Origin of the sequence: Mesorhizobium alhagi CCNWXJ12-2 (genome assembly GCF_000236565.1) — a bacterium.
Lineage (GTDB): Bacteria > Pseudomonadota > Alphaproteobacteria > Rhizobiales > Rhizobiaceae > Allomesorhizobium > Allomesorhizobium alhagi.
Genome location: NZ_AHAM01000027.1, coordinates 53,142 through 108,535 on the forward strand (window position 1 = coordinate 53,142; position 55,394 = coordinate 108,535).

Sequence of the window (55,394 nt, forward strand, 5' to 3'; positions counted from 1 at the left end):
ACGGTCCGAATGGTTTCGATGTCGCCGATGCCGGGGGCGTAGAGCACGTCGGCGCCGGCTTTCTCGAATGCCTGCAGCCGCCTGATCGTGTCGTCTATGTCCGGGCGGTTCCGGAGGAAATTCTCGGCGCGCGCGGTGAACACGAAATCGCGCTTGAGCGATCGAGCCGCTTCGACCGCTGCCGTGACCCGCTCGACCGCCTGCGAAAACTCGTAGAGCTTGCCGGGATCGCCAGAATAATCCTCGATCGAACATCCAGCCAATCCCGCCGCTTCGGCCGCGAAGATCGTTTCGGCAGCGCTTTCCGGGCTGTCGCCCTTGCCGTTTTCCAGATCGGCCGATACCGGCAGATCGGTCGCCGCCACCAGTTCCCGGCAATGGTCGATCATCGCCTCGAAACCGACTCCGCCGTCCGGCAGGCCGCGCGAGAAGGCATAGCCCGCGCTCGTGGTCGCCAACGCCTTGAACCCCAGCGATGCCAGGAATTTCGCCGTACCGATGTCCCAAGGGTTGGGAATGACGAACGCACTGTTGTGCAGCTGTCTGAATGTGGCGCCCTTGTCCATGGTCGTACCTCCGATTGGCCGAGTCAGGCGGGACGGTAGTGCCGACGCAGCCACCGCGCAAAGCCGGAATCGGCGGGAGCCGGATCACTCCTGACATCTGCCGCCGACTGATGGCCGGGCGTCAGGCCGTCCCCGTAGAACCGAAGCCGCCGGCGCCGCGCGTTGTTGCGCCGGCAAGGCCGCGCTCCTCCGTCTCGAGCCGGGTCACGGGGGCGAAGACGATCTGGGCAATGCGCATGCCGCGAGTGACCGCAAAGGCCTCGTCGCCGTGATTGATCAGCAGCACCATGATCTCGCCGCGATAGTCGCTGTCGATTGTGCCGGGCGTATTGAGGCAGGTGATGCCATGCTTGAAAGCAAGGCCGGAGCGCGGACGTACCTGCCCCTCGAAACCGTCGGGAATTTCAAAGACGAGCCCGGTCGGCGCCAGCGCGCGCCTGCCGGGCAGGATAAGCAGTGGCCGGTCTTCCGGCACCGCCGCTCGCAAATCCATTCCGGCCGCACCGGCGGTCTCATAGGCCGGCAGCGGCAGATCTTCGCCGTGCGGCAGGCGGACGATGGCTAGCTTTGGTCGTTTTCGGTCCGGGCTTTTCATAATGCGGTTCTATCGTGCCGCGACGCCGCCACGTCAACCGGCCCGACGATCCGATCGGCGAATTTCCACCGCGCCACCTTCGTCTCCTTCATCGTCTTCCGTGGCAAGGCCGAACATCCCGCGGAGGCGGAGAAGGCGGCGACCCAAGCCCAAACATTTTTTCTGCTCGGCACTCATTCTCCTGACAGTCTTTGTCAGCAGGAGCGTGTAGCTTCCGTTCACGAGGACGAGGCGATGATGGCAGATTCGGCAGAGGCCGCTCCGGCGCTGAAGGAGATTTTCAACCGCGAGAGGCTCCGCCACATCGCAAAGGAAACCTCGGCCGTCTGGCCGCGCTTCGACGGCGAGCGCTTCTTGAAGCTGGCGACGGCCGGGCTCGATGAGTTGGGCATCATGCAGCGGATGCGCCAGACGGCCGTCAGCCTGCACGAGACACTGCCGCATGATTTTCCGGAAGCGCTGCCGATCCTGAAAGAACTCGCTCCGCGCATCGGCCACAGTTTTGCGGCGATAACCCTCTCGGAGTTCGTCGCTCTCTACGGACAAAAACATTTCGATCAGTCGCTCGGCGCGTTGAACTTCTTCACGCGCTTCGGTTCGTCGGAATTCGCTATCCGGCATTTTCTCGTCGCCGATTTTGACCGCACGATCACGGCAATGCGGGATTGGGCGGAGGACGAGAACGAACACGTCCGCCGGCTTGCCAGCGAGGGTTCGCGGCCTCGCCTTCCCTGGTCGTTTCAGTTGAAGAACCTCGTCGCTGACCCTTCTCCCACCGGCCCCATCCTCGAACGGCTGAAGGCCGATCTGAGCCTCTATGTGCGCAAGTCCGTCGCCAACCACCTGAACGATATCGGCAAGGACCATCCGGAACTCCTCGTCGAGCGCGTATCCGCATGGGATCTCGCAGACAGGCACACGGCCTGGATCGTGAAGCGCGCGCTGCGCACGCTGATCAAGAGAGGCGACAGCCGCGCGCTCGCGCTGATCGGCACGACGGGAAAGGCCGAGATCAGGGTCGAGGTCTTTGCCGTGGAGCCGGCAAGGATAAAACTCGGCGAGCGGATCACGGCCCGCGCAAAACTGCGATCGACGTCGAACACCGCGCAGCGGCTCGTCATCGACTATGCCGTCCACTACCACAAGAAGAACGGCATCTCGCGAAAAGTGTTCAAGCTCAAGGAGACGGAGCTTCCGCCGGGCCGGGAGTGCGAACTCGCGATCAGCCAGACTGTCAAGGATTTCACCACACGCAAGCACAATGCCGGCTTCCACCGCGTCGAGTTGGTGGTCAACGGTGATGTCGTGGCGGAGACTGGCTTCGATCTGGCGATCTAGCAAGCGACGTCAATGGCGACAGCGGCGTTCCTCGACATGGATGATGCGGATGGCTATATAGCCGGCCATCCACCGGAATCCTGACATGGCTGAAGACATCAAGCAGGCGGTAGCGCGCCGCCGCACCTTCGCGATCATCGCGCACCCCGACGCAGGCAAGACGACGCTGACCGAAAAGCTGCTGCTGTTCGGCGGCGCCATCCAGCTTGCCGGCGAGGTGAAGGCAAAGAAGGACCGCATCCAGACGCGCTCCGACTGGATGAAGATCGAGCGGGAACGCGGCATCTCGGTGGTCACTTCGGTGATGACCTTCGAGTACGACGACACGGTCTTCAACCTCCTCGACACGCCCGGCCACGAGGATTTCGCCGACGACACCTACCGCACGCTTTCGGCGGTCGACAGCGCCGTCATGGTGATCGACGCCGCCAAAGGCATCGAGCCGCGCACGCTGAAGCTGTTCGAGGTCTGCCGGCTGCGCGATATCCCGATCGTCACCTTCGTCAACAAGATGGACCGCGAAAGCCGTGACCCGTTCGAAATCCTCGACGAGATCGAGCAAAAGCTGGCGCTCGACACCGCCCCCATCACCTGGCCGATCGGCCGCGGCAAGACGTTTTCGGGTACCTACCACCTGGCGCAGAACGCCGTGCGCCGCGGTGACGCGGAGAAGGAGCGCACGCCGGTCAACGGTCCGGATTCCAACCGGGTTGCCGGCCTGCTGCCGGACAATGAACGCGAGGCCTTTATCGAGGAGCTGGAGCTTGCCCGCGGGGCATGCCGACCGTTCGACAATGACGCTTTCCGCGAAGGCAATCTGACGCCGGTCTATTTCGGCTCTGCGCTGCGCAATTACGGCGTACGTGACCTGATCGAGGCGCTGGCGGACTACGGCCCCGCGCCACGCGCGCAGGAAGCCGACACCCGCAAGGTCGAGGCGACCGAAAAGGACATGTCGGCCTTTGTCTTCAAGATCCAGGCCAATATGGATCCCAACCACCGCGACCGCATCGCCTTCGTTCGCGTCTGCTCGGGCAAGCTCGAGCGCGGCATGAAGGCGAAGCTGGTGCGCACCGGCAAGCCGATGAGCCTTTCGGCGCCGCAATTCTTCTTCGCCCGCACCCGCGTCACCGCCGACGAGGCCTATGCCGGCGACGTGGTCGGCATTCCCAACCATGGAACGCTTCGCATCGGTGACACGCTGACTGAGGGCGAGGATATCCTTTTCCGCGGTGTGCCGAATTTCGCGCCGGAGATACTGCGCCGCGTTCGCCTCGGCGACGCCATGAAGGCCAAGAAACTGAAGGAGGCGCTGCACCAGATGGCCGAGGAAGGCGTAGTGCAATTGTTTTCGCCGGAGGACGGTTCACCGGCGATTGTCGGCGTTGTCGGCGCGCTGCAGCTTGACGTGCTGAAGGAGCGGCTCAAGATTGAATACCAGCTTCCGGTAGACTTCGAGATGTCTCGCTTTTCGATCTGCCGCTGGATCGCAGCTGACAGCTCGGCCGAGCTTAACCGCTTCATCGAAGCGCATCGCGGCGACATCGCCCGTGACCTCGACGACGACCCGGTCTTCCTGGCGCAGCACGCGTTTTCGCTGAACTATGAAGCGGAGCGCTGGAAGGCGATCCGCTTCACCGCCGTGAAGGACTATCAGGTTCGCGAGGCGGCGTAAGGCTCAGAAGGCCGGCAGTACAGGCACGTCGCGGCTGATGTGAATCTGGTCGACGATGCCCCATTCCCTCGCCTCCTCGGCGGTCATGAAGTGGTCGCGGTCGAGCTTGCGTTCGACCTCGTCGTAGCTCCTGCCGCAGTGTTTGGCATAGTGCTCATTCAGCCGGCGCTTGGTTTTGACGACGTCTTCGGCGTGGCGCTCGATATCCGAGGCTTGCCCCTGAAACCCACCTGAAGGCTGGTGAACCAATATGCTCGAATTGGGCAGCGCCGAGCGCAGGCCGGGTTCTCCGGCCATCAGCAAGAACGCGCCCATGGACCGAGCGGTACCCATGCACAGCGTCGCGACCGGGCTCGAGATGAACTGCATGGTGTCGTAGATCGCCAGTCCACTGGTGACGACGCCGCCCGGCGAATTGATATACATGGAGATCTGCTTCTTGGGGTTCTCCGATTCCAGGAACAGAAGCTGGGCGCAGATCAGCGACGCCATACCGTCCTCGACCGTACCGGTCACGAAGACGATGCGCTCGCGCAGGAGCCGCGAGAATATGTCGAAGGAGCGTTCGCCGCGGTTCGATTGCTCGACGACCATAGGGACGAGATTCATCATGTCGCGCATGCGCGAGTTCCTTTCGAGATAGCGATTGATCGTTGGTTAGGCGGCGGCGCGCATCAGCACATTGCCATTGGCGGCAGGGGCGCGAATACGCGGACGGGCCTCTGCCGCAACATGCACCAGCCTAAGCCAGGTACCGCCATTTGCGGTCGGCCACAGTTCGAAGGTGACGGTGCTGTCCTCCAGTCCGGCTTCGGCGCCGTCTTCGCGCAGGCCATAGCGGAGCATTTCGTGCGGCCTAGATTCGATCGTCTCGATCTCGGAAAAGCGGACGGCATCTGGCTCGCTATCCTCAGTCGAGCCGCTGGTGGGCAACCATTCCGCCAGAAGCTCGGGCACGGTCAGCGCCCGCCAGACCTTTTCAGGCGAGGCGTCGAGTTCGCATTCGAATGTCACGGCTTCATCCGGCTTCGGCGGAGGCGTCATTGGTCCATCTCCTTGAGCAGCGTCTTCAGCCTGTCGATACGCTCCGGCCAGAAGGCGCGGTGGCGCCCAAGCCAGTCGTGCAGCGGCGACAGGCCGGCGGCGCGGATGCGGTAACGAACGTTGCGGCCGCTGCGCTCTTCGCTGATCAGCCCCGCCTGGCGCAGCACGGCAAGATGCTGCGATACGGCCGGCTGCGACATGTCCAGTCCGACGCGGATTTCAGTGGCGTTGAGTTCGCCGCCGGCGAGCCGCTCCAGCACCGCGCGGCGCGTCGGATCAGCCAATGCTCGAAAAATGTCTGTCTCGCTCATGCCAACAGATAAGCATTTACTTATCGGTTAGGCAAGTCAATATTTTTGCCCACGTGGGCAACGGCCAAAACAAACGGGAGCAGGATCGCTCCTGCCCCCGTTCGCCCGCCCCACCCCTGTGGAACTTGTAATCCGCTAAAGTTTTGTCCAGGCCGCATTCTTCTTCGATGACCTGACGCAGGCCTCGACGAATGCCACGCCTTCGACGCCGTCCTGCACGGTCGGGAAAATCACGTCGCGGGGCGGCTTGCCGTTCTTCTTGCGCGCGGCGCGAATGGCCCTGGCCGCTTCCGCATAGATATTGGCGAAGCCTTCGAGATAGCCTTCCGGATGGCCGGACGGGACGCGGCTGACCCGGGCGGCAGCCGGGCTTGCCCCGGCGCCGGCGCGGGTAATCAGTTGCTTGGGCTGACCGAACGGCGTGTACCAGAGATAGTTCGGGTCGGCCTGCACCCATTCGATGCCGCCCTTGGTCCCGTAGACGCGAAGCTTCAGCCCGTTTTCATGACCCGGCGCGACCTGGCTCGCCCAGATCATGCCCTTGGCTCCGGAAGCGAAGCGCAGCATGACATGGGCGTTGTCGTCGAGCTGGCGTCCCGGCACGAAGGCGTCGAGATCGGCCGACAGACTGTCGAGTTCGAGTCCGGTGACGAAGCGCGCGAGATTGTAGGCGTGGGTGCCGATGTCGCCGGTGGCCCCGCCGGCGCCGGACTGCTTCGGATCAGAGCGCCACGCCGCCTGCTTCTGGCCGGTCGCGGCCAGATCCTCGGTCAGCCAGTCCTGCGGATATTCCGCCTGGACGACGCGGATTTCGCCGAGCAGCCCTTTCTGGACCATCTCGCGCGCTTGCCGCACCATCGGATAAGCGGTGTAGTTATGTGTCAGCACGAACACCTTGCCGGTCTTTTCCACCAGTGCCGCAAGCTTCTTCGCATCGGCCAGGGTAGATGTCAGCGGCTTGTCGCAGACCACATGGATGCCGGCTTCGAGGAAGGCCTTCGCAGCCGGATAGTGGACATGGTTTGGCGTGACGATCGCGACGGCCTCGATGCCATCCGGCCGTTTCGCCTCGGCCTTCGCCATTTCCTGGAACGAGGCATAGTTGCGCGCCGGATCGAGGCCGATCTCAGCGCCTGACGCCCTGGCGCGTTCCGGGTCTGACGACAGCGCGCCGGCCACGAGCTGGAACTCGCCGTCCATCCTCGCCGCGATGCGGTGCACCGCGCCGATGAAGGCGCCTTGCCCGCCGCCGACCATGCCGTAGCGGATCGGTCCGGATGCGGTTTCAGTCTTGGATGCGCCGACCATAATGTTCCCTCTCAATAAACTGTCCGCTGCTTCTTATTCCCGGCCGCCTCGGCCAAAAGTCGCAGCCTGCCGCAATCGATTTTCCTCGGAAGAATCCCCGATCCGGTGGCTGGATGAGGAGGCGCCCCCCGGCTAACCTCCTCATCCGCCGCCCAGCGCCCCCTCGCTAGCCCTCGATGCCCATTACCTTTCGCAGCGCCGCCCGGTCCGGCTTTGCGCCGGCGAAGTCGTCGAATGCCCTTTCCGTCACCCGGATGATATGATGCTGGATGAAGGGCGCTCCTTCGGCCGCGCCGTCCTCCGGATGCTTCAGGCAGCATTCCCATTCGAGCACTGCCCAGCTGTCGTAGTCGTACTGCGCGAGTTTTGAGAAAATGCCGTTGAAATCCACCTGTCCGTCGCCGAGCGAGCGGAAACGGGCGGCGCGGTTGACCCAGCCCTGATACCCCGAATAGACACCCTGCCGTCCGTCTGGGTTGAACTCGGCATCCTTGACGTGGAAGGCTTTTATGCGTTCGTGATAGATGTCGATGAAAGCAAGATAGTCGAGCTGCTGCAGCAGGAAATGCGAGGGATCGTAGTTGATGTTGCAGCGCTTGTGACCGCCAACCGCGTCGAGGAACATCTCGAAAGTCGCGCCATCGAACACATCCTCGCCGGGATGAATCTCGTAGCCGACATCGACGCCGGCATCGTCATAGGCATCGAGGATCGGCTTCCAGCGCTTGCCTAGCTCGGCGAACGCCTCCTCGATCAGGCCTGCCGGGCGCTGCGGCCAAGGGTAGAGATAGGGGAAGGCGAGCGCGCCGGTAAACGACACCGACGCCTTGAGGCCGAGATTCTTCGAAGCCTTCGCCCCGAACATCATCTGCTCGACCGCCCATTGCTGGCGCGCCTTGGGATTGCCATGCACCTCGGCGGGAGCGAAGCCGTCAAACTGGCTGTCATAAGCCGGATGCACCGCCACGAGCTGGCCCTGGAGATGCGTCGACAGTTCGGTGATTTCGACGCCGGCCTCGGCGCACACGCCCTTCACCTCGTCGCAATAATCCTTAGAACCGGCCGCTTTTTTGAGGTCGAAAAGGCGGCCGTCCCAGGTCGGGATCTGGACGCCCTTGTAGCCCAGCCCTGCGGCCCATTCGGCTATGCTCTTCAGCGAATTGAAAGGAGCCGCGTCACCCGCGAATTGCGCCAGAAATATCCCCGGACCCTTCATAGTCGCCGCCATGCGTTGTTCCCTTCCAATCAAGCCAGCAAATTTCCTTGACGGCCCGCAACAGGCCGGGTCATTCGCAACAATGAGATCAAATGCGTTCTCGATTACCTTCTGGTAATACCAAATCCTGCGAGCCGGTCAAGCCAGCTATTCTTGGGAGATGGCGCCGACGAGATAGGCACGGTTCCATTATTTTCCTTTATTTTCCGCTACTTGACCATAGGCAAGTAGCCCGTCTAGGCTCGCCTTGCGGCAGCATTCGAAATACGTTAGATATCGCTCTATACCCAATTGGTAGAACCAGTTCGTCTGATCGGCTGGCGTGCCGTTCGGGGAGGAAATCATGCCTTCACCGCATGGTGAAGCAATGCAGGCGAATTTCTGGGAGAGAGTACCATGCACCTTTCGACGCATAACTGGATGCGGGCCGAACCGCTGGAAGTGACCCTCAAGCGGATCAAGAAGTTCGGTTACGAGTCGATCGAGATTTCCGGCGAGCCTGAACAGTACAAGCCGGCCGAGACGCGCAAGCTCTTGAAGGAACACGGCATACGCTGCTGGGGCGCGGTCACGCTGATGCTCGGCGAGCGCAACCTTGCCGCCAGGGATCAGGGCCAGCGCGAGCGTTCGGTGCAGTACGTCAAGGACGTGCTGACCATGGTGCGCGAACTGGACGGCGAGATCATCACGCTGGTGCCCGCAACCGTTGGCAAAGTGGTGCCCGATGGTACCGAGGAAGAAGAATGGACGTGGGTGGTGGACGCCACCCGCGAATGCTTCGCTCACGCCAAGAAGGTCGGCGTCAAGGTAGCCATCGAGCCGCTCAACCGGTTCGAGACCTACCTCTTCAACCGTGGCGAACAGGCGTTGGCGCTGGCCGATGCGGTCAGCCCTGAATGCGGCGTCTGCCTCGACGCATACCACCTTCACATGGAGGAGTTCGATGTCGAGGAGGCCATCCGCAAGGCCGGCAAGCGATTGTTCGACTTCCACATCGCCGACAACAACCGTTTCGCCGCCGGGCTAGGGACGATCGACTGGAAGAAAATCGTCGGCGTACTGAAAGACGTCGGCTATGACGGCGCGCTCACCAACGAATTCGTCGCGCCGGTCGACCGCACTCCGGCCAACCGCTATCCGGATATGGTCGAGCGCAATCCCGTCGATATCTCGCCCGAGCAGTTGAAGTTCATCCAGGACCACGGCTCCAGCGTGCTGACGGAAAAGTTCTACACCGACCAGATGCGCATCACGGCGGAAACCATCCTGCCGCTGATCAGGTAAGGGGCGAAGGTCCCGGCATCCGGATGCGCATCAAACAGGTCCAAGCCTGGTGGGTCAGGGTGCCCATCGAAGCAAGTCGTCAGCATCGCAGCGATTTCGGGCAGGTGCGGACGTTCGACGCCGCCATCCTGCGTGTCGAAACCGATGACGGGCTGGTCGGATGGGGAGAGGGCAAGAACGCCGCGGGCAGCGCCGGCTCCTATGGCGCGCTCGTTCACATGCTCAACCATGAGGTCGGGCCTCAGCTGGTCGGCCTGCACGCCGGCGATATCGGCGTCATCTGGGAAATGCTCTACAACGGCGTACGCCACGAAACCGCGGCGGCGTCGGGCCATGCAATGCCACAACTCGCCCGGCGCGGCTTGTCGATCGCCGCGATCAGCGCGGTCGACATCGCTCTGTGGGACATTCTCGGCAAGTCGCTCGGCCAGCCGGTCTGGCAGTTGCTCGGCGGCCGCAAACTCGACCGCATGCCGACCTATGCGTCGGGCGGCTGGGCGCCTGTCGATAAGATCGGCGATCAGCTTAAATCCTATATCCAAGAGGGCGGCTTCAAGGCGGTCAAGATGCGTGTCGGCGCGATGGACGGCGCCCCGTACGTGTCCGCTGCCCGCGTTCGCGCCGCGCGCGCCGCGTTGGGGCCGGAAGTCGAGCTGATGGTTGACGCCCACGGCACCTATACGGTCGCCGACGCCAAACGCTTCGCGCAAATGGTCTCGGACTGCAATCTCGCCTGGTTCGAGGAGCCGGTGATCGCCGACGACAAGACCGGCATGGCGGAAGTGCGAGCGGCATCCAGCGTTCCCGTCGCCGTCGGCGAAAGCGAGGCGACACGCTACGCATTCCGCGACCTTGCCGTCCTGAAAGCAGCGGACATCTTCCAGCCCGATCCAGCTTTCTGCGGCGGCATAAGCGAGGCGATGAAGATCGGGACGATCGCCAGCGCGTTCAATCTGCGCCTGGCGCCGCACCTGTGGGCCGGAGCGCCCTGCTTCTTCGCCGGCCTGCACGTCTGCGCCGCGTCGCCGGCCAGCTTCACCGTCGAATACTCGGTTGGGGCCAATCCGATGATCCACGACCTCGTCGAGGAGACGGTCAGCGCCAAAGACGGTATGATCGCCATCCCGGACTCTCCCGGCCTGGGCTTCACGGTCTCCGAACGTTTCCTGAAGGCCCACGCACAGAGCGCGCGACAATGAAAGACAAGAACCTGCTCGCCGAACTGGCCGCCTACCTGTTCTCCTGCTCGAACTCCGAAACCGGACGCACCCCGTCGGAACGGGAACTCGCGGACCATTTTTCGGTGAGCCGCGGCCAGATCCGCGAGGCGCTGGCGATACTGGAAGCCATGCGCATCGTCGAAAGGCGCGCAAAGTCCGGCATTTACCTGACCACGCGACAGGCCAGCGTCGAAGCCATGGCGCTGTTTGCCAAGGCCGGCGTGCCGCTCGACCCGATCCAGATCTACGAGACGGTCGAACTCCGCAAGATACACGAGATCAAGGCGGCGGAGCTCGCCTGCAGCAGGGCCACGGAGGAGAATTACGAGCGCCTGCGCGAGATCCTGCGCGCTTCCGAGGAGCGGCTCGCGGCAGGCGAGGGCCTCTCCAAGGAAGACCGGGACTTCCACCTGGAGATCGTGCGGGCCACCAAGAACAGCGTCTTCCACAAGGTCTGCAGCGTCTACTACGTGATGGGCGAGCAGAGGCTACCGATCTATTTCAACGACCCGGCGCGCGGGCAGAGATCGCATGCCGAGCACCTGCAGATTTTCGACGCGCTGCTCAAACGCGACGGCAATCTCGCTCAGGCGCTGATGAGCGCACATCTGCAGGGCGCGGAGAGCTACTGGAAGGGCCTGATCAGCGGCATGGGAGCGGAACAGCCCGATCCGACGAAGGAACCTGCCTGAACCATGGCGATCATCTTTTCCACGCATGGACTGCATCCCAAGGCAACGGACATGCTGTCCAGCGCAGGCGACTTCGTCATCGCATCGGCGCTGGACACCGAGACCCTGACGCGGGAAGCGGCAAACGCCGAGATCGTCATCGTGCGCGCGCCGTTGCCGCCGTCGCTGTTCGAGCGAGCGCCGGCACTTCGCGCCGCAATCCGGCACGGCGCGGGCCTCGACATGATTCCCGTCGAGGCCGCGACGAAAGCTGGCGTGCTGGTCGCCAACGTGCCCGGCGTCAATGCGCGCTCCGTCGCCGAGCATGTCTTCCTGGTGACGCTGGCCCTACTCCGGCGATTTCGCGCGACAGACCGCGACCTGCGGTCAAAGGGCTGGCTCGCCGGGCGTGAGCACGCCAATTCGGCCAACGAACTGGCCGGCCGCACTGTTGGCATTGTCGGCATGGGCAATGTCGGAACGGAGGTCGCCCGCATCGCACATTTCGGTTTTGGCCTGGAGGTGATCGCCAACACCCGCGACCGCAGGAACCTGCCCGAGAACGTGGCTTTCGCCGCCGTCGACGATCTGGTCCGGCAAAGCGATATCATCGTGCTATGCTGCCCGCTGACCTTGGAAACGACCGGATTGATCAGCCAGGATCGCATCCGGCAAATGAAGCCGGACGCATTACTGGTCAATGTCTCGCGCGGCCCCGTCATCGACGACGCCGCTCTGCTCAAAGCGTTGGCCGGGCGTGAAATCGGCGGCGCGGCGCTGGACGTTTTCGCCACGCAGCCGCTGCCGTCCAACCATCCGTATTTCTCCTTCGACAATGTGATTGTCACGCCGCACCTGGCCGGCATCACCGAGGAAAGCATGATGCGCATGGGCGTCGGCGCGGCCGAGGAGGCGGTCCGGGTGCTCGACGGCGGGCTCCCGGTCAATCTCTGCAATCCCGAAGCAGTCGAACACTACGGGCGACGATTTCCCACCTGATCCCGACCCGCGCGAGCCTGGTTCGTCAAGGCATGCGCTATTTCCGCGCCGGCCCTTCCCGTTCCGCCGATTTGGCCCATAGATTGATGTTGGCGTCGCGGGCGTGCTGGTCGATCTCGGCCAACTCCTGGTCACTGAAGTCAGGCGCCTTCAGCGCGCCGACGCAGTCCTCGACCTGCTCGGGGCGGCTGGCGCCGATCAGCGCCGACGTGACGCGGCCCTTGCGCAACACCCAGGCCAGCGCCATCTGGGCGAGCGTCTGCCCGCGATTCTCTGCGATCGCGTTCAATGCGCGGATGTTGGAAAGCGTCCGGTCGTTGAGGAAGGTCTGCCTGAGCGATTTGCCCTGCGCAGCGCGGCTATCCTGCGGAATGCCGTCGAGATATTTGGCGGTCAGCATGCCCTGCGCCAGCGGCGAGAACACGATCGAGCCGACGCCGATCCCGTCCAGCGTGTCGAGCAGCCCGTCATCCTCAACCCAGCGATTGATCATCGAATAGCTGGGCTGGTGGATCAGGAGCGGCGTGCCGAGTTCGCGCAATATCGCGGCCGCCTCGCGCGTACGCTGCGAATTGTAGGATGAGATGCCGGCATAAAGCGCCTTGCCCGACCGGACCGCCTGGTCCAGCGCCATCATGGTTTCTTCCAGCGGCGTCTCGGGATCGAAGCGATGCGAGTAGAAGATGTCGACATAGTCGAGGCCCATGCGCTTAAGGCTCTGGTCGAGACTCGCCAGCACATATTTGCGGCTGCCCCACTCGCCATAGGGCCCGGGCCACATGTCGTAGCCGGCCTTGGTCGAAATGATCATCTGATCGCGAAGACCGGCAAAATCGGTGCGCAATATCTCGCCGAAAGCGATCTCGGCCGAGCCCGGCGGCGGACCGTAATTGTTGGCGAGATCGAAATGGGTGATGCCGAGATCGAAGGCCTTGCGGCAGATCGCGAGCTTGGTGCGATGCGGCGTGTCCTCGCCGAAATTGTGCCACAGGCCAAGCGAGATCGCGGGCAGCTTCAGCCCGGATTTTCCGCAGCGGTTGTAGCGCATGGTTTCATAGCGGTTCTCGGCCGGATGCCATGTCATGATCTTGTCCTCGGTAAACAGCGGGGAGGGAGCGCGTTCGCGCCCCTCCGATAGCGCTATTTTATCTTGGCGAGAAGCGCCCTCGCTTCCTTTATGCCGAGCGCGGCCGGGCGCTCGCAGGTCGTCTGCATGTCGACGAACTGTCCGGTTTCGCCCGATTTCAGCACACCGGTCATGACGTCGATGGCATGCAGCGCCGCTTCCAGCGAGCAGCGATGCGGCCGGCCTTCGGTGATGGCGATCGCCATGTCGGAGAGTCCCGCAGTGCGGTAATTCGCGAGGAGACCGCTTGCATGCAACTCGTTCGGCTTCTGGAACGGGTGATCCCATTTCGGCAACTTTTTCATCGGCTTGCCTGCTTTGCTGTAGCGCACCTGGCCGCCGAAGAAGTTCGGATCGGGTACGTGGAGGGTGCCGTTCTCGCCGTAAAGCTCCATCGGCGAATGGCCGTGCAGCCAGACGTCCCAGCTAGCATTGAAGGTCACCACCGCGCCGCCGGCGAATTCCATCAGCGCATGGATCGTCGTCGGCGTGGTTACCGGAATTCGTTCACCGGCGCGCGGCTTCGACGTGATCGTGCGTTCGGTCGCGGGGATAGCGGTCAGCGCCGCGACACGCTTCACCGGGCCGATGAGCTGGATCAGGTTGGAGATGTAGTATGGTCCGAGATCGAGGATCGGTCCGCCGCCTGCGACGAAGAAGAAGTCCGGATTGGGGTGCCAGTGCTCCATGCCGTGACTCATGACATGACAGGTGCCGCTGGTGATTTTTCCGAGCTTGCCGGAATCGACCAGGCTTCGCGCAAGCTGATGCGCACCGCCAAGAAACGTATCCGGAGCCGAGCCGATGCGCAGGCCCTTCTTCTCCGCCCTCTTCTTCAGGTCGAGCCCTTCGTCGACCGCCAGTACGAAAGGCTTTTCCGAATAGACATGCTTGCCTGCGTCAAGGATCTGCTTCGACACATCGTAATGCGCCGCCGGGATCGTCAGGTTGACGATGATGTCGATGTCATCAGATTTCAGAAGCCCGTCCACGGTCTCGAAACGCAGGCCGAACTCCTTGGCGCGAGCCTTCGCCGCGGCCTCGTTGAGGTCGGCGCACGCGCGCATCTTGATCCCACGAAACATCGGCGAGAGGGAAAAATAGGCCTTTGAAATATTGCCGCAGCCGATAACGCCGACTCCGAGTTTCTTTGCCATTTTGAAAATGCTCCTGGGTATGACTGGCGGCTAGAATGTCTTTGCAGCGTCGATCGAGCGCTTGGCGAAGCGCTCGAAATCGCTCGGATTGTCATGTTCCATTGCATAGACCGTGGCCTTGGTCTTGCTCCGCAGATCCTGCATCAGGCTGCGCCAGCCGACCGTGCCGTGCCCGACATCGGCCCAGCCGTCCTCGTTGGCTGCCTCGCCCTGCCGGGCGATATCCTTGACGTGCACGGCGACGATGCGCGAGGCGTAGCGGTCGATCCAGTCGATCGGATCGGCGCCGCCGCGAATGACCCAGGCCACGTCGATCTCCCAGCCTATGTCGGGCGCTGCGTCGAGTATGTGCTGCTGCGGGACGCTGCCGTCGGCCAGCGGAACAAACTCGAAATCATGATTGTGCCAGGCGAACTGGAAGCCGGCCTTGTTCGCCTCCTTGCCGACGGCGGCCAGTCTCCTGCCGAATGCCTGCCAACCTGCCGCGTCGGAGGGCCGCTGATCGGCGACAAGATAGGGGCAGGCCATGATGCCCATTCCGAGCGTTCTGGCGAGAGCGACCGCACCGGCGAAATCGTTCTCCAGCATGTCGATCGAAAAGTGCCCGCTCGGCATGGTCAGGCCGTTGCCGTCGAGTTCGGCACGCAGGCCGGCCGGGTCGTCATAGATGCCGCCAAAACCTTCGACCTGCCTGTAGCCGAGCCCGGCCAGCTTCTTGAGCACTCCGCTCCAGGGTTGAAAATTACGCGCGCTGTAGAGTTGAAATGACCAGTCCATCTTGGTTTTCCGTGTGCTGCTTTGATTTTGGGGTGAATGTCAGATGCGGTTGCCCGTGGCGCTGTCGAACAGCGAGGCGCGCGCGGGATCGAAACCTATCCTGACGCGGTCGCCGGCTTGCAGCGGCCGTTCCGCCTCGACGCGGAACGAGAGGCTCTGGCCGTCAAGCCTGGTCCAGACCAGCGTGTCCGATCCCATCGGCTCGACGATCTCGATGTCGACCTCGTGGGAAAACGGCATCGCGCCGGCGCCGTCGCCGAAGGCGATGTGCTCTGGCCGGATGCCGAGCACCGTCGCCCCGGTGTGCTGCTGGCTGCTTCCACTGAAAACATAGCGGTCGATTGGCACCGGCATGTTGCCAATCTTGACGACGGCGCCTGCGCCGGTCTCCAACTGGCCCTCGAGGAAGTTCATGCCCGGCGAGCCGATGAAGCCGGCGACGAAGCGGTTGACGGGATGGTTATAGATGGCATGCGGCGTGTCGAGTTGCTGGATCAGGCCGCCCTTCATGACCGCGATGCGGTCGGCCAGCGTCAGAGCCTCGATCTGGTCGTGGGTGACATAGATCATCGTGTTGGCAAGCTTCTGGTGCAGCCGCTTGATCTCAACGCGCAGTTCCGAACGCAGTTTGGCATCGAGATTGGAGAGCGGCTCGTCGAACAGGAACACGTCGACATCTCGCACCAGCGCCCGGCCGATGGCGACGCGCTGGCGCTGACCGCCGGACAGCTGCGAGGGCTTGCGTTCGAGCAGAGGCTGGATCTGCAGGATATCGGCCGTGCGCGCGACGCGCCGTTCGATTTCGTCCTTGGCGACGCCGGCGTTCTTCAAGCCGAAGGTAAGATTGCCCTTCACCGTCATCTGCGGATAAAGCGCATAGGACTGGAACACCATGCCGATGCCGCGGTCCTTAGGCTCTTCCCAGGTGACGTTCTTGCCCTTGATGAATATCTGCCCGTCGGAGATGTCGAGCAGGCCGGCGATGCAGTTGAGCAGGGTCGACTTGCCGCAGCCCGAAGGCCCTAGCAGCACCAGGAACTCGCCCTCCGCTATGTCGAGGTTCAGGTCCTTCAGTACCGATATGTGGCCGAAATTGAGCGACAGGTCCTTGACGGAAACGCTGGACATATAAAGCTAGCCTTTCACCGCGCCCGCGGCGATGCCGCGCACGAAAAGTCTGCCGGACGCGAAATAGACGATCAGCGGCACGAGGCCGGTCAGGATGGTCGCGGCCATGTTGACGTTGTATTCCTTCACCCCCTGCACCGAATTGACGATGTTGTTGAGCTGCACGGTCATCGGATAGGTGTCAGGCTTGGTGTAGATCACGCCGAACAGGAAATCGTTCCAGATGCCGGTGACCTGCAGGATGATGGCGACGACGAAGATCGGCAGCGCCATCGGCAGCATGATCTTGAAATAGATCGCCCAGAAGCCCGCGCCGTCGACGCGCGCCGCCTTGAACAGTTCCTCCGGCACGGAGGCGAAATAGTTGCGGAAGAGCAGCGTCAGGATCGGCATGCCGAAGATCGAATGCACGATGACCAGACCCCAGAGGCTGCCGTAGAGACCCATCTCGCGCAGGATGATGACGATCGGATAAATCATCACCTGATAGGGGATGAAGGCGCCGACGATCAGGATGATGAAGAAGATATCTGCGCCCTTGAATCGCCAGTTGGCGAGCGCGTAGCCGTTCACCGAGGCGATGATGATCGAGACGATCACCGACGGCACCGTGATGCGCACCGAGTTCCAGAAGCCGCGCGACAGCCCGTCGCAATTCAAGCCCGTGCAGGCGGTGGCCCAGGCCTTGACCCAAGGCTCGAAGGTGATTTCGACCGGCGGCGCAAAAATGTTGCCGAGCCGGATTTCCGGCATGCCCTTGAGCGAGGTCACGAACATCACGTAAAGCGGCAGCAGATAATAGACCGCGATCAGGATCAGCGTTCCGTAGAGAAAGATGTTGCGTCGCGAAAGGACACGGCGGGGCTTCGCGCCGCGCGGACCGGAGACTTCCTCGGCGATGGCATCGAACCCGGCCGCGGCGACATTGAGGGCGGCGTGATCAGACATGCCGGCGCCTCCCGAATTCGAAATATGCCCAGGGTACGATCACGATCGCCACGGTCAGCAGCATCATGGTCGAAGCCGCGAAGCCCTGGCCAAGGTTCTGAGCCGCGAACATGTAGTCATAGACGTACTTTGCCGGCACTTCCGAGGCTATGCCGGGGCCGCCGCTGGTCTGTGCGACGACCAGGTCGTAAACGCGAACGATGCCTGATGCGATGATCACCAGCGTCGTGATGAAGACCGGCCGCATCATCGGGATGACGATAAACAGGTAGGTCTTCCACATCGGAATGCCGTCTACCCGCGCGGCCTTCCAGATGTCCTCGTCGATACCGCGCAGGCCGGCAAGCATCAGGCACATGACGAGGCCGGTGCCCTGCCACAACCCGGCGATCAGGATGCCGTAGATGACGATCTCGGCATTGTAGAGCGGATTGAAAGTGAAGCTTTCCCAGCCGAGCTGGCGGACCACGCCCTGGAAGCCGAAGTCAGGATTGAGCAGCCACTGCCAGATAAGGCCGGTGACGATAAAGGACAGCGCGAACGGATACAGGAAGATCGTGCGGAACGTATCCTCGAAACGGATCTTCTGGTCGAGAAGCGCGGCGAGGAGAAAGCCTATCACCAGCGAGAAAATAAGCGACAGAAAGCCGTAAATAGCCAGGTTTTCGATCGCTGTCATCCAGCGCGGCGCCGCCCACAGGCGCTCATACTGATCGAGCCCGACGAAATTCAGGCGCGGCAGCAGTTTCGAACTGGTGAAGGAGTAGAGAACGGTCCACGCGGTGCCGCCGAGAAAGACGACGAGCGCGGTGAGTACCATAGGAATCGAAGCGATCTTGGCGTTCAAATTCCTGAAAAGCTGGCTCGGGCGGCCGTTTTGTCTGGTCGTCATGCGGCTTTCCTGACGTGCAGGAGCCGACCCCGCCAGGCGGGGCCGGGCCCTTGGCTGACCTATTATTCGGCGGCCGCGATGATATCGGCGTAGCGCTTCTGCGCGTCTTCCGGAGTCATCGATGGCGTCTTGAAGAACTCGACGAACAGATCGTTGAGCTGATTGTTGGTGTCCTCGGTGTTCAACTGGTTGACAGCGGGGATGACGTTGCCCTTGGCGAGGATGTCGAGACCCTTCTTCATGCAGTCGTTGGCGGCAGTGAGGTCGACGTCGGCGCGCACCGGCACTGAGCCCTTCTTCAGGTTGAAGGCAACCTGCGTCTTCGGGTTGAGCATGGTCGAGGCAAGTACCTCCTGGGCCTTGGTCTTTTCAGGATCGTCGAGCTTGGGGAAGTAGAAAGCATCGCCGTCCGTCGAGATGAGCTCGTTGACGCCGAGGCCCGGCAGGCAGGTGTAGTCTTCGCCGGCAACCTGCCCGGCGACCTGGAACTCGCCCTGCGCCCAGTCGCCCATGATCTGACCGCCGGCCTGGCCGGTGATCACGAGGTTGGTGGCTTGGTTCCAGTCCTGCACGTTCGACTTCGCGGCCATCTTGCGCGCATCGTCGGCCGCCTTGAACACCTTGGCGATCTCGGGTCCCGCGGCCACTTCCGCGTCCTTGTCCTGATAGACCTTGAGGAAGACATCCTTGCCGGCGATGGCCGGTATCAGCACGTTGAAGGCACCGGAGTTCTGCCAGGGCTGACCCCCGATGGCGAGCGGGATCTTGCCGGCCTTCTCGAGCGCCGGCGCGGCTGCGACGAATTCGTCCCAGTTCTTCGGCACCGGCACGCCGGCCTCCTCGAAGGCCTTGTTTGACAGCCACAGCCACTGCCAGGAATGGATGTTGATCGGCGCGCAGTAGATCTTGCCGTCGAGCGTGCAGCCGTCGAGCAGGCTCTTTGGGCGGACGATCTCCGCCCACTTCTCCTTGGTGGCAAGATCGGTGAGGTCGCGCATCAGGCCCGCCTCCACCAGTTCTTCCGCCTGGCGGCCATGGTTGAACTGGGTAGCGGCCATCGGGTCGCCGCCGGTGATGCGGCTGATCATGACCGGACGCGCGGTGTTGCCGCCGCCGGCAATGGCGCCGTCGACCCACTTGTTGCCGGTGGCGTTGAATGCCTTTGCGAATTCGGAAACGGCCGCGGCCTCGCCGCCGGACGTCCACCAGTGGGTGACTTCGAGGTCCGTGGCCGCGGCCGGGCCGGTAAACTGAAGTGCGACTGTCGCCGCGAATGCTGCGGTCATGAATTGATAACGCATTTGGCTTCCTCCCAGAATCTGAAACGTTACAGATTTTTTGATATTGGAATTGGCCGGACTCCGCAATCCCAAAACCGGAGCCTGGACGACATTTTTTTCGGGACGCGAATTAAAGCGCCGGGATTTTCCGATGCTCTTACTGCGCAATGTTCCATGCTGCAGTGCACCTTCATCTGTGATTTTTCTCCGACAAGCCTCTGATTCAATTCCTTTTTGCGCCGCACACTCCGATCACGTCAATGTCGATGCCATTCACATTGCGCCCCAGATGGCTCCACCCGCTGGCATAATCGTTTCACTTTCTGTAACGTTACAGACGCTTGCGGGCTACGTTTTTCAGGTCCAATGTGCAAAGGGACGGCGCCGTACTGTTTTCCGGGTGGCTGGCAGGCGAGGCAATGGACAAGCTTAACGAAGAGACATCGCGCGGCGACGAGGCCGGCCGCCCGACCTTGAAGACGATCGCCTTCATGACAGGGCTCGGCGTCACTACGGTTTCGCGCGCGCTGAAGGATGCGCCGGAGATCGGCGAGGAGACCCGGCGGCGGGTGCAGCTCGTCGCCCGGCAGGTCGGCTACAGGCCGAACCGCGCCGGCGTCCGGCTCAGGACCGGCAAGACCAACGTCATCAGCCTGGTGCTCAACACCGACGAGCAGATCATGAGCTTTGTGTCGGATATCATCTACGGCGTCTCGGAGGTGCTGGCGGCGACACCCTACCATCTGATCGTGACGCCCTATTCGCATGCCCAGGACCCGATGGATCCGGTGCGCTACGTCGTCGAGACCGGGTCGGCCGACGGCATCATCATTTCGCGCACACAGCCGGACGATCCGCGCGTGCGCTACATGATCGAGCGCAATTTTCCTTTCGCCACGCATGGCCGCACCGAGGCCGGGCTGGCGCATCCGTTCCACGATTTCGACAACCACGCCTTCGCGGTCGAGGCGGTGCGCCGGCTGGCGAGCCTTGGCCGGCGCAGGCTGGCCTTGCTGACGCCGCCACAGGGCCTGACCTATCACCAGCATACGGTGGACGGGTTCGCCGACGCTCTGTCGGAGACCGGGGCGAGCGAAATCCCGTTCAACACGGTCTCGATCGACCATTCGATGGAGCAGATCCGCGCCCGCACGGCTCAGCTGATGCGCCGCGAGAACCGCCCCGACGGCTTCATCAGCAGCGCGGGGGCGGCGACGCTGGCGCTGGTTGCGGGCATCGAGGATGTCGGGCTGAAGCTCGGGCGCGACGTCGACGTGGTGTCGAAGCAATCGTCGCCGATCCTGCATCTGTTCCGGCCCGAGCTACACCTCATCAACGAGGATTTCCGGCTGGCCGGCCGCGAGCTGGCTCGCTCGGTGCTGGGCTGGATCGGCGGGAAGTCTCCGCAATCGCTGCAGAGCCTCTCGGTGCCGCGAGCCGTCGAGCCGGCCGCGCCTTAGCCGGCCCCACTCCCCCACGGCCCGTGATGCGCCCCGGCAGCGTCGATGCGCTCGAAGCCGTGCGCGCCGAAGAAGTCGCGCTGCGCCTGGATGAGGTTGGAGGTGCCGCGACCCTGGCGGTAGAGGTCGAAATAGGCGAGCGCCGAGGACAGGGCCGGCGCGGGCAGGCCGGATTCGGAGGCGCGCGCCACGATGCGCCGCAGCGACGGATGCGCCTCCTTCATCATGCCGATGAAGGCCGGCGTCATCAGGAGGTTGGACACTGTGCCGCCGGCGAAGGCATCGGCGATAGCTCCGAGGAACTGCGAACGGATGATGCAGCCGGCGCGCCAGATCTTGGCGATGGTCGGCAGCGGCAGGTTCCAGCCGAATTCCTTCGAGGCCGCGTCCATGACGGCGAAGCCTTGAGCGTAGGCCGCGATCTTGCCAGCGAGCAGGGCAAGCTCGAGGTCGGCAAGCACCGCCTCGCGATCGCCGGTGAAGGCCGAAACGCCGCCGCGACCATAGACGCGCTCAGCCGCCTCGCGCTCGGTCTTGATCGACGACAATATGCGCGCCGAGACCGCGGCCTCAATTGCGGTGGCCGACACGCCGAGCGTCTGCGCCTCGATGACCGACCACTTGCCGGTGCCTTTCTGACCGGCGCGGTCGAGGATGATGTCGACCATGGGCTGTCCGGTCCGCGGGTCGTCGGCGGCGAGCACTTCCGCGGTGATCTCGATCAGGTACGAGTTCAGCCGGCCGCGGTTCCAGCCGGAAAACACCGCGCCGATCTCCTTGGCCGGCATGCCGAGCCCGTCGCGCAATATGCCGTAGATCTCGGCGATCATCTGCATGTCGGCATATTCGATGCCGTTGTGGATGGTCTTGACGAAATGCCCGGCGCCGCCCGTTCCGAGCCAAGCCGCGCAGGGCTCGCCTTCGTATTTGGCCGAAATGTCGGTGAGGATCTTTTCCACGCGGGCATATGATTCGCGCGTGCCGCCGACCATGATCGACGGGCCGTGGCGCGCGCCCTCCTCGCCGCCCGAAACGCCCATGCCGATGAAGGTCAGCCCGGAGCCTTCGAGTTCCGAAAAGCGCCGCACCGTGTCGCGGAAATTGGCGTTGCCGGCGTCGATGACGATGTCGCCGTTCATCAGAACGCCGCGCAGCAATGCGATCTGTTCGTCGACCGGTTTTCCCGCCTGCACCATGATGATGACCGGGCGCGGCGGCTGGATGGCGGCCGCGAGTTCCTCGATGGACGCGCAGGGCACGACCATGTCGCGCAGGCTGCCCGCCGACGCGGCGAAGGCCTCGGTGCGGGCATGGGTGCGGTTGAACACCGCGATGCGATGACCTTTTTCGGCGATGTTGAGCGCCAGATTGGAGCCCATGACGCCGAGCCCGATCAGGCCGATTTCGGCTTCCTGCATTTTATGGCTCCTCGTGATTGCGGCGGCGATGATTGACGCGCCGGGCGCGCTTCGTCAACCGGCGGAGCGGCGCTTGCGGCCGTAGAGTTCGAGCCGGTGATGGACGATGTCGTAGCCGAGTTCCTTTGCGATTTCGTCCTGCAGCTTTTCGATGCGGTCGGACTTGAATTCGATGACGTCGCCGCTTTCGACGTCGATCAGGTGGTCGTGATGATCGCCGCCGGCCTGTTCGAAGCGCGACGGCCCGCCCTCGAAGGCGTGGCGGTGAATGGCGCCCATGCCCTCCATCAGCTTCATGGTGCGATAGACGGTGGAGAGCGAGATGCTGCCGTCGACGGCGACGGCGCGGCGAAAGATCTCGAGCGCGTCGGGATGGTCGCCGGCGTCCGACAATATGCCGAGAATAATGCGGCGCGGACGGGTGATCCTGACGCCCGCCTTGCGCAGCATTTTTTCGTAATCGGGTTTCTGGTTTTTTGCCTTGGCCATGGTCCGACTATGCGCCAGATGACACCCAGTTGCAAAGAGTCGGGCTTTTTCCCTTCTCCCCTTGTGGGAGAAGGTGGCCGACCCTGAGCTTGTCGAAGGGGCGGTCGGATGAGGGGTGCTGCGTGGAGCATCGAGGCTGGCGATTGCGCATTTCGACATTGTCCGAGCTTATCTTCCCCGTCTCATTTTCTTCCAACCCCTCATCCGTCTTGGCGCTGCGCGCCAATCCACTGTACGGCCGGGTCCCCGATGCTTCGCATCGTCCCGGCGTTCGCCGGCCTTTCATCGTGCCACCGGCACGATGAATTCGCGTCCCGCGAACCGGCTGCTCACCCCACAAGGGGAGAAGGGAGGGCGCATACTTCTCCGTTACCACGCTGCGTTTCCGCCCTGGCCACTACAATAAGTCGGGAAGCGGGGCGCTTGGCCGAGCCTTCCGAAACTAAAATACGTGGCGCGACTTTCGCGCCCCGCCGGCGATTTCTGTCCCCGTCCGTTCCGCCGCGCCCTTAAAACCTTTCGGCTTTCGGGGCCTGTGTGCTCCTCCAGCACGCCGTGACCGTAGTGTCCCGAGGGGAACCCTTGGAGGGAGCCTCTCCGGCCCCATGGCTTCGTCGGCCATGGAACGGAAGCGCCGATCCTTCCCCGCTGTCGAACGACTCCGGAGCGTTCCCGGCAGGAAGGACGGCTGCAATTATGCGGGAGGGGCGGGGGGTGTGGATAAAACCAAGGAAAACATTCCTGACACATGCTGACAGGGGCAAGCTTGGAGCGAGGCCCGCCCCCACCACCACGCTTCGCGTGGTCCCCTCCCCCGCTGCGCAGGGGAGGATAAGCCCTTCCGATCACGCGGCGCTCACGTTCTCGCGAGCGGCTTGCCGGAAGCGCTGTTTCGCCTAGTCTGCAGCCTGACGTAGCGGCAGGGTAAGCCGCGCTCAGAAGGAGGAGTTTTCGCCATGCAATTTTCGCGACGCGACACGCTGCAGCTCGCCGGGGCGGCCGGCCTCGCAGGTTTGGGGGCCACGGTTTTCATGCCGTTCACGGCCCGCGCGCAAGCGCAGGGCGACATCTACAAGACGGATGGCGGCGAGATTGTCGTCAGCCCGGTCAGCCATGCGAGCTTCGTGATGAGCGTGCCGGGGCTGGTGATCTACGCCGACCCGGTGGGCGGCAAGGCGCTCTATGACGGCCAGCCGGCGGCCGGACTGGTGCTGATCACGCATGAGCACCAGGACCATTTCGAGCCGGAGACGCTGGCCGCGATCGTCGGCGCCGACACCAAGCTGGTGGTGAACCCGGCCGTGATGGAAATGCTGCCGGCCGATCTGAAGGAGAAGGCGACCGCGATCGCCAATGGCGAGAATACCACCGTCGGCCCGGTCGAGATCGAGGCGATCCCGGCCTACAACACCACCGAGGATCGCAAGAAATATCACCCGCAGGGCCGCGACAACGGCTATGTGCTGACCGTCCACGGACGCCGCGTCTACATCGCCGGCGACACCGAGGACATTCCCGAGATGCGCGCGCTGAAGGAGATCGACATCGCCTTCGTGCCGATGAACCTGCCTTACACGATGGACATCGACCAGGCGAGCTCGGCCGTCGCCGAGTTCAAGCCAGCGGTGGTCTATCCCTACCACTACAAAGGACAGGACCCGCAAGCCTTCGCCGCCAAGGTCGCGGAAGCCGCGGCCGAGGTGAAGGTGGTGCAGGGCAAGTGGTACGGGTGATCGTGTCGAACCCGTCATGACGTGTCGGGCTTCTCCAGGGCCCAGCGGGCGAGGCCGTGCAGATCGCGCAGGATGTCGTGCACCTCATGCGCCGGCCGCCCTCGACGGAAGGATTTGGGCAATGCCGCCGCGCGGCCCGGCTTGAGCGGCGAGGAGCGCCCGACCCGGCCCTGTTCGCATGCAAGCCTGCGCCGCGCAGTCCAGCGCGCGAAGCGCCTTGCCTCTCGCGGCAGGTCGTCCAGCGCGCGGCCGAGCGCTTGCAGACGCAGGTTGAGACGCGCGGCGTCGATCGGGTCGTCGGGCGCGGGCGCGCCGGGGACGGGAAACGGTTGCGTCAGACCCGGGAAGCAGATGCGGGGAATCCCGCCTGCGGCCGGCCGCTTGCTGCCGCCCCAGCGGGGCAGCGGATCGAGGAGCGGCAGGCAGAACGTCCTTCGAGGCTCGGCTTCGCCTCGCACCTCAGGATGAGGGACGTAGCGCGGCAGGATAATGCCGGTGCCGACGCCGTTGCGCAGGATAGACTGTGCCGGTCCCGGTTTGCGCGACGCGGGTTGCGGCTCGCGCGGGCGGGCCGGCGGCAAGGCGACGACGAGCCCGCGCGCGGCCACGATGATCAGCCGCCGCGCCGCTGCTTCGGCCGGGCGCAGCAGGCGCAGCACGGCGCGGTGGAGATGGCGCGGCAGGGTTAAGCGGCAGTCGGCAGTCGGCAATAGGCAATCGGTCGGGCCATCGGCAGCCTGCGTTGGTCCTGATGCCGACTGCCGACTGGCGATTGCCGACTGCCTGTTCCCCAGCCCTGCCATGCCGGCGAGCATGGCCAGCACGTACTTCAGCGCCTCGCGGTTTTTCTCGATCGCAGCATTCCAGTCCATCGCCGCCTCCTCTCAAGGCGGCGGGATTATCGCGCGGGGTGAAGAGGGGGTGGATAGAATTTTTTCGAACAATTTTTTCAGCCTCACCCAGGGGTGCAGCCACCGCAGGGCCGCGACAACGGCGCGCGGCGCGTTGCTGGCGACACCGAGGACATTCCCGAGATGCGCGCGCTGAAGGAGATCGACCTCGCTTTCGTGCCAATGACCTACATGATCGACCAGCCGGCGGTGGCACCGTTACAAGGAGCAGGACCCACAAGCCTTCGCCGCCAAGATGGCGGAAGACGCGGCCGAGGTGGCCGAGGTGGAGGTGGTGCAGGGCATGTGGTACGGGTGAGGTCTCTCAGCGAGAGGGACGTTCGAGGTCACGCCCACCGTTCTGCCCTGTGCACACCAAAGTACCGCAAGAGAGATAACCCGGAGTATGCGGGCGGACGGATACGCGGATCGGCGAGATATCCATCTACGTCAGAGGTAGCGCAAGCTTGACACATGGCCCATGTGTTTCTGCTATAGAAATTGGCTTTGAAACCGCTATACGAAGGTTCACAAACCACGATTGGGAAATCGGATGGCGAAAGCGCCCACGGCGGGCTTGGACCCGAAAATCACCATGGTAAAACCGGGCGAATTAAAGTTCGACCGGGCAAATCCCCGTATGGCGGAGATGGAATTCGCCAACGAACAGGAAGTGGTAGCTCATCTCGTCGAGGAATATGATGTTGACGAGTTGGTGTTGTCGATCCTTACAGCCGGTTGGTTCGACTATGAACCGTTAATTGCAGAGCGAGACAATACCGTTATCGAAGGTAATAGACGCCTTGCAGCACTCAGGTTGATTGAAGAAGATGCCTTAAGAAAACAGATTGGATATAAGCTACCAACTGTAGATCCGATACACGAAAACGCACACCCAAAGACTGTCAGCGTTCGTTACGCCGACAGCCGAGAGGCTGCCTACGTCTATATTGGATTCAAGCACATTAACGGCCCGTTCAAATGGGATGCGCTCGCTAAGGCCAAGTTTGCATCGGAATGGATCGCCGCTGGCCACGACGTCGAGACAGTAAGTCGAACTCTTGGGGATAGCCACAATACTGTCTTGAGACTTGTGAATGGATGGAATGTTCTCCAGCGTGCGCGTGCAGAAGGTTTCGAACCATCTGATGCTACGACAAGCTCCCCGTTCCCGATATCACATCTTTATACCGCTTTGACACGGCCTGATGTTAGGAATTCCTAGGTATCAATCTGCCGGCTAGGAGCGTTATAAGTCAGGATACAATAACGTCGGAAAAAACCGTTTCTTTATTGCAGCTGATGAACTGGCTTTACGGCCAGCGTAGCAGAAATCAACCTTCATTAATTCGGACCCAAAATCCTGATCTTGGCACGTTAGTTCGTGTTATTGCACACGACACGGCAAGGGAAGAGCTTATCGCCAATCGCGATTTAGATGCCGCTGCGGAAATCCTTACGCCGTCCCACGAACGTTTTGAGATCGTGCTTCGGCAAGCCGCCCGTGCTTGCGAAGAGGCTTTAGCTGCTTCGAAGGACTTTGATGGCAGCCCTACGCTGTTGGAAATCGTGAACAATATGGGCAAGACGCTCTTGGCTTTGCGCCAAGGGATGCTGTCGACGCAATCAGACCCCCTGGCGGCATTCGCTGATGCTCCTTCAAAGACCTGAAGAAGCAGTGCCGGCAAGTCGCCTGGCAGATTGGCTGGAACTGTTATCCGCATCTCAGCGTGAACGAACGTTCGGCGGCGGTGAACTTCAAAAGATCATCCGAATGGAAGCGGAGGATCGCAGCAGCCGCCTTGTGCATGACGAGGTCTCTGGCGAGATAGCTGAAGGCGAAATAGTGGCCATCGAGAACTCGGAAATCATAAGTCATGTTTTTGATGAGCTTCAAAAGCGGGCAGATTTGTTGGCCGACAGCTATCCATTTGTTGTCGAAGCAACTGGCGCCGGCGTAACGGCACGCAAACGACTTAGCTGGCGACCAGATGCGCTAGACACACCCGGCGCGGTAATCTATCTTTACTGTCTTTTGATTTCGGCCCGGCGGCTTGGCTTACTTGAATTGGATGCAGACGACCACGCCCAAACAACCGCCGACGGAACTCAACTCCACTCCGAGTACATGTACGGGTTTTTGCTACAGATCTGCGCGACGATCGCTATGGGCGGCTACCTTCGCGGCACTGTGATTTCTTTCGGCTATCCACGCCCAGACAAGTCCAATTTTCTAGCAGCCAACCGGAGTGCTTGGACCCGGTTCGGCGCATACAAGCCTGTTGATAGGGTTCCCTACGGCGCTCCCAACGAAGAGAATGACGCGGGAATCGACCTGATAGCCTGGGTTGACTTCAACGATCGGCACGGGTCCAAGGTCTTGGTTTTTGGGCAAGTGGCATCTGGCAGGAATTGGACCGGGAAGTCAGCCTTGGATCGCGCGCATGCTTTGCGCAGTTGGTTCGCAGGCCCGAGCTACACACACATGCTACCGGCCATGGTGATGCCATTTAATGTTACTGATGCGCGTAAAACTATTGAACGCGGTCCCGTTGATATGCGGGCCGCTGTTTTCGAGTTTGAAGAACGTCAATTCGGCATTGTTTTGGACAGAGAGCGTGTAGCTGCATGCGCGGCGGTTGCGCTGCAGTTCGAAGATGAGGATAAGGCGAGAGTTGAAGGCATCGAGCGATTCGAACTGGTAAAGGAGTGGGTAAGTACCACGCTTGAACATCTTAGGGGGGAAGCGTGATGCGCAATCCCCTGCATTCAATCTGTCCTTACTTCGCGATGTTTCCTGAGAGCTTTGTCCAAAAGCAGTTGCTAGCCTATTCGCGCCCGGGGGATAAAGTATTTGATCCATTCTGCGGGCGAGGCACTACAATACTTGAAGGATTATTAAATGATCGGAACGCAATAGGATCTGATATTAACCCAGTGGGAGCCTGCATTTCTGGGGCAAAAGCTGATATACCGGCGCGCGACGAGGTACTGCAGAGGATTACTGCTTTAAAAGAAGGGTTCGCGTCGTGTACATCTTTACAGCATCCACAGGATGAATTTTTTTCACTTTGCTTTGAAAAAAATACATTACGGCAAATCCTTTTCTTACAAAAGGAACTAAGCTGGAAGGATGACCCGGTAGATAGGTTTGTTGCCGCGCTAATGCTTGGCATTTTGCACGGCGAGTCACACAAGTCGGAGCTCTGTCTTAGTAATCGGATGCCACGAACAATTAGCACTAAACCTGCTTATTCCGTCCGATGGTGGAAGGAACATCAGCTCACTCCTCCTAGCCGGGACGCATTTGAAGTTTTGACGAAAACCGCCCTGTATCGGTATGCTGGGGAGATTCCAACTCGCAAAGGCCAAGTGGTATTGGGCGACGCTAGGTTGGCGGGGGAATTGTTGGAAGAACATAAAGGAAGCGTCAACCTCATCGTAACTTCGCCACCTTACCTCGATACAACAGACTATGCAGAAGATCAGTGGCTGAGGCTTTGGTTCTTAGGAGGTCCGTCGCGGCCGACTGCTCGACTTCACAAAGACGACCGTCATACTAGAACGAGTACATATTGGCTATTCTTGGAAGAGGTTTGGCGTGGCTGCCAGGTCCTTCTCAAGGAAGATGCCAATTTGGTTGTTCGAATAGGCGGCACTATGCTCGGCAAGGATGAACTCTTCGCTGGGCTACTCACATCGCTTCGATCCGGGTTCGGTACGCGCGCGATTCGTCCGCTCCACGGCGGCGAGACCAGCACCATCAGGAGGCGACAGACAAACTCTTTTCGACCGGGTACCTCGCCAGAGAAAATGGAGCACGATTTTGCCTTTGCTGTGATCGGTTAGCTCGCCGATCTTCTCAAGCCCCCGCGGAATACGCAGCGATCGCCGCCATGTTCACGATATCGCTGTCCTTGGCGTTGAGGCTGACAATCTGCACCGGCTTGTTGAGCCCCACCAGCAGCGGGCCGATGACCATCGAGCCGCCGAGTTCTTGAAGCATCTTTGTCGAGATCGAGGCCGAGTGGAAGGCCGGCATGATGAGCACGTTGGCCGGGCCCGACAGGCGGCAGAACGGATATTGCTGCATGGCCTTGGCGTTGAGCGCGACGTCGGCCGCCATCTCGCCGTCATACTCGAAATCGACGCGTCTTTTGTCGAGGATCTGGACGGCCTCCTGTACGCGCGCGGATCGCTCGCCGGCGGGATGGCCGAAGGTGGAATAGGCGAGCATGGCCACGCGCGGCTCGTAGCCCATGCGGCGCGCGAAGCCCGCCGCCTCCTCGGCGATGTCGGCGATCTGCTCGGAATTGGGCATGTCATGGACGGCGGTGTCGGCGACGATGACCGTGCGGCCGCGGCAAAGCGCTATCGATACGCCGATGACGCGGTGGCCGGGCTTGGCCTCGATGACGCGGCGGACATCGTCGAGCGCGGTCGAATAGTTGCGGGTGACGCCGGTGACCACCGCGTCGGCGTCGCCCAGCGCCAGCATGCAGGCGGCGAAATGGTTGCGGTCGTTGTTGATCAGCCGCTGGCAATCGCGGAACAGGAAGCCCTTGCGCTGCATGCGCTCGTACAGATAGTCGGCATAGATGGCGTTGCGGCGCGACAGGCGGGCGTTGATGATTTCGATGCCCGGCCGGTCGAGCTCGACGCCGGCATGGCTGGCGGTCTCCTTAATGCGATCCTCGCGGCCGACCAGGATGGCGGTGCCAAGCCGCTGGTTGGCGTAGGAGACGGCGGCGCGCATGACCTGCTCCTCCTCGCCCTCGGCGAAGACGACGCGCTTGGGCTGGCGGCGCACGCGGTCGTAGATGCGCTGCAGCGTCGAGGCGATCGGGTCGCGGCGGGCGGATAGCTCCTGCGCGTATTTGTCGAGGTCGAGGATCGGCCGGCGCGCGACGCCCGAATCCATGGCGGCGCGGGCGACGGCGACGGGAATGGCCGAGATCAGGCGCGGGTCGAACGGCACCGGGATGATGTAGTTCGGCCCGAATTTGGGGCGCATGCCCTGATAGGCGGCGGCGACGTCGTCGGGCACGTCCTGGCGGGCGAGATCGGCCAGCGCCTGCGCGGCGGCGACCTTCATGGCGTCATTGATGGTGGTGGCGCGGACATCGAGCGCGCCGCGGAAGATATAGGGGAAGCCCAGAACGTTGTTGACCTGGTTGGGATAGTCGGAGCGGCCGGTCGCCATGATGGCGTCGGTGCGGATCTCGGCGACTTCCTCGGGGGTGATTTCGGGATCGGGATTGGCCATGGCGAAGATGATCGGGTTCTTGGCCATGGACTGGATCATCGCCGGGGTCAGCGCGCCCTTGGCGGAAAGGCCGAAGATGATGTCGGCGCCGTCGAGCGCGTCGGCCAGCGTGCGCGCGTCGGTCTTCACCGCATGCGCCGACTTCCACTGGTTCATGCCCTCCTCGCGGCCCTGCCAGACGACGCCCTTGGTGTCGCAGAGGATGATTTTTTCGGGCGAGAAGCCCATCGACTTGATGAGCTCGATGCAGGCGATGCCGGCCGAGCCGGCGCCGTTGCAGACGAGCTTCGCGGTCTTCATGTCGCGGCCGGTGAGATGCAGCGCGTTGATCAGGCCCGCGGTGGCGATGATGGCGGTGCCGTGCTGGTCGTCATGGAAGACCGGGATGTCCATGAGTTCGCGCAGGCGCTGCTCGATGATGAAGCAGTCGGGCGCCCTGATGTCCTCCAGGTTGATGCCGCCGAAGGAGGGGCCGAGATACCTGACGCAGTTGATGAACTCGTCGACGTTCTCGGTGTCGACTTCGAGGTCGATGGCGTCGATGTCGGCGAAGCGCTTGAACAGCGCCGCCTTGCCTTCCATCACCGGCTTGGCGGCGAGCGCGCCGAGATTGCCGAGGCCCAGGATCGCGGTGCCGTTGGTGATGACGGCGACCATGTTGCCGCGCGTGGTGTAGTCGAAGGCGCGCGAGGGATCCTCGGCGATCGCCTTGACCGGCACGGCGACGCCCGGCGAATAGGCGAGACTGAGGTCGCGCTGCGTGGCCATCGGCTTGGTCGGGCTGATCTCCAGCTTGCCGGGGCGACCGGAGGCGTGGAACTCCAGCGCCTCCTGTGCGCTGACGGAGGGCCCTGGGTTTTCGGTTTTCCTGGCCATGGTCTCGAGCCGTCCCTTCCCCTGCGGTATTTCCGTTTCTTTTTGTGGAGCGTTCGGGATTAAGGCTACACTTCGCAGCCGTAAAGCGCCAAGCAGGGGAAGCTTCTTTTTTCGGGGACACGGTGAACGACGAAACGCCGATACGCATCGAGGGCAGCGCGCCGGCAGCAGTCGGCGCGGCGACGCCGATGATGGAGCAGTTCGTCGAGATCAAGGCGGCGAACCCGGATTGCCTGTTGTTCTACCGCATGGGCGATTTCTACGAGCTGTTCTTCGAGGACGCCGAGATCGCCAGCCGGGCGCTGGGCATCGTTCTGACCAAGCGCGGCAAGCACCAGGGCCACGACATTCCGATGTGCGGCGTGCCGGTGCATGCGGCGGACGACTATCTGCAGAAGCTGATCGGGCTCGGCCACCGCGTCGCCGTCTGCGAGCAGATCGAGGATCCGGCCGAGGCGAAGAAGCGCGGCTCCAAATCGGTGGTGAAGCGAGACGTGATCCGCCTGGTCACGCCCGGCACCATCACCGAGGACCGGCTGCTGGCGCCTTCGGAATCCAATTTCCTGATGGCGCTGGGACGGGTGAAGGGCGGAGCGGAAAACTCCTATGCGCTGGCGTGGATCGAGTTGTCGACGGGTGTGTTCCGCGTCGCCGAGACGAATGCCGAGGCGCTCGCCGCCGACATTTTCCGGGTCGACCCGCGCGAATTGATCGTGGCCGAGCCGGTGTTCCATGACGAGGAGCTAAAGCCGCTGTTCGACATGATCGGCCGGGTCGCCAGCCCGCAGCCGCCGAGCCTGTTCGATTCGGCCTCGGCGCCCGGCCGCATCGCCCGCTTCTACGGCGTCGCCACGCCGGACAGCTTCGGCACGTTTTCCCGCGCCGAACTGTCGGCGATCTCGGGCATCGTCGCCTATGTCGAGAAGACGCAGAAGGCGGAGCGGCCGCCGCTGTCGCGACCGGAGCGCGAGCAGGCCGGCTCGACGCTGTTCATCGATCCCGCGACGCGGGCCAATCTCGAGCTTTTGCGCACCATGTCGGGCGGCCGCGACGGGTCGCTGATCAAGGCCGTCGACCGGACGGTGACCGGGGCCGGCGCGCGGCTTCTGGCCGACCGGCTGATGTCGCCGCTGACCGATCCGAAGGCGATCAATGCGCGGCTGGATTCGGTGGCGTTCTTCGCCTCCGAAACGCGGCTCTGCGGAGCGCTGCGCGCCTGTCTAAAAGAGGCAGCCGACATGCCGCGCGCGCTGACGCGGCTTGCGCTCAACCGCGGCGGCCCGCGCGACCTCGGCGCGCTGCGCTCCGGCTTCGAGGCGGCGCTTGCGCTCCGGACGCTATTTGCCGACGCCGAGCTGCCGGCGGAACTCAAAGGCGCGCTGGACGCGATCTCGGCGCTGCCGGTGCGCTTCGCCGATCATCTGGGCAGCGCACTCGCCGACGAGCTGCCGCTGCTCAGGCGCGACGGCGGCTTTGTCCGCGCCGGCTACAATGCCGAGCTCGACGAGATGCGGGCGCTGCGCGACGAGGCGCGCAAGGTGATCGCGGCGATGGAGCGCGAACTGATCGATGAGACCGGCATCCGCTCGCTGAAGATCCGGCACAACAATGTGCTCGGCTATTACATCGAGGTGACCGCCAACCATCAGGCGCTGATGATGGGATCGGACGCGGCCAAGGCGCGCTTCATCCACCGCCAGACCATGGCGAACGCCATGCGCTTCACCACCACCGAACTGGCGGAGATGGAGACCAAGATCGCCAACGCCGCCGACCGCGCGCTGGCGATCGAGCTTGGCGTATTCGATGCGCTGACCACCGAGGCGGTCGGCCATGCCGACGCGATCCGCGCCGGCGCGACGGCGCTTGCGGTGCTCGATGTTTCGGCAGCCCTCGCGGTGCTGGCCAGCGCTGAGGCGTGGCGGCGGCCTGTGGTCGACGACAGCCTCGCCTTCGAGATTTCCGGCGGCCGCCACCCGGTGGTCGAGCAGGCGCTGCGGCGCACGGCCGGCGCGCCATTCGTGGCAAACGACTGCGACCTCTCGCCGGAGCAAGGCGACAGGCACGGTGCGACCTGGCTGCTGACCGGGCCGAACATGGGCGGCAAGTCGACCTTCCTGCGCCAGAACGCGCTGATCGCCATCCTTGCCCAGACCGGCTCCTTCGTGCCGGCGAAATCGGCGCGGATCGGCGTGGTCGACCGGCTATTTTCGCGTGTCGGCGCGTCGGACGATTTGGCGCGCGGCCGCTCGACCTTCATGGTCGAGATGGTCGAGACTGCCGCGATCCTCAACCAGGCGGGCGAGCGGGCGCTGGTTATCCTCGACGAGATCGGCCGCGGCACCGCGACCTTCGACGGCCTGTCGATCGCCTGGGCCGCGGTCGAATATCTGCACGAGAAGAATTGCTGCCGGGCGATCTTCGCGACGCATTTCCATGAGATGACAGCGCTCGCCGGCAAGCTCGAACGGCTGCACAACGTCACCATGCGCGTCAAGGAATGGGAAGGCGACGTGGTCTTCCTACATGAGGTCGCCAAGGGCGCGGCCGACCGCTCCTACGGCGTGCAGGTGGCGCGGCTCGCCGGCCTGCCCGCCGCCGTTGTGGAGCGCGCCCGCGCGGTTCTGCACCAGCTCGAAGCCGGCGAGACTTCCGGCAAGGCCGACCGGCTGGTCGATGATTTGCCGTTGTTTTCGGCGGTGGTGAAGCGCGAGGAGCCGAAGCCTGCCAAGCCCGACACGCTTGGCGCCGCGCTATCGACGATCAACCCCGACGAACTCACCCCGCGCGAGGCGCTGGAAGCGCTGTATCGGCTGAAGGAAATGGCGGGGAAGTAGCCGCTGGGCGGCCAGGACGCGGCTCGTCGGGCAGCGTGGCCATCCACCAAACCGGACCGCACTCAATTTTCATTGCCAGGAATTGGGCTATGATTCGATTCGGCGCAGCCCACGCCTCCCCCCTCCGTCGGGAAAGCACAATTCATGCGGGGCCATCCGATTTGTCGAACCGACTGTTCGAGCACCAGGCATAAGGAGGGGTTGCGAAAACTGCTCGCACCAGGAGGTTTTTCGATGAAGCTGTCTGCGCCCGTTTATCATTTGAAACGCAAAGCCAAACTTCTATCCCGTCAGGAAAACGTTCGACTCCACGAAGCGCTCGACCGAATCGCCGCCAAGGAAGGCTTCGGCAGTTGGAGTTTGCTCGCGGCCAAACTATCCGCGACCGTGACCGTCAGCGAACTGTTTGCGAGGCTCGGTCCCGGAGATCTGGTGCTGGTCGGCGCGCGGCCGGGCCAGGGCAAGACCTTGATGAGCCTCGCACTGGCCGTGGAGGCAATGAAATCCGGCGGCCGAAGTGTCTTTTTCACGCTTGAGTACACCGAAAAGGATGTCCTCGATCGTTTTCGTTCTATCGGGGCAGAATTGGCGCATTTCGGCGGGCTGTTCGAATTCGACAATTCCGACGCCATAAGCGCCGATTACATCGTAGAGGCGCTGGATTCGGCTCCGCGCGGCACGCTTGTAGTCATAGACTATCTGCAACTGCTCGATCAGAAGCGTGAAAACCCGGAACTGATGGCTCAGGTTAGCAAGCTGAAGTCGTTTGCCCGGGACAGGGGACTGATCCTCATCTTTATTTCCCAGATCGATCGGTCATACGATCCGTCGACGAAGCCGTGTCCCGATATCGACGACGTGCGGTTGCCGAACCCGCTGGATTTGTCGCTGTTCAACAAGACGTGCTTCCTGAACAATGGCGAGATTCGGCTCCAGGCAGCGAGCTAGGAATCCAGTTCGGTCCAACAACTCGCGGGCGGCACCGGTCGCCCGCGAATTGTCGGAATGCAATGACTCAGGTCAACAACAATAACCCGCCGCTATATCGGCTGACCAGCGATCAACTCGCCCACGATCATCTCTGACTTATTGTTTCATTTTGATTCAAAACGTGTTCCGCTGTCATGGAACAAACAGGAACTTGCCGCATTTGCCGCCCCATTTTGCCTGCTAGCTGCCCCTTCATCTATCAACGGGGCAAACGGACATAATGATCAAAAAAGGGGCCGCGACTGCCGCGGCAATGCTGGCGGCCGGGCTGATGCTTGCCGCTTCCACGGGTTCGGCATCGGCGCAATGCGGCGGCGCATCCTGGTACGCACTCCATTCCAAGACCGCGTCGGGCGAACGCATGAATCCAGCCGCCATGACCGCTGCTCATCGCAGCCTGCCTTTCGGCACCAAGGTCAAGGTCACCAACAAGAAGACCGGCAAGAGCGTCGTCGTCCGCATCAACGATCGCGGTCCCTTCATCAAGGGTCGGGTGATCGACGTTTCCAAAGGCGCGGCGCAGAAACTCGGCTTCATCAAGTCCGGTCATACGTCGATCTGTTTCGATCGGCAGGGCTAGCCTGCTGCTGGGCGCAGCAGCCTTCATCAATTTTCGCCCTCCCTCAGCTTTGCGGCAGCGCCGCCCCTCACCCTTACCCTCTCCCCGTGAAGAACGGGGAGAGGGGGCGTCACCGTTGATGCCAGTCTCCAACGCCGGCGATTGGCTACGACGCGGGTGTCTCCCTCTCCCTGTTCTTCACGGGGAGAGGGTGAGGGTGAGGGTGAGGGGCAGCACAAGCGGGGTAGGTTATCGCACCAGCCGGTTCGCCGCGGTTTCGGCCATCGCGTCGGCCAGGCCGAGCCGCCATTGCGAGCGGCAATAGGCGCGGAAGTCGAAGCAGGGCAGGCCGGGGCACACCTCGAATTCGATGAGATGCACCGTGTCGTCCTCCTCGACGCGGAAATCGAGCGAGAACACGTCGCGAAGGCCGAACGCCGGCATCAGCCGGGCGGCGATATGCCGAATCCTTTCATCGGCGAGCGGCTGGCTGGCAGCCACTGGCGCGAGATCCGGCTCCTCGTATGAGCCCTGCATTCTGGCGCTCGCGCCGGTCTCGCCATAGAGCGCGAGGCTGTCCTCCATCGTCTGGAAGTCGCCGCCTGAATCGACGAACGTAATGCCCAGCGCTTCGACGCCGGTTTCCGGCGTCAGTCCGAGGAAGCTTGCCCTGACATTGCGCCCCTTCACGTAGGGCTGCACGACGACGTCGTCTCGATAGGCGGCGAAGACCCGGCGGCTGAGTTCCAGCGCCTGGTTGAGATTTTCACAGCGCGAATCCGGCCAGATGCCTATCTTGGCTCCGAGCCGGTTCGGCTTGACGAACCAGCCTGAGGCCGAGGCCGGCGGCTCGGCCAGCCAGACGCCGTTCCGCGCAAGGCCGCTTTGCGGCACCGGCAGGCCGAGCGAATGCAGCACCGCGCCGGAGCGGAATTTGTCCTGGCAGAGCGTGAACAGGGAATCATCCGAGCCGATCGTCGGCAGGCCATTGAGGCGGGCAAGCGCCGGACCGGCGCTGCCGCGGAAATAGGCGATGCCGTCGCTGAGCGTCCAGACAATTGTGCGCGCAGGATCGCAGCGCGGCAGCATTGCCGCCGCTTGGTCGAGTTCCACTGGCTTAAAGTCCAAGCCGCGCGCGGCGCAGGCTCGCTCGACCCCGCCGAACTCCAGCGCCAGGTCGGTGCATTGCGCGAGATAGGAGGAAATCTCCAGCGCCTGTCGCTCGGCAAATCCCTGCACCGCCAGCCGCGCGCGGCAGGCCTGCTCCGGTTCGTAGATCAGCACCAGGCGCGGGCGGGCCATGTCAGTTCAGATCGACACTTTCGGCTCGAAGCGACCGCGCACGGGCAAGTCGATGAGGAAGGTCTTGCCGGCATGCGGGTCGGCGCGGCGCGCCTCGGCGTTCAAGCCTTTCCACGCTGAGGTGACGACGATCCGCGACGCATCCGGCCCTGCAAAAGCCGGGCAGGAGGACTGGCTGGCGGGAATAGGGATCGACCGCAAACGCCTGCCTTCGGGCGACCACGCATCGACGGAACCTGCGCCCCAGCGCGCATTCCACAACACGCCATCTGCATCGACCACGGAGCCGTCGATCCAGCCATCCTGGCCCCGCCAGTCGAGGAAGATTGCAGGCTCGCCCGAAGGCATGCCGGTGAGCGGATCGCAGGCGACCCGTAGGAGCAGGCCGGAAGGCGTGTCGGTGAAATAGGCGGTCGCGCCGTCCGGCGAGAAGCAGATCGAATTGGGGATCGCGATGTCGGGATAGAGCAGGCGGATCTCGCCGGCGCGGAACCAGTAGATCGCGCCACCCTTGGGGCCCTCTTTCTTGGGCATTGTGCCGATCCACATGGCGCCGGACGGATGCACCCGCGAATCGTTGGAGCGCGTCAGCGGATTGTCGGCTTCGAGCGGCGTGTGCAGCGTCAGCGCGCCGGTGCTGATGTCGCGGATGTGCAGTCCGTTCTCTGCGACCAGCAACTGCCGGCCCGCGTCGACGATCGCGATGGCGCTGGCCATGAAGGGCAGGTCGTGCGCGATCGTTGCGCCGTCCGGGAACGCCTTCTCCATGAGCTTGCGGCCGACAATGTCGAACCAGAACAGCTTGCCGCTGCCGGGATCGTAGGACGGCCCCTCGCCGAGTTCGCAGGCGACATCGGAGAAGATCGAGATGGCGGACTCAGCCATGGGAGGTCTTTCCGAAAGCGGCGCGCCAGGCGCTGACCGCTGCCACGGCGCGTTCGCGTACAGCCGCCACGCTCGTGCCGGGAGCAAACAGGCTGGAGCCGAGGCCAAAGGTCCGCACGCCGATCTTTGCATAGTCGGCGAAGTCCTTGTCCGAGACGCCGCCGACGGCGCCCACCACGGCATCGGCGGGCAGCACCGCCATGATGGCGGCGATGCCTTTTGGCCCGAGCGCGCTCGCCGGGAAAAATTTCAGCGCCGATGCGCCGAGGCGCAGCGCCTGGAATGCCTCGCTGGGCGTGAACACGCCGGGCATGGTGACCAAGCCGTGATGCGCGGCGCGGTGCATGACGGCGGCGTCTATATTGGGGCTGACCAGCAGCCGGCCGCCGGCATCGGCGAGCCTGTCGACCTGTTCAGCCGTAAGCACTGTGCCGGCCCCGAGCAATGCTGAAGGCGGCAACGCCGATACGATGCGCTCTATCGAGGTGAATGGGTCGGGCGAGTTGAGCGGCACCTCGATCGCCTCGATGCCAGCCTCGAACACCGCCGAAGCCATGTCGACCGCCTCTTCGGGGCGCAGACCGCGCAGGATAGCTACCAAGCCATGAGCGAGCTTTGGAAAGGCTGCGGATGCGGTCATGCGGTTGCTCCCGCAGGCTCGGCCATGCCGAGATGGACCGCCGCAGCAAAGAGGCCGGCGCGCACCGCCTCGTCAGCCTCGACGGGATGGAACTCGAGGCCGGCAAGGCCAAGCGCTGCCTCGTAGAGCGGGCGCAGAGCCCCTGACGCGACCAGGACGACAGGTGCGCCATGCCTGGCGAAACGGCCGGATGCGGAGGCGACTTCCGCCCCGATCAGCAGGCCGGACAATGCGGCGGCCGCCTGGATTGGCTGGAGGTCGAGTAGCAGGGTCGAGGCGCGGATCCGGAACAGGCGGGCGTTGACATCGCCCGGCTCGGTAAGACTTTCCTCGCACCAGCGCCGGAACAGCGGGGCCGAGGCGGAGACGGAGTGGGATTCCGCGCCGAGCGAGTGGCTGAGGATCGAATGGCCTGCCAGCACGGAGAACAGTTCGCCGGTCATGTAGGTGGCGAATCCGGCGATGGAGCCCTCGGCTATCTCGACCCATTTGGAATGCGTGCCCGGCATACAGACCGTGTGAGTATCGGAGCCGAGCAGGCGGGCGATACCGGCAAGCTGGGTTTCCTCGCCGCGCATCACATCAGGCGATGCCGGATCGCGCTGGGCGACGCCCGGCATGATGCGGACGTCGCGCCGCGAACCGGGAATGGGAGCGGCGCCGCCAAAAATGCCCTGCATGGAAGCGGGCACGTAGACATAGGGCGCTTCGACCCAGCCCTGGCGCGAGCCCGCCATGCCGCAGATGATCGCCGGCAGATCGGCCGGTGCGCCCATCGCCGCCAGATGCCCTTCGAGGATGCGCGCAAAGCCGTCCGGTCGCGCGGCGAGCATGCCCTCGTCGCTGCGGCGCTCGGCGAGAACGCAGCCAGCCTCGTCGAGCAGCCAGATGCGCAGGCGCGACGTTCCCCAGTCGACGGCGGCGATGCGGGCGCTCACAGGTAGCCACCGTCGACGATCAGGGTCTGCGCGGTCAGCATGAGCGAGGCGTCCGAGGCCAGGAACAGGCAGGGACCGACCATGTCCTCGGGTTTCATAACCTCTCGGATGCACTGATTGGCGACATGCGCCGAAAGCGCTTCGTCGGTCACCCAGAGGGCGCGCTGGCGTTCGGTGATCACCCAGCCGGGCGCGATGGCGTTGACGCGGATGCCGTCCGGGCCGAGCTTTCCGGCAAGGCCCTTGGTCAGCCCGATGATGCCCGCCTTGGCGGCCGTGTAGGACGGCATGTCGGGATGGTTGATGAGGAAGGAGGTCGAGGTGAAGTTGATGATGGAGCCGCGGCCGGCTGCCTTCATGCCCGGCGCAACTGCCTGGGCGGTGAAGAAATGCGGGCGCAGATTGATGGACTGGTTCTCGTCCCAATAATCGGGGGTGACATCCTCGACGGCATGGCGCTGGTCGAAGGCGGCGTTGTTGATCAGCACCGTCACCGGGCCATGCGCGGCTGCCGCGCGGGCCACGGCAGCGCGCAGCGCCTCGATGTCGCGCAGATCGCAATTCAGGAACAGCGGCCGCGCGCCGGCGCTTTTCTCGAGTGCGTCGCACAGCGCCTCGCTGGCCGCATCGGCGATGTCGATGAAGGCGACCTTGCAGCCCTGCAGCGCGAAGCCTTCGGTGAGTGCGGCGCCTATGCCCGATCCGCCGCCGGTGATGAGGACCGATGCGCCCTCGAGGTCGGGAAATCTGGCCGATGGCATCATGGCGATCTGCTCCGTGCGCTGCGCCGCTGGTTTAGCAGAAACGCACTCCCGTTCAAGGCAGCGATGCCGTCTATCGTGGGGAGCTAGATCGCCTTGGCGCGGAGCGCGCCGCGGAAGGTGTCGCGCAGATAGCCGAGCGTTGCGTCCGCATCGACCGGCTTGCCGAAGAAATAGCCCTGCCCGCCGCCGCAGCCGAATTCGACCAGCCTGTCGGCCTGCGCCTCCTCCTCGATGCCCTCGGCGACCACCTCCATGCCAAGGCCCTCGCACATGGCCAGGATGGCGCGGATGATGTGTTCGGACGGGCGGTCGTCAAGGATGGACGAGACGAAGGCGCGGTCGATCTTGAGCTTGTCGAAATGGAATTCGCGCAGGCGCCCGAGCGAGGACTGCCCCGTGCCGAAATCGTCGAGCGACACCCGGATGCCGCAGCGGCGCAGGTCATCGACGATCTTCTCCGCCGAGGCAGGGTCGGTCATCAGGCCGGTCTCGGTGATCTCGATTTCCAGGCGGCGTGGATCGAAGCCGGTGCGATCGAGGATCGCCAGTATGTGCAGGCCGGTGTTCTGGTCGACGAGCTGCGACGGCGACAGGTTGAACGACAGGAAGAGGTCGCTCGGCCAGTTGCGGGCGGCCTCCGTCGCCTTGCGCAGCACCAGCTGCGACAGCGGCCCGATGATGCCGCGCTCCTCGGCGATAGGAATGAACACGGCCGGCGAAACGAAGCCGAGGTCGCGGTCGGTCCAGCGCGCCAGCGTCTCGAAGCCGATCGTGCGGCGGTCCTTCAGGTCCACTATCGGCTGGAAATGCGGTTCGACTTCGCCGGCCGAGACGGCGCGGCGCAGCGCCTGCTCGATGCGTGTCACGCGTTTGGCCGCTTCCTCCATCTCGCGCGTATAGACGACGACGCGGCCGCGGCCCGAACGCTTGGCGTGGTAAAGAGCGGTCTCGGCCTTGTTGACCAGTACTTCCGTCGTCTCGTCGCCGGAAGAAAACAATGAACAGCCGACCGATGCGGACAGTCTGGCGGTGCGCTCGCCGACATCGTAGGGCGCCGAGAGTATCTCGATCAGCATCTTCGCCTTTTCGGCCGCGGCGTCTTCCGAAAACACCATCGGATAGAGGAAGGCGAATTCATCAGCGCCTATGCGGGTCACGGCGGAGTGGCCGTCCATGGAAGCGCGCAGCCGCATGGCGACCTGGACGAGAATGTCGTCGCCGGCCTTGCGGCCGAAAAGATCGTTGATCGGCTTGAATCCGTCCAGGTCGAGAATGCCGACGGTGAAGGGCGCTGGATCCTCGGCGCGATCGCTGATCAGGCGGTCGACCTTGTCGTAGAAGCGCCTGTCGTTGCCGAGACCGGTCAGCGGGTCGGTGAAGGCAAGATCGGAGCTGTCTCTGGTCTGGCCGAGGCCGAAAGGCGGCTTCATCTGTATTCCTGGCTTTTACAATGTGCCGAGACCATGGCAGCAAACCGTTTAGGAAACGTATCCCGGGCAGCGGCGTTTTGCTGGCAAATGCCGGCCTTGAACTGACGTAGGGTCAGGATGAGTTCAGTTCCGGGCTCGCACCTGGTAAAGCCGGAGCGGCGTCGGCGCTGGCGGCCAATATCATGGGGGATTCCCGCCGCACCACCTTTTGATGCTAGGATCAAAATGTCTCGATTGGCAGGCCGCGGCCAAGCCTGTACATGCTTCATCGCCAACGCACCGACGCCGGAGACCTAGCATGCCGCTCGATATCGCCCTGCAGATGGACCACATCTCGACCGTGTCGATCGCCGGCGATACGAGCTTCGCGCTTGCGCTCGAAGCGCAGCGGCGCGGCCACCGGGTGTTCCACTATACGCCCGACCGGCTGTCGATGGCCGGCGGCCGGGTGTTCGCCCGCATAGAGGAGCTTCAGGTCCGCGACGAGAAGGGCAATCACTTCACGCTCGGCGAACCGGTGCGCACCGACCTTTCGGAAATGGACGTCATCCTGCTTCGCCAAGACCCGCCCTTCGACATGAACTACATCACGACGACGCATATTCTGGAGCGCATCCATCCGAAGACGCTGGTGGTCAACGACCCGGCCTGGGTGCGCAACAGCCCGGAAAAAATCTTCGTCACCGAATTTCCCGACCTGATGCCGGAAACGCTGATCACCAAGGACGTGCGCGAGGTCGACGCCTTCCGCAAGGAGCACGGCGATATCATCGTCAAGCCGCTCTACGGCAATGGCGGCGCGGGCATCTTCCATCTGCACGAGGCCGACCGCAACCTCGCCTCGCTGCTTGAAATGTTCGCGCAGATGTTCCGCGAGCCGTTCATCGTGCAGCGCTACCTGAAGGAGGTGCGCGCCGGCGACAAGCGCATCATTCTGATCGACGGCGAGCCGGTGGGAGCGATCAACCGCGTGCCGGCCGAGCACGATTCGCGCTCCAACATGCATGTCGGCGGCCGCGCCGAGAAAACCGCACTGACCGAACGCGAACGCGAAATCTGCGCCCGCATCGGACCTTCGCTCAAGGAGCGCGGCTTCATCCTCGTCGGCATCGACGTGATCGGCGACTACATGACCGAGATCAACGTTACCTCGCCGACCGGGATACGCGAGGTGAAGCGGTTTGGCGGCGCCGACATAGCGGCGCTGTTCTGGGACGCCGTCGAGGACAAGCGACGCTAGCGCGGCATGTTCTCGCGGCCACAACCGGCTGCAATCGCGATGCAGCCTGTGCGTTCATTTTGTTCCTGCCTTGTTCTTGCTTTGGGCTGGCGATTATATCTTTGACAAACCCATAGCCAGAGCAAGGACGAATTGATATGAGTGGTACATGGACAAACGCATCACGGTCGCCTTTTGGGCTATTGATATTCTGCTGTTGGCGGGGCCGTTCGTGATGCCCGGCATTCCAATCGAAGTGGCGTGGTTTGCGGTCGTGATGGCTGTTGGCATGCTTGTTTACTCGCTGTTCCCACGTAGATTTCTTCCCAAGCGATGGCGGGGCGAATCGCCTAGCTTTGACACAGGAAAGCACCCAATGACCAAGGCAACGCTTCTCGGCCTGAAACCAGGGGCCAAGATCGACGGGCTAAAGATGGATGGCAATGTGATCGAAGGTTACGACCAAGCCAGCCTAGCCGAACTTGAAAGCGGCGCGGAAATCAAGGATGGCGTAGCCACCAAGAACGAAATTCGCCGCACAGCCAAGAAGGCCGACAAAAGTTAGACCGCAAGCGACGTAGTGAGGGCGGTAGTCGTCAGCCACTTCGAGTCAACCGATATCAAGGGCGGTCGCTTATCCTCTACAGGCGGCGTCCATCCGCTTACGTAGTGACGCAGTTTTTGCGGCTCGCGCGCTTCTGGTTGGGGCGCTCTGTGAACTTCTGCCCGCCGAGGCTCTGTTGCGGCAACGTGGTTCCCTTCGAGGGAAAGGTCGTGATTCCATCCGGATACCTCCACCGCCGGGCGGCCTGAGTCATCGCGAATCGTACAATCGTGGATCTTCGTCCCCCGCGTTCCTTGCAGATGCGCCAGTTGGCCACCATTGACGGTGAAGCCGGAGATGGTGCTGTCTAGGCAATGCTTAAGCTCAATCGCAACGAAGCTCATTTCTTCCGGCTCCCTTTGCGAGATGGCTTTCCCTGTTGGACAGGGGGCGGTGCTTTTGCGATCTTCTTCAACGCACGGTCAAAGGCTTCCTCGGACTGGTCGGTTTCCAGTTCGCGGGCGGCTTCGCGGAACTTGTCTATTTGATTGGGTGTTTCAGTCGAAGGCGCTTTTGTCTTTTTCATCGTTCTTGGTTTCCTCTTCGTCCGCCGCGCGGCCAATCAGGTCCATTATGCTTGGCTGCTCGGTTACCATGTCGGACATAACGTAGCCTTGGCCTGCTATGTTGGTGAAGCGCTCCTTCTCCCTCCAAAGGATGGTCCCGAGATAGCGTGGCTTGTCTTCACTGTGCAGTTCGACGCCGGCACTTTCCAACCGTGATACGATTTCCGAGCGCGTTAAGGGATGGCCAGCCCCTCGAATCACTCGCTCAGCCAAGTCCGCGATTTCGGGGGGGCGGAGCCGCCGGCTGGCTCGGGGATTCACAAGTTTCTTGTTTCCTCCTACAGGTGAATCACCCGTATCGGGTTCAATCTGTTCTTCTTCTGATCCAGAAAAGCGCTGGTAAAGGGCCAGGAACGAATTGATTTGGGCCAACTCCCTTTCAATTTCTTCCTTCCTTTTCAATGCGTTATCGTACGCACGATCCATGGATGCCTCCTTCGTATGTCGGAGACGTATCACGGCGTAGCGCGGGCAGCAAGGGAAGGACTCGTTAACCATATTTTGACGTGCGCGAGACGCTCGCCGGCTTGTGCGGTGTGTCCAAGAACCGTATATTGAAATGCGCGAGTCACAGAAACGCGCCACAAGGAGTTCTCTGATGCGAAGAGTGTAAGCCTCGACGCCACGTCCACCGGCCAATCGAGTGTGACTAACGAAGAAGGCCGATACCGCGGGTAACGGTAATCGGCCTTCGTGGTGGTCAAGTAACCGAAATAGCGGCGCTAGCCGCTGCGGTCCTTTCGCTTCCAATGAAAGAATCGCACTTCTAGCGCCTCTTTTCAAGGCCCCTCGCCTGAAAGAGGTGAAGAATGGTTTGGGTGAACCCCTACCAGCGCTTCCGCTTTGGCCGCATCGAATCTGTCTGCGGCCACTTCCGTAGCCGCTAATCAGGCGATGGCGGCGTAGCCGCTCAGCCTGTCCGATCAACCCGACTCGCCCGGAGCATCACGCTCCCGGCTTTTTCTTTCGCTTTTCGTATTGCCATAGCGGCAACTTCAACTGGACCGGCTTTCGGTAGTGATCGGCCTTAGACTGCAACAGGTCTGCGATAGGTGAGGCGGCGGCCAGCGGCACCCTTAAGAGCAAGGGCGGAACGTTCCTGATCTTCAACGCCAAGCGCCGAACGATTGGAATAGCGGAAGTCAAATTCGGCCAGATAGCGGTGCAGGTGGTGTTCGGCGCAATGCTGATACACGCCCTTCATGCCGCGCTTGAAGATCGAATAGAAGCCTTCGACAGTGTTGGTGTTGATGCCGCCAGCCTTGCCGTATTCGCCTTTGCCGTGCTCGACAGAACCGTGCATGGCGAACGTCTTGCCGACCGTGACGTACTGGCGGGCCTCGTCGGTCATGAATGCGCTTTCCTTGGCGATGTTCGCGTTGACGATAGGCACAACGCGGGCAACCGCCGTAGTGTCGATATGGAAGGAACGGGCGATGCCACCGCGCTCGACAAGCGTCAGAACGATATTCTTGTGCGCCGTGCCCTTGTTGATCGGAACGTCCGCGAGACGACCGATATAGGTTTCGTCAGCCTCAACGGTCTTGCCGTTGCCGCCCATGGGCGTGAAGTCATCGGAGCGCATGGCTTCACGGATGCGATGCGACAGGAACCACGCGGTCTTGTAGGTGCATTCCAGAACGCGGTGAAGCTGATGGCTGCTGATGCCCTTCTTGCTGGAGCACATGAGGTGGATTGCCTGTAGCCACTTGTGCAGCGGCAGGTGGCTTTCCTCGAAGATCGTGCCCATGCGAACCGTGAACTGCGAACGGCAGGCGGCGCACTTGTACAGGCCATGGCGCTCAACGCCTTGCGGGTGCTTCTTGGAACCCTTCGAACGGACGCCGACCAGCTTGTAGTGCTTGTCCATGGAACCGCACTTCGGGCACACCGGACCCTGCGGCCAAAGCATCGCCTCGACGTGTTCGAAGGCTGCGGCTTCGTTATGGAAATAGGGCTTGGACAGGACGGACATGGTTGGTTCCCTCAACGTCCCATCAGATTACGTTAGGGCTATGGGTTTGTCAAAGATATAATCGCCTTTGGGCTGAGATCTGTGCTTGTCTGACGCAGGGTCAGTTGTGACCAGGCTGCGCGGGGCGCGGAGCAAGCTCGGGGGACGGCATGGTTTCGCGCGTACGCACTGTCGCGTTTCAGGGCATCGAGGCTGTTCCGGTCGATGTCCAGGTGATGGTCGCCCCGGGCAAGGTCAACATGCATATTGTAGGGCTGCCGGACAAAGCGGTGGCCGAGAGCCGAGAGCGGGTGCAGGCGGCGCTGCATGCGTCCGGCCTTTCGATGCCTTCGAAGAAGGTGACCGTCAATCTGGCGCCGGCCGACCTGCCCAAGGAGGGCAGCCACTACGATCTGCCGATCGCGCTTGGACTGATGGCGGCGCTCGGCGCGATACCTGGCGACGCGCTGGCGGACTATGTCGTGCTCGGCGAATTGTCGCTGGACGGGACGATCACGGCGGTGTCGGGCGCGCTGCCGGCGGCGATCGGCGCCAATGCCGACGGCAAGGGGCTGATCTGCCCGGCGGCATCCGGGCCGGAAGCCGCCTGGGCCGGCGCCGAGATAGACATTCTGGCGCCGCGCAGCCTGATCGCCATAGCCAATCATTTCCGCGGCACGCAGGTGCTGACGCGGCCGGTTGCGAGCGTACACGCGCCTGCCCGCGATTTGCCGGATCTCGCCGACATAAAGGGCCAGGAGACCGCCAAGCGGGCGCTCGAGGTGGCCGCGGCCGGAGGCCACAATCTCCTGATGGTAGGACCGCCCGGTTCCGGCAAATCGATGCTCGCGCAGCGCCTGCCGTCGATCCTGCCGCCGCTCAGCCCTCGCGAGCTGCTGGAAGTGTCGATGATCGCCTCGATCGCCGGGGAACTGAGCGGCGGCAAGCTAACCGACCGTCGCCCATTTCGCGCGCCGCACCATTCCGCCTCGATGGCCGCGATGGTCGGCGGCGGCCTGCGCGTCCGGCCCGGCGAGGTTTCGCTGGCGCACAACGGCGTGCTGTTCCTCGACGAATTTCCGGAGTTCTCGCCGCAGGTGCTGGATTCGCTGCGCCAGCCGATCGAGGCCGGTGAATGCATGATCGCGCGCGCCAATCACCGCGTCACCTATCCGGCGCGCATTCAGCTCATCGCCGCGATGAACCCGTGCCGCTGCGGCATGGCCGGCGAGCCGGGCTATCGCTGCGCGCGCGGGCCGCGCTGCCAGACCGACTATCAGGCACGCATCTCCGGCCCGCTGCTCGACCGCATCGACCTGCGCATCGAGGTGCCGGCGGTGTCGGCGTCTGACCTGATCCGGCCGGCGAGGGCCGAATCCAGCGAAGCGGTCGCGGCGCGCGTGGCGATGGCGCGCGCCATTCAGCAGCAGCGATTCGCGCGGCTCGGACCGCAGGCGCCGACAACCAACGCCCATTGTGCCACCGCGACGATCGAGGAGATCGCCGCGCCCGACGCGCATGGTCTCGCGCTGCTGCGCGACGCGAGCGAGAAACTCGGCTTTTCGGCACGCGCCTATCACCGGGTGCTGAAAGTGGCGCGGACGCTTGCCGACCTCGACGCCAGCGAGACCGTCGGCCGCATCCATCTGGCGGAGGCGATCTCATACCGGATCGCGGGCGAAAGGCTGGCTCAGGCGGCGTGAGCGGCGGGTGGCCAAGTCCCGGACGGTTGGTACCGTCTCGCCGAGGGGGTCGGGCAGGAGGTTGGGGGTAGGGCGGCAGCGACACGACCAAAGAGTGAGGGCGCAACAAGCCACCAGAGCATGCGCCCGAGCCCCGGCTTGGTTCGGAGGGCATGGCCGGATTCAAATCTCGGCGGCTGATTCATCCGCTGAAGTCGGTATGGGACCCAGACTGGCAATGGCGGCCTTATCCAAAGCCGAAGACTTTTCGCGGTTCACACCTCGGGCATGTTCGCGAACCGGTGGCGGCCTGCGTCGGGCCGGCAGCCCTCCCACAAGCCCGCTCGGCAGAACGACAGCCGTACGTAGAACCAGATGGCAGGCTTGTTAAGCGGAACGCTACTGCACCGAACCGACCAGCGGGGCCTGGCCTTCGCGGATGCTGACCCAGCGCCCGGTGTGGTCGCTCGCCTGCCGCTTCAGGAAGCGGTAGCCGGTATTGTCCCATCCGCGCACGACATTGGAGAGGTTGTCGAGGATGAAGTCGCCCTTGTCGGTGCGCACGGTCAGGATGGCATGGCCTTCGCCGTCGGCTTTGCGCACGACGGTGATGAGCAGGTTCGAAAGCGAGAGTCCCCGCGCCTTCAGGGTGCGGCGCTTCTCGAGCACATAGTCCTCGCAGTCGCCGACGTCCTTCGGATAGGCCCAGACCTCGTCCTTGCCGAAAATGTCGAAGTCATTCATCGGGCGTATGGCGCGGTTGACCGCTTCATTGACGTCCACCAGAATTTTCCAGAGCGCGCCGGTCATCTTTTCCGGGCCTAGATCGCGCGTCCGGATGGCGCATTCGGCCGGCTGCACCTTGCAGAATTCGTAGTGGCCGATCGGCTGGGAAGTCAGGCCGCCGGTCAGCATCGGCGCCCCAGCAAGCGCCGGGCTTGCATAGCAGCCGATCATCGCCGCCACAGAGAATATTCCGGCGCGCAGCGTTGCGCGCCGCGCCTTTGCAGTGGAGTCCATGCCCGTTTGCCCCGCTTTTTTTTATTAATGAAAGGTTAAGGGCGATTTGCGGGATATGTCAATTCACGCATCTGGCTGATTATCCGGATGGTTACCGTTGCGCGGCGAGCGCGACGAATTTGCAACAGAAAGAGCGCGAGAATTTACAACCAGGCGAGGCTTAGCCTTTAGCCGCCCGCACGAGGCGCGGCCGGGCAGGCGCCCGGTTCTCACGCCCATAGCTGGTTATGAAATCCGCGATGCGCGGAACGATCTCGGCGCGGAAGCGCGAGCCGTTGAAGACGCCGTAGTGCCCGACCGCCGGCTGCATGTAGTGGGCGCGCATATCGGCCGGGATGTTGACGCAGAGGTCGTGCGCGGCCCTGGTCTGGCCGATGCCCGATATGTCGTCGTTTTCACCCTCGATCGTCAGCAGCGCCACGTTGCGGATCGCGGCCGGATCGACCGGCACGCCGCGATGCGTCATCTCGCCCTTGGGCAGGGCATGGCGAACGAACACGGTGTCGACGGTCTGCAGGTAGAATTCGGCCGTCAGGTCCATGACCGCGAGATATTCGTCATAAAAATCGCGGTGCTTCTCGGCGCTGTCGCCATCGTTCTTCACGAGATGCATGAAGAAATCCTTGTGCGCCGTGATGTGGCGGTCGAGGTTCATGCTCATGAAGCCGGAGAGCTGCAGAAAGCCGGGATAGACCTCGCGGGTGAAGCCCGGGACCGGCCACGGCACCTGCATGATTGCGTTTTCACGGAACCAGTCGACGCCCTTTTCCTCGGCGAGAATGTTGACGGCGGTCGGGTTGCGGCGCGTGTCGACCGGTCCGCCCATCAGCGTCATCGTCGAGGGCGCGTGGCGGTCGCCGCGCGCCTCCATGATCGCCGCGGCGGCGAGTACCGGGACCGAAGGCTGGCAGACAGCCATGACGTGGGTGTCGGGCCCGAGCGCGTGCAGCATGTCGATGATGTAATCGATGTAATCGTCGAGATCGAAGCGGCCCTCCGACACCGGCACCATGCGCGCATCGGTCCAGTCGGTGATGTAGACATCGGCATGCGGCATCATCGCCTCGACCGTGCCGCGCAGCAGCGTCGCGTAATGGCCGGACATCGGCGCGACGATCAGAAGCTTCGGATCGGGTCGGCGGCGCGCTGGGACCGCGCGCTCGAAATGGATCAGATCACAGAACGGCCGCGACCAGACGATCCTCTCCGTCACCGGAACGGTCTTCCAGTCGACGACAGTCTCGTCAAGACCGAAGCCCGGTTTGCCGTAGCGGCGCGTGGTGCGCTCGAAGAGCTCGGCGGTCGCCGCGACCGACCGGCCCCAATGCGTGTGGGAGAGGGGATTGAGCGGGTTGGTGTAGAAGAGCTTTACGGCGTCGGCATAGGCCCTGAAGGGCTGCACGGCGGCGTGATTCATCTCGTACAGCTGGTAAAACATCAATACCCCGTCGCCGTCGATTTCCGAATTGGCCGGCCTTGAGGCCGGCTCTGATCATTAGGCAACGAAGTTAACAACCTTTTGCTGCGTCGCAATACGTCACGCCGCGTTATTTATTCTCATCCTTTCGTCTAAGCTGTTGAAAACCGCGCGATAACGCAATTCGCGCGCGGTCCGCACCTTTTGCGCTGCAAAATAGCGGGCCGAGGAGGCACTCTTCAGGCGCCTTCGACCAGCACGATCTCGCCGTCGGCGAATCGCTGCCTGATTGCCTTGGCTGCCTGGTATTCCGGCGAATTGTAGCAATCGCGGGCGGCGGCGAGGGATGGAAACTCGATGACAACGTTGCGCGCCCGCGCCGTTCCCTCCGCCGCTTCATGAGCGCCGCCGCGCACCAGGAAAACCGCGCCGAAGCGGTCGAAAGCCGGCTTCGCCGCCGCGACATAGCCTTTGTAGCCTTCGGGGTCGCGGACATCCACGCGCGCGATCCAGTATCCCTTCGGCATCTTTTCCTCCCAGATAAATTGGCGGCCGGCCGGCTCAGCCCCGGTCCATTTCCTCGAGAATAGCCCGCGCGGCGGCGCGCCTGTCAACCGAGGCGACGATCGGCCTGGCGACGACGAGGTGGCTTGCGCCGGCGCGAATGGCGTCGCGCGGCGTGACGACGCGCTTCTGGTCGCCATGGTCGCTGCCGGCGGGACGAATGCCCGGCGTGACCACCGCAAGCTCCGGGCCGACGATCTTACGCGCCGCCGCGGCCTCGCCGGCCGAGCAGACGACGCCGCCCATGCCGGCGGCCAGCGCCTGTTCGGCGCGGCGGAGCACCAGAGTGTGCGGGTCGTATTCGTAGCCCGCCTCGATCAAGTCCGCCTCGTCCATCGAGGTCAGAACAGTGACGCCGAGCAGGCAGAGGCCGGTCCCCTTGGCCGCCCCGACCGCCGCACGCATCGCCTTGGGATAGGCATGCAGCGTAAGCATCGTAACGCCCATCCGGGCGATGTTCTCGACACCCTTGGCGACGGTGTTGTCGATGTCCAGGAGCTTCATATCGAGGAACACCTTCGTGCCGCCGGCCGCCAGTTCGCGGGCGAGGTCCAGCCCGCCCGCGAAAGCAAGCTGGTAGCCGATCTTGTAGAAGGAGACGACGCCGTCGAGTTCCTCGACCACCTTGCGCGCCTCGGCCACGGTCGGCACGTCGAGGCCGACGATCAGGCGGTCCCGCATCAGGTTCCCGGTCATCCGAATTCTCCTGTGAAGGTCTCGACCGGCGTCCAATCGCACAGAAGGCGGCGATCGGAAAGCCGGAATGCAAAGATATTGCCGCCGCGCGGCGGCTGGTCGCCGGAGCGGGAAATGGCCAAGCCGGCGAGATGGCATTTCAGCAGAGTGCCGACCGCGCCGTGCCCGACAAAGGCGATGGGGCGTTCGGGCGGCCAGCCTTCAAGGGCGGCGTCGAAGGCCGCGACGATGCGGGCCTGTGCGTCGACCGCGCGCTCCCAGCCGTGAAAGCTCCTTTGCGGATTGGCGAAGAACCAGTCGGCGGCCTTCTCGAACTCTGGCGGCGGCAGAAAGCCAGTCGCCGAGCGGTCGTTTTCGCCCATTTCCGCAGCGGTCCGGAATTCGACGCCGGCGGCCTCGGCGAGTATCGCCGCCGCTTCCTTCGCCTTGCGCTCGGCGCTCGAGACGACACCGGCGAGCGAGCGCACCCATGGCCGCTGCCGGATTGCGAGAAGGCGGGTGCGGCCGGTCTCCGACAATCCCCATTCCGGGACGGGAATCGACGCGTCGACCAGAACCTGCGGATGGGTCAGATAGACGCCGATCACTTGTCGGCCCGGAGCGACATCATTTTCGCCCGTTCGATCAGCGTCCGCACGACGGTCTCCATCCGGCGGCGCAACTGCTCGTCCTTGAACTGCCCGTCCTCGTCGAAGGCGTCCTTCGCACCCGGCACCGAGCATTGCGGGGTGATGATCTCGACGCCGCAATTCATCAGCACCGAACGCAAATGATAAAGGCCGCGCGCCCCGGCGAAATTGCCGTCGGAAGACGAGCACAGCGCAGCTACCTTGCCGGCATAGGGCTTGAACGGGCGACCTCCATCCTTGTGGATACGGCTGACCCAGTCGATCGTGTTCTTGAGCAGCGGCGGAATGGAGGAATTGTATTCGGGGCTGGCGATCAGCAATCCGTCATGGGAGGCGATGAGACGCGCCAGCTTGTATGCATTCTCGGGAACGCCTTTCTCGGCTTCGAGGTCCTGGTCCATGATCGGCAGGGGATAATCGGCAAGCGAGATGCGGGTGACGTCCGCGCCCTGCAGCGCAAGCTCCTTGGTCGCTGCGTCCGCGGTCTTTCCGCTGTAGGCGCCGGTTCGGATCGAGCCGGCGAAGACCAGAATTTTGGGATTCATGAGCGCTCTCCTGCCCCACGGGTATAGGCGAAGCGCCGCTCAGATCAATCAAGAACACGCGATTTGAATGTGGATCGCGCGGCTTCCGGAGCCTGTGCAAGGCTCAGTTGCGCTTGCCGCGGCGGTAGACCCAGAGCTGCGTCGGCGGAAAGTTGCGGATGACGAAGTCGAAATGCTCGACGCTGTAATCGCCCAGGCCGGGCGGAACCGGCGATTTCGGCCCGTAGGTCAGCTGGATAACCGGCCTTCCTTCGGGGATGCGGTTGAGCAGATCTGTCAGATAAGCAACGCGCCTGGGTACCGGGAAGTTGAGCAGCGGCACGCCGGAGACGACCGAATCGAATTTCTGGCCGCGCATCGCGCCGAGCGTCGCGTCGAGATTGAAAGCGTCTCCCTCGATGACGTTCACGCCCGGATAATTGCGCCGCAAATGGCAAACGAAATCGGCGGAATATTCAACCGCGTAGAGGTTTTCCGGCCTGACGCCGCGCGCAAGTATGGCTCGGGTGATGACGCCTGTGCCGGGACCGACCTCAAGCACGGGAAGGCCCGACGAAACATCGATGACCGAGGCCATGCGCCTGGCAGTGACCGAACTGGTCGGCACGATAGAGCCGACCGCCTTGGGCTTGTCGATCCAGCCTTTGAAGAAGCGAAGCTCGTCGTCGAACTTCTCCGCCAGCGTCTTGCGTATTTCAGACCCGCTTCGCATGGCGTTCTCCTTACCTGACGTTGCGGATACTTAGCAGCAAACTGGTCCAAAGCAAGGCGGCGTCTGGCGTATGATCCGATCCGCCGCGGGCCGTCAGCTCTCGCCGAAGGATTCGAAAAAGTCCTTCATGCGGGCGAAGAAGCCGCTCGACTGCGGAGAATTCTCCTTGGAGGAAAGCTGCTCGAATTCCTCCAGCAACTCACGCTGGCGCTTGGTGAGGTTTTGCGGCGTCTCGACGACGGTCTGGATGTAGAGATCGCCGATATTGGGCTGACGCAGCACCGGCATGCCCTTGCCCTTGAGGCGGAACTGGCGGCCGCTCTGCGTGCCCTCGGCTACCTTGACGCGGGTCTGGGTGCCGTCGAGCGTCGCCACCTCGAAGGACCCGCCGAGAGCGGCGGTGGTCATCGAGATCGGCACCTTACAGTAGAGATCTGCGCCGTCGCGCTGGAAGAATTCGTGCGGCTTGACCGAAAGGAAAATGTAGAGGTCGCCGGGGGGGCCGCCACGCAGTCCGGCCTCGCCCTCATTTGCGAGCCTGATGCGCGTGCCGTCCTCGATGCCGGCCGGAATATTGACCGATAGCGAGCGCTCCTCGGTGACGCGGCCCTGGCCGGCGCATTTCGGGCACGGATCCTTGATCGTCTGGCCACGGCCCTGGCATTGCGGGCAGGTGCGCTCGATCGAGAAGAAGCCCTGGCTGGCGCGCACCTTGCCGTGGCCGGCGCACATTGTGCAGGTCACGGGCTGGGTGCCGGGCTTGGCGCCGGTGCCGGAGCATTCGGCGCAGGCAATCGAGGCCGGCACGCGAATCTGCGCGGTCTTGCCGGTGTAGGCTTCCTCGAGCAGGATTTCCATATTGTAGCGCAGATCGGCGCCGCGCTCGCGGCCGGAGGACGAGCGGCGCTGGCGACCGCCCATCATCTCGCCGAAAATATCCTCGAAAATATCGGAGAATCCGCCACCGCCGAAGCCATGGCCGTTGCCCATGCCGCCATTCTCGAACGCCGCATGGCCGAACCGGTCATAGGCCGCACGCTTCTGCGGATCCTTCAGCGTCTCGTAGGCCTCGCCGATTTCCTTGAACCTGTGCTCGCAGGCGGCATCGCCTGGATTGCGGTCGGGATGGAACTGCATTGCGAGCTTGCGAAAGGCAGCTTTCAGCTCCTTCTCGTCTGCGCCCCTCTGGACCCCCAAGGTCTCGTAGAAATCAGCCTTCATTTTTTCCCGCTGTCCGGATGATCGATGTCAAATCGCATCGCTGACCCGCTTCGGTTCGGCAGGTGGCTTCCGATTTAGTGAGCCGGAGCCGCCGATTCCATAGCTTCCCCGGCCTTGTCGACATTTTTTTGAGTGACCGAAAAAGGCCCGGCGTCCGCGCCAGGCCTTTTCCGTCAGCTCATTTCAACGCATTCACGCCGACTTCTTCTTGTCGTCGTCCTCGTTGATTTCCTCGAAATCCGCGTCGACCACGTCCGCGCCGTCCTTGGCGGCGTCGGCTGCGGCGTCAGCCTCGGCGGCTTCCTTCTGCGAGGCCTCGTACATGGCCTGGCCGAGCTTCATCGAGACTTCGGCAAGGCTCTGGCTCTTGGCGTTGATGTCGTCGACATCATCGCCCTCGGTCGCGGTCTTCAACGCGGCGATCGCATCGGAGATGGCGGTGCGGTCGGCTTCCGAGACCTTGTCGCCATATTCCTTCAGCGACTTCTCGGACGAATGCACCAAAGCTTCGGCCTGGTTGCGGGCCTCGACCAGCGCGCGGCGCTTCTTGTCG

54 protein-coding genes (2 of these 54 cut by a window edge) are annotated in these 55,394 nt (G+C 63.0%); 18 read left to right on the plus strand and 36 right to left on the minus strand.

The window, feature by feature from the left end; genetic code table 11:
* Both MAXJ12_RS03180 and dut read right to left on the minus strand, forming a co-directional pair.
* On the minus strand, positions 1–566 hold the 5' portion of the coding sequence (locus tag MAXJ12_RS03180; RefSeq protein WP_008834315.1) for an isocitrate lyase/PEP mutase family protein. The gene continues 238 nt to the left of window position 1, outside the view; the window shows 566 of its 804 coding nt (coding positions 1–566); it begins with the start codon at positions 564–566; its stop codon lies off the left edge, out of view.
* A gap of 121 nt (positions 567–687) precedes the next feature.
* On the minus strand, positions 688–1,161 hold the full coding sequence (gene dut / locus MAXJ12_RS03185; protein WP_008834316.1) for a dUTP diphosphatase: 474 nt from the start codon (positions 1,159–1,161) through the stop codon (positions 688–690).
* A gap of 234 nt (positions 1,162–1,395) precedes the next feature.
* Here dut and MAXJ12_RS03190 point away from each other — a divergent pair, with 234 nt between their 5' ends.
* Both MAXJ12_RS03190 and MAXJ12_RS03195 read left to right on the plus strand, forming a co-directional pair.
* Positions 1,396–2,499 (plus strand): DNA alkylation repair protein, encoded by a 1,104-nt coding sequence (locus MAXJ12_RS03190; protein ID WP_008834318.1) that lies wholly within the window; start codon positions 1,396–1,398, stop codon positions 2,497–2,499.
* Between the two features lie 85 nt (positions 2,500–2,584).
* Positions 2,585–4,174 carry a peptide chain release factor 3 gene (locus MAXJ12_RS03195; protein ID WP_008834319.1) on the plus strand — a complete coding sequence of 530 codons (1,590 nt, stop codon included), beginning with the start codon at positions 2,585–2,587 and terminating at the stop codon, positions 4,172–4,174.
* A 3-nt stretch (positions 4,175–4,177) separates the two neighbouring features.
* On the opposite strand, the gene MAXJ12_RS03200 is transcribed toward MAXJ12_RS03195, so the two are convergent.
* From MAXJ12_RS03200 to MAXJ12_RS03220, 5 genes are all read right to left on the minus strand, one after another.
* Entirely contained in the window at positions 4,178–4,795 is a 618-nt protein-coding gene (locus MAXJ12_RS03200) for an ATP-dependent Clp protease proteolytic subunit (protein ID WP_040584711.1), read from the minus strand.
* Positions 4,796–4,831: 36 nt separating this feature from the next.
* Positions 4,832–5,218: an SRPBCC family protein gene (locus tag MAXJ12_RS03205; protein ID WP_008834321.1), complete on the minus strand. Its 387-nt coding sequence runs from the start codon at positions 5,216–5,218 to the stop codon at positions 4,832–4,834.
* Positions 5,215–5,529, minus strand: coding sequence for an ArsR/SmtB family transcription factor (locus MAXJ12_RS03210; protein WP_008834322.1), 315 nt, complete (start codon positions 5,527–5,529; stop codon positions 5,215–5,217). Before MAXJ12_RS03210 ends, MAXJ12_RS03205 begins: the two co-directional genes overlap by 4 nt.
* A 135-nt stretch (positions 5,530–5,664) precedes the next feature.
* A complete protein-coding gene (locus tag MAXJ12_RS03215) occupies positions 5,665–6,837 on the minus strand; it encodes a Gfo/Idh/MocA family protein (RefSeq protein ID WP_008834323.1) in 1,173 nt (390 codons plus the stop codon).
* 166 nt (positions 6,838–7,003) lie between these two features.
* Positions 7,004–8,065: a sugar phosphate isomerase/epimerase family protein gene (locus MAXJ12_RS03220; protein ID WP_008834324.1), complete on the minus strand. Its 1,062-nt coding sequence runs from the start codon at positions 8,063–8,065 to the stop codon at positions 7,004–7,006.
* Positions 8,066–8,449: 384 nt separating this feature from the next.
* On the opposite strand from MAXJ12_RS03220, the gene MAXJ12_RS03225 reads away from it, so the two are divergent.
* The 4 genes from MAXJ12_RS03225 to MAXJ12_RS03240 are packed head-to-tail and all read left to right on the plus strand — an operon-like array spanning position 8,450 to position 12,227.
* Positions 8,450–9,337 carry a sugar phosphate isomerase/epimerase family protein gene (locus MAXJ12_RS03225; RefSeq protein ID WP_008834325.1) on the plus strand — a complete coding sequence of 296 codons (888 nt, stop codon included), beginning with the start codon at positions 8,450–8,452 and terminating at the stop codon, positions 9,335–9,337.
* Positions 9,338–9,360: 23 nt separating this feature from the next.
* Positions 9,361–10,536, plus strand: a complete 1,176-nt coding sequence (locus tag MAXJ12_RS03230) for a mandelate racemase/muconate lactonizing enzyme family protein (protein WP_008834326.1) — start codon at positions 9,361–9,363, stop codon at positions 10,534–10,536.
* Positions 10,533–11,249 carry a FadR/GntR family transcriptional regulator gene (locus tag MAXJ12_RS03235; protein ID WP_008834327.1) on the plus strand — a complete coding sequence of 239 codons (717 nt, stop codon included), beginning with the start codon at positions 10,533–10,535 and terminating at the stop codon, positions 11,247–11,249. Before MAXJ12_RS03230 ends, MAXJ12_RS03235 begins: the two co-directional genes overlap by 4 nt.
* A 3-nt stretch (positions 11,250–11,252) precedes the next feature.
* Positions 11,253–12,227 carry an NAD(P)-dependent oxidoreductase gene (locus MAXJ12_RS03240; protein WP_008834328.1) on the plus strand — a complete coding sequence of 325 codons (975 nt, stop codon included), beginning with the start codon at positions 11,253–11,255 and terminating at the stop codon, positions 12,225–12,227.
* Positions 12,228–12,264: 37 nt separating this feature from the next.
* Here the strand turns inward: MAXJ12_RS03240 and mgrA are convergent, their stop codons facing one another.
* The 7 genes from mgrA to MAXJ12_RS03275 all read right to left on the minus strand — a co-directional run bounded on the left by mgrA (position 12,265) and on the right by MAXJ12_RS03275 (position 19,556).
* Positions 12,265–13,311, minus strand: coding sequence for an L-glyceraldehyde 3-phosphate reductase (mgrA, locus tag MAXJ12_RS03245; protein ID WP_008834329.1), 1,047 nt, complete (start codon positions 13,309–13,311; stop codon positions 12,265–12,267).
* Between the two features lie 56 nt (positions 13,312–13,367).
* A complete protein-coding gene (locus MAXJ12_RS03250) occupies positions 13,368–14,510 on the minus strand; it encodes a Gfo/Idh/MocA family protein (RefSeq protein WP_008834330.1) in 1,143 nt (380 codons plus the stop codon).
* Between the two features lie 30 nt (positions 14,511–14,540).
* The gene (locus tag MAXJ12_RS03255; protein WP_008834331.1) at positions 14,541–15,287 is read right to left on the minus strand and encodes a sugar phosphate isomerase/epimerase family protein; all 747 of its coding nucleotides are present in this window, start codon (positions 15,285–15,287) and stop codon (positions 14,541–14,543) included.
* 39 nt (positions 15,288–15,326) lie between these two features.
* Positions 15,327–16,415 carry an ABC transporter ATP-binding protein gene (locus MAXJ12_RS03260; RefSeq protein ID WP_008834332.1) on the minus strand — a complete coding sequence of 363 codons (1,089 nt, stop codon included), beginning with the start codon at positions 16,413–16,415 and terminating at the stop codon, positions 15,327–15,329.
* 6 nt (positions 16,416–16,421) lie between these two features.
* Positions 16,422–17,363 carry a carbohydrate ABC transporter permease gene (locus MAXJ12_RS03265; RefSeq protein WP_008834333.1) on the minus strand — a complete coding sequence of 314 codons (942 nt, stop codon included), beginning with the start codon at positions 17,361–17,363 and terminating at the stop codon, positions 16,422–16,424.
* Complete coding sequence (locus MAXJ12_RS03270) at positions 17,356–18,255, minus strand: carbohydrate ABC transporter permease (protein WP_008834334.1); 900 nt, start codon at positions 18,253–18,255, stop codon at positions 17,356–17,358. Before MAXJ12_RS03270 ends, MAXJ12_RS03265 begins: the two co-directional genes overlap by 8 nt.
* Before the next feature lie 62 nt (positions 18,256–18,317).
* Positions 18,318–19,556 carry an ABC transporter substrate-binding protein gene (locus MAXJ12_RS03275; protein ID WP_008834335.1) on the minus strand — a complete coding sequence of 413 codons (1,239 nt, stop codon included), beginning with the start codon at positions 19,554–19,556 and terminating at the stop codon, positions 18,318–18,320.
* 398 nt (positions 19,557–19,954) lie between these two features.
* Between MAXJ12_RS03275 and MAXJ12_RS03280 the strand changes: the two genes are divergently transcribed.
* Positions 19,955–20,995: a LacI family transcriptional regulator gene (locus MAXJ12_RS03280; RefSeq protein ID WP_008834336.1), complete on the plus strand. Its 1,041-nt coding sequence runs from the start codon at positions 19,955–19,957 to the stop codon at positions 20,993–20,995.
* Here MAXJ12_RS03280 and gndA read toward each other — a convergent pair.
* Together gndA and MAXJ12_RS03290 are read right to left on the minus strand one after the other, a co-directional pair.
* A complete protein-coding gene (gene gndA, locus MAXJ12_RS03285; protein ID WP_008834337.1) occupies positions 20,992–22,413 on the minus strand; it encodes an NADP-dependent phosphogluconate dehydrogenase in 1,422 nt (473 codons plus the stop codon). The two genes, MAXJ12_RS03280 and gndA, sit on opposite strands and share 4 nt — an antisense overlap.
* A 54-nt stretch (positions 22,414–22,467) precedes the next feature.
* Entirely contained in the window at positions 22,468–22,902 is a 435-nt protein-coding gene (locus MAXJ12_RS03290; RefSeq protein WP_008834338.1) for a Fur family transcriptional regulator, read from the minus strand.
* A 956-nt stretch (positions 22,903–23,858) separates the two neighbouring features.
* Between MAXJ12_RS03290 and MAXJ12_RS03295 the strand changes: the two genes are divergently transcribed.
* On the plus strand, positions 23,859–24,635 hold the full coding sequence (locus MAXJ12_RS03295; RefSeq protein WP_008834339.1) for an MBL fold metallo-hydrolase: 777 nt from the start codon (positions 23,859–23,861) through the stop codon (positions 24,633–24,635).
* Between the two features lie 14 nt (positions 24,636–24,649).
* Here MAXJ12_RS03295 and MAXJ12_RS03300 read toward each other — a convergent pair whose 3' ends face one another.
* Entirely contained in the window at positions 24,650–25,507 is an 858-nt protein-coding gene (locus MAXJ12_RS03300; RefSeq protein WP_008834340.1) for a hypothetical protein, read from the minus strand.
* A gap of 571 nt (positions 25,508–26,078) precedes the next feature.
* Between MAXJ12_RS03300 and MAXJ12_RS34245 the strand changes: the two genes are divergently transcribed.
* The 4 genes from MAXJ12_RS34245 (at position 26,079) to MAXJ12_RS34945 (ending at position 29,374) form a co-directional block, all read left to right on the plus strand.
* Positions 26,079–26,750 (plus strand): ParB N-terminal domain-containing protein, encoded by a 672-nt coding sequence (locus MAXJ12_RS34245; protein ID WP_008834341.1) that lies wholly within the window; start codon positions 26,079–26,081, stop codon positions 26,748–26,750.
* A 77-nt stretch (positions 26,751–26,827) separates the two neighbouring features.
* The gene (locus tag MAXJ12_RS34250) at positions 26,828–27,196 is read left to right on the plus strand and encodes a hypothetical protein (protein ID WP_008834342.1); all 369 of its coding nucleotides are present in this window, start codon (positions 26,828–26,830) and stop codon (positions 27,194–27,196) included.
* Positions 27,177–28,277 (plus strand): hypothetical protein, encoded by a 1,101-nt coding sequence (locus MAXJ12_RS03315; RefSeq protein WP_139043778.1) that lies wholly within the window; start codon positions 27,177–27,179, stop codon positions 28,275–28,277. The genes MAXJ12_RS34250 and MAXJ12_RS03315 overlap by 20 nt, the downstream gene beginning before the upstream one ends.
* Positions 28,277–29,374: a DNA methyltransferase gene (locus tag MAXJ12_RS34945; RefSeq protein WP_008834345.1), complete on the plus strand. Its 1,098-nt coding sequence runs from the start codon at positions 28,277–28,279 to the stop codon at positions 29,372–29,374. The genes MAXJ12_RS03315 and MAXJ12_RS34945 overlap by 1 nt, the downstream gene beginning before the upstream one ends.
* Before the next feature lie 13 nt (positions 29,375–29,387).
* Here the strand turns inward: MAXJ12_RS34945 and MAXJ12_RS03320 are convergent, their stop codons facing one another.
* Positions 29,388–31,667, minus strand: coding sequence for an NADP-dependent malic enzyme (locus MAXJ12_RS03320; protein WP_008834346.1), 2,280 nt, complete (start codon positions 31,665–31,667; stop codon positions 29,388–29,390).
* Positions 31,668–31,855: 188 nt separating this feature from the next.
* Here MAXJ12_RS03320 and mutS point away from each other — a divergent pair, with 188 nt between their 5' ends.
* The 3 genes from mutS to MAXJ12_RS03335 all read left to right on the plus strand — a co-directional run bounded on the left by mutS (position 31,856) and on the right by MAXJ12_RS03335 (position 36,074).
* Positions 31,856–34,504 carry a DNA mismatch repair protein MutS gene (gene mutS, locus MAXJ12_RS03325; RefSeq protein WP_008834347.1) on the plus strand — a complete coding sequence of 883 codons (2,649 nt, stop codon included), beginning with the start codon at positions 31,856–31,858 and terminating at the stop codon, positions 34,502–34,504.
* Positions 34,505–34,738: 234 nt separating this feature from the next.
* A complete protein-coding gene (locus MAXJ12_RS03330) occupies positions 34,739–35,452 on the plus strand; it encodes a DNA helicase (RefSeq protein ID WP_008834348.1) in 714 nt (237 codons plus the stop codon).
* Between the two features lie 262 nt (positions 35,453–35,714).
* Positions 35,715–36,074, plus strand: coding sequence for a septal ring lytic transglycosylase RlpA family protein (locus MAXJ12_RS03335; protein WP_008834349.1), 360 nt, complete (start codon positions 35,715–35,717; stop codon positions 36,072–36,074).
* 228 nt (positions 36,075–36,302) lie between these two features.
* On the opposite strand, the gene MAXJ12_RS03340 is transcribed toward MAXJ12_RS03335, so the two are convergent.
* The 6 genes from MAXJ12_RS03340 to MAXJ12_RS03365 form a co-directional block, all read right to left on the minus strand.
* Complete coding sequence (locus MAXJ12_RS03340) at positions 36,303–37,355, minus strand: D-alanine--D-alanine ligase family protein (RefSeq protein ID WP_008834350.1); 1,053 nt, start codon at positions 37,353–37,355, stop codon at positions 36,303–36,305.
* Positions 37,356–37,361: 6 nt separating this feature from the next.
* Entirely contained in the window at positions 37,362–38,240 is an 879-nt protein-coding gene (locus MAXJ12_RS03345; protein WP_008834351.1) for an SMP-30/gluconolactonase/LRE family protein, read from the minus strand.
* A complete protein-coding gene (locus MAXJ12_RS03350; RefSeq protein WP_008834352.1) occupies positions 38,233–38,880 on the minus strand; it encodes a 2-dehydro-3-deoxy-6-phosphogalactonate aldolase in 648 nt (215 codons plus the stop codon). Before MAXJ12_RS03350 ends, MAXJ12_RS03345 begins: the two co-directional genes overlap by 8 nt.
* The gene (locus MAXJ12_RS03355) at positions 38,877–39,818 is read right to left on the minus strand and encodes a 2-dehydro-3-deoxygalactonokinase (RefSeq protein ID WP_008834353.1); all 942 of its coding nucleotides are present in this window, start codon (positions 39,816–39,818) and stop codon (positions 38,877–38,879) included. Before MAXJ12_RS03355 ends, MAXJ12_RS03350 begins: the two co-directional genes overlap by 4 nt.
* Complete coding sequence (locus MAXJ12_RS03360; protein ID WP_008834354.1) at positions 39,815–40,582, minus strand: SDR family NAD(P)-dependent oxidoreductase; 768 nt, start codon at positions 40,580–40,582, stop codon at positions 39,815–39,817. Before MAXJ12_RS03360 ends, MAXJ12_RS03355 begins: the two co-directional genes overlap by 4 nt.
* A gap of 83 nt (positions 40,583–40,665) precedes the next feature.
* On the minus strand, positions 40,666–42,012 hold the full coding sequence (locus MAXJ12_RS03365; RefSeq protein WP_008834355.1) for a putative bifunctional diguanylate cyclase/phosphodiesterase: 1,347 nt from the start codon (positions 42,010–42,012) through the stop codon (positions 40,666–40,668).
* A gap of 298 nt (positions 42,013–42,310) precedes the next feature.
* Between MAXJ12_RS03365 and gshB the strand changes: the two genes are divergently transcribed.
* Positions 42,311–43,252: a glutathione synthase gene (gshB, locus tag MAXJ12_RS03370; RefSeq protein WP_008834356.1), complete on the plus strand. Its 942-nt coding sequence runs from the start codon at positions 42,311–42,313 to the stop codon at positions 43,250–43,252.
* Between the two features lie 148 nt (positions 43,253–43,400).
* Entirely contained in the window at positions 43,401–43,796 is a 396-nt protein-coding gene (locus tag MAXJ12_RS03375; RefSeq protein ID WP_008834357.1) for a hypothetical protein, read from the plus strand.
* A 379-nt stretch (positions 43,797–44,175) separates the two neighbouring features.
* On the opposite strand, the gene MAXJ12_RS36510 is transcribed toward MAXJ12_RS03375, so the two are convergent.
* The 3 genes from MAXJ12_RS36510 to MAXJ12_RS03390 all read right to left on the minus strand — a co-directional run bounded on the left by MAXJ12_RS36510 (position 44,176) and on the right by MAXJ12_RS03390 (position 46,376).
* A complete protein-coding gene (locus MAXJ12_RS36510; protein ID WP_139043779.1) occupies positions 44,176–44,361 on the minus strand; it encodes a DNA-binding protein in 186 nt (61 codons plus the stop codon).
* Positions 44,333–44,827, minus strand: coding sequence for a hypothetical protein (locus MAXJ12_RS36515; protein ID WP_139043780.1), 495 nt, complete (start codon positions 44,825–44,827; stop codon positions 44,333–44,335). The genes MAXJ12_RS36510 and MAXJ12_RS36515 overlap by 29 nt, the downstream gene beginning before the upstream one ends.
* Before the next feature lie 601 nt (positions 44,828–45,428).
* A complete protein-coding gene (locus MAXJ12_RS03390) occupies positions 45,429–46,376 on the minus strand; it encodes an IS1595 family transposase (RefSeq protein ID WP_008834360.1) in 948 nt (315 codons plus the stop codon).
* A gap of 149 nt (positions 46,377–46,525) precedes the next feature.
* On the opposite strand from MAXJ12_RS03390, the gene MAXJ12_RS03395 reads away from it, so the two are divergent.
* On the plus strand, positions 46,526–48,058 hold the full coding sequence (locus tag MAXJ12_RS03395; RefSeq protein ID WP_008834361.1) for a YifB family Mg chelatase-like AAA ATPase: 1,533 nt from the start codon (positions 46,526–46,528) through the stop codon (positions 48,056–48,058).
* A 378-nt stretch (positions 48,059–48,436) separates the two neighbouring features.
* Here MAXJ12_RS03395 and MAXJ12_RS03400 read toward each other — a convergent pair whose 3' ends face one another.
* The 9 genes from MAXJ12_RS03400 to dnaK all read right to left on the minus strand — a co-directional run.
* Positions 48,437–49,057: a transglutaminase-like cysteine peptidase gene (locus MAXJ12_RS03400; protein ID WP_008834362.1), complete on the minus strand. Its 621-nt coding sequence runs from the start codon at positions 49,055–49,057 to the stop codon at positions 48,437–48,439.
* 160 nt (positions 49,058–49,217) lie between these two features.
* Positions 49,218–50,495, minus strand: coding sequence for a polyhydroxyalkanoate depolymerase (locus MAXJ12_RS03405; RefSeq protein ID WP_008834363.1), 1,278 nt, complete (start codon positions 50,493–50,495; stop codon positions 49,218–49,220).
* A 218-nt stretch (positions 50,496–50,713) separates the two neighbouring features.
* Positions 50,714–51,001 carry a DUF1330 domain-containing protein gene (locus tag MAXJ12_RS03410; RefSeq protein ID WP_008834364.1) on the minus strand — a complete coding sequence of 96 codons (288 nt, stop codon included), beginning with the start codon at positions 50,999–51,001 and terminating at the stop codon, positions 50,714–50,716.
* A 34-nt stretch (positions 51,002–51,035) separates the two neighbouring features.
* Entirely contained in the window at positions 51,036–51,734 is a 699-nt protein-coding gene (pyrF, locus tag MAXJ12_RS03415; RefSeq protein ID WP_008834365.1) for an orotidine-5'-phosphate decarboxylase, read from the minus strand.
* Positions 51,731–52,321, minus strand: coding sequence for a histidine phosphatase family protein (locus tag MAXJ12_RS03420; protein ID WP_008834366.1), 591 nt, complete (start codon positions 52,319–52,321; stop codon positions 51,731–51,733). Before MAXJ12_RS03420 ends, pyrF begins: the two co-directional genes overlap by 4 nt.
* Positions 52,318–52,908 (minus strand): NADPH-dependent FMN reductase, encoded by a 591-nt coding sequence (locus tag MAXJ12_RS03425; RefSeq protein WP_008834367.1) that lies wholly within the window; start codon positions 52,906–52,908, stop codon positions 52,318–52,320. Before MAXJ12_RS03425 ends, MAXJ12_RS03420 begins: the two co-directional genes overlap by 4 nt.
* Positions 52,909–53,011: 103 nt before the next feature.
* The gene (gene pmtA / locus MAXJ12_RS03430) at positions 53,012–53,620 is read right to left on the minus strand and encodes a phospholipid N-methyltransferase PmtA (protein ID WP_008834368.1); all 609 of its coding nucleotides are present in this window, start codon (positions 53,618–53,620) and stop codon (positions 53,012–53,014) included.
* A gap of 93 nt (positions 53,621–53,713) precedes the next feature.
* Positions 53,714–54,841 (minus strand): molecular chaperone DnaJ, encoded by a 1,128-nt coding sequence (dnaJ, locus tag MAXJ12_RS03435; protein WP_008834369.1) that lies wholly within the window; start codon positions 54,839–54,841, stop codon positions 53,714–53,716.
* 192 nt (positions 54,842–55,033) lie between these two features.
* Positions 55,034–55,394, minus strand: partial view of a molecular chaperone DnaK gene (dnaK, locus tag MAXJ12_RS03440; RefSeq protein WP_008834371.1) — the final stretch only. It continues 1,559 nt past the right edge of the window; 361 of the gene's 1,920 nt are visible here — the last part of the coding sequence; its start codon lies beyond the right edge, outside the window — the gene reads right to left on this strand; it ends in the stop codon at positions 55,034–55,036.

Excerpts from the sequence above, each read along its gene's own strand:
- MAXJ12_RS03265 (WP_008834333.1), bottom strand. The coding sequence starts at position 17,363 with ATGTCTGATCACGCCGCCCTCAATGTCGCCGCGGCCGGGTTCGATGCC.
- MAXJ12_RS03215 (WP_008834323.1), bottom strand. The coding sequence starts at position 6,837 with ATGGTCGGCGCATCCAAGACTGAAACCGCATCCGGACCGATCCGCTAC.
- MAXJ12_RS03255 (WP_008834331.1), bottom strand. The coding sequence starts at position 15,287 with ATGGACTGGTCATTTCAACTCTACAGCGCGCGTAATTTTCAACCCTGG.
- MAXJ12_RS03375 (WP_008834357.1), top strand. The coding sequence starts at position 43,401 with ATGGACAAACGCATCACGGTCGCCTTTTGGGCTATTGATATTCTGCTG.
- MAXJ12_RS36515 (WP_139043780.1), bottom strand. The coding sequence starts at position 44,827 with ATGGATCGTGCGTACGATAACGCATTGAAAAGGAAGGAAGAAATTGAA.
- MAXJ12_RS03235 (WP_008834327.1), top strand. The coding sequence starts at position 10,533 with ATGAAAGACAAGAACCTGCTCGCCGAACTGGCCGCCTACCTGTTCTCC.
- MAXJ12_RS03220 (WP_008834324.1), bottom strand. The coding sequence starts at position 8,065 with ATGGCGGCGACTATGAAGGGTCCGGGGATATTTCTGGCGCAATTCGCG.
- MAXJ12_RS03390 (WP_008834360.1), bottom strand. The coding sequence starts at position 46,376 with ATGTCCGTCCTGTCCAAGCCCTATTTCCATAACGAAGCCGCAGCCTTC.
- MAXJ12_RS34250 (WP_008834342.1), top strand. The coding sequence starts at position 26,828 with ATGAACTGGCTTTACGGCCAGCGTAGCAGAAATCAACCTTCATTAATT.
- MAXJ12_RS03230 (WP_008834326.1), top strand. The coding sequence starts at position 9,361 with ATGCGCATCAAACAGGTCCAAGCCTGGTGGGTCAGGGTGCCCATCGAA.
- MAXJ12_RS03280 (WP_008834336.1), top strand. The coding sequence starts at position 19,955 with ATGGACAAGCTTAACGAAGAGACATCGCGCGGCGACGAGGCCGGCCGC.
- MAXJ12_RS03210 (WP_008834322.1), bottom strand. The coding sequence starts at position 5,529 with ATGAGCGAGACAGACATTTTTCGAGCATTGGCTGATCCGACGCGCCGC.
- MAXJ12_RS03225 (WP_008834325.1), top strand. The coding sequence starts at position 8,450 with ATGCACCTTTCGACGCATAACTGGATGCGGGCCGAACCGCTGGAAGTG.
- MAXJ12_RS34245 (WP_008834341.1), top strand. The coding sequence starts at position 26,079 with ATGGCGAAAGCGCCCACGGCGGGCTTGGACCCGAAAATCACCATGGTA.
- MAXJ12_RS03240 (WP_008834328.1), top strand. The coding sequence starts at position 11,253 with ATGGCGATCATCTTTTCCACGCATGGACTGCATCCCAAGGCAACGGAC.
- gndA (WP_008834337.1), bottom strand. The coding sequence starts at position 22,413 with ATGCAGGAAGCCGAAATCGGCCTGATCGGGCTCGGCGTCATGGGCTCC.
- MAXJ12_RS03300 (WP_008834340.1), bottom strand. The coding sequence starts at position 25,507 with ATGGACTGGAATGCTGCGATCGAGAAAAACCGCGAGGCGCTGAAGTAC.
- MAXJ12_RS03335 (WP_008834349.1), top strand. The coding sequence starts at position 35,715 with ATGATCAAAAAAGGGGCCGCGACTGCCGCGGCAATGCTGGCGGCCGGG.
- gshB (WP_008834356.1), top strand. The coding sequence starts at position 42,311 with ATGCCGCTCGATATCGCCCTGCAGATGGACCACATCTCGACCGTGTCG.
- MAXJ12_RS03250 (WP_008834330.1), bottom strand. The coding sequence starts at position 14,510 with ATGGCAAAGAAACTCGGAGTCGGCGTTATCGGCTGCGGCAATATTTCA.
- MAXJ12_RS03330 (WP_008834348.1), top strand. The coding sequence starts at position 34,739 with ATGAAGCTGTCTGCGCCCGTTTATCATTTGAAACGCAAAGCCAAACTT.
- MAXJ12_RS03275 (WP_008834335.1), bottom strand. The coding sequence starts at position 19,556 with ATGCGTTATCAATTCATGACCGCAGCATTCGCGGCGACAGTCGCACTT.
- MAXJ12_RS03345 (WP_008834351.1), bottom strand. The coding sequence starts at position 38,240 with ATGGCTGAGTCCGCCATCTCGATCTTCTCCGATGTCGCCTGCGAACTC.
- MAXJ12_RS03295 (WP_008834339.1), top strand. The coding sequence starts at position 23,859 with ATGCAATTTTCGCGACGCGACACGCTGCAGCTCGCCGGGGCGGCCGGC.
- MAXJ12_RS03410 (WP_008834364.1), bottom strand. The coding sequence starts at position 51,001 with ATGCCGAAGGGATACTGGATCGCGCGCGTGGATGTCCGCGACCCCGAA.
- pyrF (WP_008834365.1), bottom strand. The coding sequence starts at position 51,734 with ATGACCGGGAACCTGATGCGGGACCGCCTGATCGTCGGCCTCGACGTG.
- MAXJ12_RS03315 (WP_139043778.1), top strand. The coding sequence starts at position 27,177 with ATGCTCCTTCAAAGACCTGAAGAAGCAGTGCCGGCAAGTCGCCTGGCA.
- MAXJ12_RS03340 (WP_008834350.1), bottom strand. The coding sequence starts at position 37,355 with ATGGCCCGCCCGCGCCTGGTGCTGATCTACGAACCGGAGCAGGCCTGC.
- mgrA (WP_008834329.1), bottom strand. The coding sequence starts at position 13,311 with ATGACATGGCATCCGGCCGAGAACCGCTATGAAACCATGCGCTACAAC.
- MAXJ12_RS03190 (WP_008834318.1), top strand. The coding sequence starts at position 1,396 with ATGATGGCAGATTCGGCAGAGGCCGCTCCGGCGCTGAAGGAGATTTTC.
- MAXJ12_RS03360 (WP_008834354.1), bottom strand. The coding sequence starts at position 40,582 with ATGATGCCATCGGCCAGATTTCCCGACCTCGAGGGCGCATCGGTCCTC.
- MAXJ12_RS03205 (WP_008834321.1), bottom strand. The coding sequence starts at position 5,218 with ATGACGCCTCCGCCGAAGCCGGATGAAGCCGTGACATTCGAATGCGAA.
- MAXJ12_RS34945 (WP_008834345.1), top strand. The coding sequence starts at position 28,277 with ATGCGCAATCCCCTGCATTCAATCTGTCCTTACTTCGCGATGTTTCCT.
- MAXJ12_RS03405 (WP_008834363.1), bottom strand. The coding sequence starts at position 50,495 with ATGTTTTACCAGCTGTACGAGATGAATCACGCCGCCGTGCAGCCCTTC.
- MAXJ12_RS03195 (WP_008834319.1), top strand. The coding sequence starts at position 2,585 with ATGGCTGAAGACATCAAGCAGGCGGTAGCGCGCCGCCGCACCTTCGCG.
- MAXJ12_RS03400 (WP_008834362.1), bottom strand. The coding sequence starts at position 49,057 with ATGGACTCCACTGCAAAGGCGCGGCGCGCAACGCTGCGCGCCGGAATA.
- MAXJ12_RS36510 (WP_139043779.1), bottom strand. The coding sequence starts at position 44,361 with ATGAAAAAGACAAAAGCGCCTTCGACTGAAACACCCAATCAAATAGAC.
- MAXJ12_RS03320 (WP_008834346.1), bottom strand. The coding sequence starts at position 31,667 with ATGGCCAGGAAAACCGAAAACCCAGGGCCCTCCGTCAGCGCACAGGAG.
- MAXJ12_RS03200 (WP_040584711.1), bottom strand. The coding sequence starts at position 4,795 with ATGCGCGACATGATGAATCTCGTCCCTATGGTCGTCGAGCAATCGAAC.
- MAXJ12_RS03365 (WP_008834355.1), bottom strand. The coding sequence starts at position 42,012 with ATGAAGCCGCCTTTCGGCCTCGGCCAGACCAGAGACAGCTCCGATCTT.
- MAXJ12_RS03260 (WP_008834332.1), bottom strand. The coding sequence starts at position 16,415 with ATGTCCAGCGTTTCCGTCAAGGACCTGTCGCTCAATTTCGGCCACATA.
- MAXJ12_RS03395 (WP_008834361.1), top strand. The coding sequence starts at position 46,526 with ATGGTTTCGCGCGTACGCACTGTCGCGTTTCAGGGCATCGAGGCTGTT.
- pmtA (WP_008834368.1), bottom strand. The coding sequence starts at position 53,620 with ATGCGAAGCGGGTCTGAAATACGCAAGACGCTGGCGGAGAAGTTCGAC.
- dnaJ (WP_008834369.1), bottom strand. The coding sequence starts at position 54,841 with ATGAAGGCTGATTTCTACGAGACCTTGGGGGTCCAGAGGGGCGCAGAC.
- MAXJ12_RS03425 (WP_008834367.1), bottom strand. The coding sequence starts at position 52,908 with ATGAATCCCAAAATTCTGGTCTTCGCCGGCTCGATCCGAACCGGCGCC.
- MAXJ12_RS03350 (WP_008834352.1), bottom strand. The coding sequence starts at position 38,880 with ATGACCGCATCCGCAGCCTTTCCAAAGCTCGCTCATGGCTTGGTAGCT.
- mutS (WP_008834347.1), top strand. The coding sequence starts at position 31,856 with ATGATGGAGCAGTTCGTCGAGATCAAGGCGGCGAACCCGGATTGCCTG.
- MAXJ12_RS03290 (WP_008834338.1), bottom strand. The coding sequence starts at position 22,902 with ATGGCCAAGGCAAAAAACCAGAAACCCGATTACGAAAAAATGCTGCGC.
- MAXJ12_RS03270 (WP_008834334.1), bottom strand. The coding sequence starts at position 18,255 with ATGACGACCAGACAAAACGGCCGCCCGAGCCAGCTTTTCAGGAATTTG.
- dut (WP_008834316.1), bottom strand. The coding sequence starts at position 1,161 with ATGAAAAGCCCGGACCGAAAACGACCAAAGCTAGCCATCGTCCGCCTG.